Annotated in this window: 48 protein-coding genes and 6 tRNA genes (1 of these 54 running past the window's edge); 17 read left to right on the top strand and 37 right to left on the bottom strand. The window is 69.4% G+C overall.

Annotated features, from left to right (window positions below):
• From alaS to ACR3IO_RS18590, 4 genes are all read right to left on the bottom strand, one after another.
• A protein-coding gene (gene alaS, locus ACR3IO_RS18605) for an alanine--tRNA ligase (RefSeq protein WP_434072711.1) crosses the window boundary here: on the bottom strand, nucleotides 1-1,672 show its 5' portion. It extends 983 nt beyond the left edge of the window; the window shows 1,672 of its 2,655 coding nt (coding positions 1-1,672); the start codon lies at nucleotides 1,670-1,672; its stop codon lies off the left edge, out of view.
• A 62-nt stretch (nucleotides 1,673-1,734) separates the two neighbouring features.
• A complete protein-coding gene (locus tag ACR3IO_RS18600) occupies nucleotides 1,735-1,932 on the bottom strand; it encodes a hypothetical protein (RefSeq protein WP_434072710.1) in 198 nt (65 codons plus the stop codon).
• A gap of 160 nt (nucleotides 1,933-2,092) precedes the next feature.
• Nucleotides 2,093-2,716 carry a 30S ribosomal protein S4 gene (rpsD, locus tag ACR3IO_RS18595; protein WP_157427645.1) on the bottom strand — a complete coding sequence of 208 codons (624 nt, stop codon included), beginning with the start codon at nucleotides 2,714-2,716 and terminating at the stop codon, nucleotides 2,093-2,095.
• Nucleotides 2,717-2,973: 257 nt separating this feature from the next.
• Nucleotides 2,974-4,401: a replication-associated recombination protein A gene (locus ACR3IO_RS18590; RefSeq protein ID WP_434072709.1), complete on the bottom strand. Its 1,428-nt coding sequence runs from the start codon at nucleotides 4,399-4,401 to the stop codon at nucleotides 2,974-2,976.
• A 135-nt stretch (nucleotides 4,402-4,536) separates the two neighbouring features.
• Between ACR3IO_RS18590 and ACR3IO_RS18585 the strand changes: the two genes are divergently transcribed.
• Both ACR3IO_RS18585 and ACR3IO_RS18580 read left to right on the top strand, forming a co-directional pair.
• Complete coding sequence (locus ACR3IO_RS18585; RefSeq protein WP_434072708.1) at nucleotides 4,537-5,328, top strand: peptidylprolyl isomerase; 792 nt, start codon at nucleotides 4,537-4,539, stop codon at nucleotides 5,326-5,328.
• Between the two features lie 89 nt (nucleotides 5,329-5,417).
• Nucleotides 5,418-6,650 (top strand): DUF349 domain-containing protein, encoded by a 1,233-nt coding sequence (locus ACR3IO_RS18580; protein ID WP_434072707.1) that lies wholly within the window; start codon nucleotides 5,418-5,420, stop codon nucleotides 6,648-6,650.
• Nucleotides 6,651-7,257: 607 nt separating this feature from the next.
• Here ACR3IO_RS18580 and ACR3IO_RS18575 read toward each other — a convergent pair.
• The 11 genes from ACR3IO_RS18575 to pdxS all read right to left on the bottom strand — a co-directional run bounded on the left by ACR3IO_RS18575 (nucleotide 7,258) and on the right by pdxS (nucleotide 18,341).
• Entirely contained in the window at nucleotides 7,258-9,513 is a 2,256-nt protein-coding gene (locus ACR3IO_RS18575) for a RelA/SpoT family protein (protein WP_434072706.1), read from the bottom strand.
• A 72-nt stretch (nucleotides 9,514-9,585) separates the two neighbouring features.
• Nucleotides 9,586-10,602 (bottom strand): protein translocase subunit SecF, encoded by a 1,017-nt coding sequence (gene secF, locus ACR3IO_RS18570; RefSeq protein ID WP_434072705.1) that lies wholly within the window; start codon nucleotides 10,600-10,602, stop codon nucleotides 9,586-9,588.
• A complete protein-coding gene (gene secD, locus ACR3IO_RS18565) occupies nucleotides 10,602-12,335 on the bottom strand; it encodes a protein translocase subunit SecD (RefSeq protein WP_434072704.1) in 1,734 nt (577 codons plus the stop codon). The genes secF and secD overlap by 1 nt, the downstream gene beginning before the upstream one ends.
• 63 nt (nucleotides 12,336-12,398) lie before the next feature.
• Nucleotides 12,399-12,812, bottom strand: coding sequence for a preprotein translocase subunit YajC (gene yajC / locus ACR3IO_RS18560; protein WP_434072703.1), 414 nt, complete (start codon nucleotides 12,810-12,812; stop codon nucleotides 12,399-12,401).
• Between the two features lie 72 nt (nucleotides 12,813-12,884).
• On the bottom strand, nucleotides 12,885-13,925 hold the full coding sequence (ruvB, locus tag ACR3IO_RS18555) for a Holliday junction branch migration DNA helicase RuvB (protein ID WP_434072702.1): 1,041 nt from the start codon (nucleotides 13,923-13,925) through the stop codon (nucleotides 12,885-12,887).
• Nucleotides 13,922-14,551 carry a Holliday junction branch migration protein RuvA gene (gene ruvA / locus ACR3IO_RS18550; protein WP_434072701.1) on the bottom strand — a complete coding sequence of 210 codons (630 nt, stop codon included), beginning with the start codon at nucleotides 14,549-14,551 and terminating at the stop codon, nucleotides 13,922-13,924. The genes ruvB and ruvA overlap by 4 nt, the downstream gene beginning before the upstream one ends.
• Complete coding sequence (gene ruvC, locus ACR3IO_RS18545; RefSeq protein WP_434072700.1) at nucleotides 14,548-15,156, bottom strand: crossover junction endodeoxyribonuclease RuvC; 609 nt, start codon at nucleotides 15,154-15,156, stop codon at nucleotides 14,548-14,550. Before ruvC ends, ruvA begins: the two co-directional genes overlap by 4 nt.
• Nucleotides 15,157-15,165: 9 nt before the next feature.
• Nucleotides 15,166-15,927: a YebC/PmpR family DNA-binding transcriptional regulator gene (locus ACR3IO_RS18540; protein WP_434072699.1), complete on the bottom strand. Its 762-nt coding sequence runs from the start codon at nucleotides 15,925-15,927 to the stop codon at nucleotides 15,166-15,168.
• A gap of 84 nt (nucleotides 15,928-16,011) precedes the next feature.
• Nucleotides 16,012-16,545, bottom strand: a complete 534-nt coding sequence (locus tag ACR3IO_RS18535; RefSeq protein ID WP_434072698.1) for a DUF1697 domain-containing protein — start codon at nucleotides 16,543-16,545, stop codon at nucleotides 16,012-16,014.
• A gap of 261 nt (nucleotides 16,546-16,806) precedes the next feature.
• Nucleotides 16,807-17,454, bottom strand: a complete 648-nt coding sequence (gene pdxT, locus ACR3IO_RS18530) for a pyridoxal 5'-phosphate synthase glutaminase subunit PdxT (RefSeq protein WP_434072697.1) — start codon at nucleotides 17,452-17,454, stop codon at nucleotides 16,807-16,809.
• Nucleotides 17,451-18,341, bottom strand: a complete 891-nt coding sequence (pdxS, locus tag ACR3IO_RS18525; protein ID WP_434072696.1) for a pyridoxal 5'-phosphate synthase lyase subunit PdxS — start codon at nucleotides 18,339-18,341, stop codon at nucleotides 17,451-17,453. The genes pdxT and pdxS overlap by 4 nt, the downstream gene beginning before the upstream one ends.
• A gap of 110 nt (nucleotides 18,342-18,451) precedes the next feature.
• Between pdxS and ACR3IO_RS18520 the strand changes: the two genes are divergently transcribed.
• Together ACR3IO_RS18520 and pdxY are read left to right on the top strand one after the other, a co-directional pair.
• Nucleotides 18,452-19,789 (top strand): aminotransferase class I/II-fold pyridoxal phosphate-dependent enzyme, encoded by a 1,338-nt coding sequence (locus ACR3IO_RS18520; protein ID WP_434072695.1) that lies wholly within the window; start codon nucleotides 18,452-18,454, stop codon nucleotides 19,787-19,789.
• Nucleotides 19,790-19,820: 31 nt separating this feature from the next.
• Nucleotides 19,821-20,672, top strand: coding sequence for a pyridoxal kinase PdxY (pdxY, locus tag ACR3IO_RS18515; protein ID WP_434072694.1), 852 nt, complete (start codon nucleotides 19,821-19,823; stop codon nucleotides 20,670-20,672).
• 66 nt (nucleotides 20,673-20,738) lie between these two features.
• Here the strand turns inward: pdxY and ACR3IO_RS18510 are convergent, their stop codons facing one another.
• Nucleotides 20,739-21,314, bottom strand: coding sequence for an HIT family protein (locus ACR3IO_RS18510; protein ID WP_434072693.1), 576 nt, complete (start codon nucleotides 21,312-21,314; stop codon nucleotides 20,739-20,741).
• Nucleotides 21,311-23,254 (bottom strand): threonine--tRNA ligase, encoded by a 1,944-nt coding sequence (thrS, locus tag ACR3IO_RS18505; protein WP_434072744.1) that lies wholly within the window; start codon nucleotides 23,252-23,254, stop codon nucleotides 21,311-21,313. Before thrS ends, ACR3IO_RS18510 begins: the two co-directional genes overlap by 4 nt.
• Nucleotides 23,255-23,595: 341 nt before the next feature.
• Between thrS and ACR3IO_RS18500 the strand changes: the two genes are divergently transcribed.
• Nucleotides 23,596-25,680, top strand: coding sequence for a glycosyl hydrolase family 28-related protein (locus ACR3IO_RS18500; RefSeq protein ID WP_434072692.1), 2,085 nt, complete (start codon nucleotides 23,596-23,598; stop codon nucleotides 25,678-25,680).
• Nucleotides 25,681-25,732: 52 nt separating this feature from the next.
• On the opposite strand, the gene ACR3IO_RS18495 is transcribed toward ACR3IO_RS18500, so the two are convergent.
• From ACR3IO_RS18495 to ACR3IO_RS18485, 3 genes are all read right to left on the bottom strand, one after another.
• A tRNA-Val gene (locus tag ACR3IO_RS18495) sits at nucleotides 25,733-25,807 on the bottom strand.
• A gap of 24 nt (nucleotides 25,808-25,831) precedes the next feature.
• Nucleotides 25,832-25,905: transfer RNA gene (locus ACR3IO_RS18490), tRNA-Cys, on the bottom strand.
• A gap of 57 nt (nucleotides 25,906-25,962) precedes the next feature.
• A tRNA-Gly gene (locus tag ACR3IO_RS18485) sits at nucleotides 25,963-26,034 on the bottom strand.
• Between the two features lie 334 nt (nucleotides 26,035-26,368).
• Here ACR3IO_RS18485 and ACR3IO_RS18480 point away from each other — a divergent pair.
• A tRNA-Val gene (locus tag ACR3IO_RS18480) sits at nucleotides 26,369-26,441 on the top strand.
• 106 nt (nucleotides 26,442-26,547) lie between these two features.
• Here ACR3IO_RS18480 and ACR3IO_RS18475 read toward each other — a convergent pair.
• The 3 genes from ACR3IO_RS18475 to zapE all read right to left on the bottom strand — a co-directional run bounded on the left by ACR3IO_RS18475 (nucleotide 26,548) and on the right by zapE (nucleotide 29,639).
• Nucleotides 26,548-27,096 carry a type II toxin-antitoxin system PemK/MazF family toxin gene (locus ACR3IO_RS18475; RefSeq protein ID WP_434072691.1) on the bottom strand — a complete coding sequence of 183 codons (549 nt, stop codon included), beginning with the start codon at nucleotides 27,094-27,096 and terminating at the stop codon, nucleotides 26,548-26,550.
• 51 nt (nucleotides 27,097-27,147) lie between these two features.
• A complete protein-coding gene (locus tag ACR3IO_RS18470; protein ID WP_434072690.1) occupies nucleotides 27,148-28,410 on the bottom strand; it encodes an ammonium transporter in 1,263 nt (420 codons plus the stop codon).
• Nucleotides 28,411-28,586: 176 nt separating this feature from the next.
• A complete protein-coding gene (gene zapE / locus ACR3IO_RS18465) occupies nucleotides 28,587-29,639 on the bottom strand; it encodes a cell division protein ZapE (protein WP_434072689.1) in 1,053 nt (350 codons plus the stop codon).
• 143 nt (nucleotides 29,640-29,782) lie between these two features.
• Between zapE and ACR3IO_RS18460 the strand changes: the two genes are divergently transcribed.
• The gene (locus ACR3IO_RS18460) at nucleotides 29,783-30,685 is read left to right on the top strand and encodes a sulfurtransferase (RefSeq protein ID WP_434072688.1); all 903 of its coding nucleotides are present in this window, start codon (nucleotides 29,783-29,785) and stop codon (nucleotides 30,683-30,685) included.
• Between the two features lie 34 nt (nucleotides 30,686-30,719).
• Nucleotides 30,720-31,157, top strand: coding sequence for a SufE family protein (locus tag ACR3IO_RS18455; protein ID WP_434072687.1), 438 nt, complete (start codon nucleotides 30,720-30,722; stop codon nucleotides 31,155-31,157).
• Here the strand turns inward: ACR3IO_RS18455 and ACR3IO_RS18450 are convergent.
• Nucleotides 31,123-32,349: an alpha/beta hydrolase family protein gene (locus ACR3IO_RS18450; RefSeq protein ID WP_434072686.1), complete on the bottom strand. Its 1,227-nt coding sequence runs from the start codon at nucleotides 32,347-32,349 to the stop codon at nucleotides 31,123-31,125. The genes ACR3IO_RS18455 and ACR3IO_RS18450 overlap by 35 nt on opposite strands.
• Nucleotides 32,350-32,439: 90 nt before the next feature.
• Between ACR3IO_RS18450 and ACR3IO_RS18445 the strand changes: the two genes are divergently transcribed.
• From ACR3IO_RS18445 to ACR3IO_RS18430, 4 genes are all read left to right on the top strand, one after another.
• Nucleotides 32,440-33,036, top strand: a complete 597-nt coding sequence (locus tag ACR3IO_RS18445; RefSeq protein ID WP_434072685.1) for a DUF3000 domain-containing protein — start codon at nucleotides 32,440-32,442, stop codon at nucleotides 33,034-33,036.
• Nucleotides 33,029-34,225 (top strand): ribonuclease D, encoded by a 1,197-nt coding sequence (locus tag ACR3IO_RS18440; protein WP_434072684.1) that lies wholly within the window; start codon nucleotides 33,029-33,031, stop codon nucleotides 34,223-34,225. Before ACR3IO_RS18445 ends, ACR3IO_RS18440 begins: the two co-directional genes overlap by 8 nt.
• Nucleotides 34,226-34,300: 75 nt before the next feature.
• Nucleotides 34,301-35,509 (top strand): thiolase family protein, encoded by a 1,209-nt coding sequence (locus ACR3IO_RS18435; protein ID WP_434072683.1) that lies wholly within the window; start codon nucleotides 34,301-34,303, stop codon nucleotides 35,507-35,509.
• On the top strand, nucleotides 35,506-37,647 hold the full coding sequence (locus ACR3IO_RS18430; RefSeq protein WP_434072682.1) for a 3-hydroxyacyl-CoA dehydrogenase NAD-binding domain-containing protein: 2,142 nt from the start codon (nucleotides 35,506-35,508) through the stop codon (nucleotides 37,645-37,647). The genes ACR3IO_RS18435 and ACR3IO_RS18430 overlap by 4 nt, the downstream gene beginning before the upstream one ends.
• Before the next feature lie 114 nt (nucleotides 37,648-37,761).
• On the opposite strand, the gene dxs is transcribed toward ACR3IO_RS18430, so the two are convergent.
• A complete protein-coding gene (dxs, locus tag ACR3IO_RS18425; protein ID WP_434072681.1) occupies nucleotides 37,762-39,705 on the bottom strand; it encodes a 1-deoxy-D-xylulose-5-phosphate synthase in 1,944 nt (647 codons plus the stop codon).
• Between the two features lie 205 nt (nucleotides 39,706-39,910).
• On the opposite strand from dxs, the gene ACR3IO_RS18420 reads away from it, so the two are divergent.
• Nucleotides 39,911-40,258, top strand: a complete 348-nt coding sequence (locus ACR3IO_RS18420; protein ID WP_434072680.1) for a LysR family transcriptional regulator — start codon at nucleotides 39,911-39,913, stop codon at nucleotides 40,256-40,258.
• A gap of 136 nt (nucleotides 40,259-40,394) precedes the next feature.
• Here the strand turns inward: ACR3IO_RS18420 and acnA are convergent, their stop codons facing one another.
• The 4 genes from acnA to dut all read right to left on the bottom strand — a co-directional run bounded on the left by acnA (nucleotide 40,395) and on the right by dut (nucleotide 45,220).
• Nucleotides 40,395-43,205 (bottom strand): aconitate hydratase AcnA, encoded by a 2,811-nt coding sequence (gene acnA / locus ACR3IO_RS18415; protein WP_434072679.1) that lies wholly within the window; start codon nucleotides 43,203-43,205, stop codon nucleotides 40,395-40,397.
• Nucleotides 43,206-43,362: 157 nt separating this feature from the next.
• Complete coding sequence (locus tag ACR3IO_RS18410; RefSeq protein WP_434072678.1) at nucleotides 43,363-44,142, bottom strand: DUF3159 domain-containing protein; 780 nt, start codon at nucleotides 44,140-44,142, stop codon at nucleotides 43,363-43,365.
• A 2-nt stretch (nucleotides 44,143-44,144) separates the two neighbouring features.
• Nucleotides 44,145-44,765 (bottom strand): DUF3710 domain-containing protein, encoded by a 621-nt coding sequence (locus ACR3IO_RS18405; RefSeq protein WP_434072677.1) that lies wholly within the window; start codon nucleotides 44,763-44,765, stop codon nucleotides 44,145-44,147.
• Nucleotides 44,762-45,220 (bottom strand): dUTP diphosphatase, encoded by a 459-nt coding sequence (dut, locus tag ACR3IO_RS18400; protein ID WP_434072676.1) that lies wholly within the window; start codon nucleotides 45,218-45,220, stop codon nucleotides 44,762-44,764. The genes ACR3IO_RS18405 and dut overlap by 4 nt, the downstream gene beginning before the upstream one ends.
• Before the next feature lie 38 nt (nucleotides 45,221-45,258).
• On the opposite strand from dut, the gene ACR3IO_RS18395 reads away from it, so the two are divergent.
• Nucleotides 45,259-45,723: a DUF3093 domain-containing protein gene (locus ACR3IO_RS18395; RefSeq protein ID WP_434072675.1), complete on the top strand. Its 465-nt coding sequence runs from the start codon at nucleotides 45,259-45,261 to the stop codon at nucleotides 45,721-45,723.
• Here the strand turns inward: ACR3IO_RS18395 and ACR3IO_RS18390 are convergent.
• A complete protein-coding gene (locus tag ACR3IO_RS18390) occupies nucleotides 45,720-46,013 on the bottom strand; it encodes a DUF4193 domain-containing protein (RefSeq protein ID WP_055857482.1) in 294 nt (97 codons plus the stop codon). The genes ACR3IO_RS18395 and ACR3IO_RS18390 overlap by 4 nt on opposite strands.
• Before the next feature lie 75 nt (nucleotides 46,014-46,088).
• On the opposite strand from ACR3IO_RS18390, the gene sepH reads away from it, so the two are divergent.
• Nucleotides 46,089-47,282 (top strand): septation protein SepH, encoded by a 1,194-nt coding sequence (gene sepH / locus ACR3IO_RS18385; RefSeq protein WP_434072674.1) that lies wholly within the window; start codon nucleotides 46,089-46,091, stop codon nucleotides 47,280-47,282.
• Between the two features lie 37 nt (nucleotides 47,283-47,319).
• Here the strand turns inward: sepH and ACR3IO_RS18380 are convergent, their stop codons facing one another.
• The 7 genes from ACR3IO_RS18380 to ACR3IO_RS18350 all read right to left on the bottom strand — a co-directional run bounded on the left by ACR3IO_RS18380 (nucleotide 47,320) and on the right by ACR3IO_RS18350 (nucleotide 53,501).
• Nucleotides 47,320-48,438 (bottom strand): benzoate/H(+) symporter BenE family transporter, encoded by a 1,119-nt coding sequence (locus ACR3IO_RS18380; protein ID WP_434072743.1) that lies wholly within the window; start codon nucleotides 48,436-48,438, stop codon nucleotides 47,320-47,322.
• Between the two features lie 48 nt (nucleotides 48,439-48,486).
• On the bottom strand, nucleotides 48,487-49,764 hold the full coding sequence (gene clpX / locus ACR3IO_RS18375; protein WP_434072673.1) for an ATP-dependent Clp protease ATP-binding subunit ClpX: 1,278 nt from the start codon (nucleotides 49,762-49,764) through the stop codon (nucleotides 48,487-48,489).
• A gap of 186 nt (nucleotides 49,765-49,950) precedes the next feature.
• Nucleotides 49,951-50,619 (bottom strand): ATP-dependent Clp protease proteolytic subunit, encoded by a 669-nt coding sequence (locus ACR3IO_RS18370; RefSeq protein ID WP_434072672.1) that lies wholly within the window; start codon nucleotides 50,617-50,619, stop codon nucleotides 49,951-49,953.
• Nucleotides 50,620-50,645: 26 nt separating this feature from the next.
• Nucleotides 50,646-51,266, bottom strand: a complete 621-nt coding sequence (locus ACR3IO_RS18365) for an ATP-dependent Clp protease proteolytic subunit (RefSeq protein WP_434072742.1) — start codon at nucleotides 51,264-51,266, stop codon at nucleotides 50,646-50,648.
• Nucleotides 51,267-51,375: 109 nt separating this feature from the next.
• Nucleotides 51,376-51,861 carry a tetratricopeptide repeat protein gene (locus ACR3IO_RS18360; protein ID WP_434072671.1) on the bottom strand — a complete coding sequence of 162 codons (486 nt, stop codon included), beginning with the start codon at nucleotides 51,859-51,861 and terminating at the stop codon, nucleotides 51,376-51,378.
• An 89-nt stretch (nucleotides 51,862-51,950) separates the two neighbouring features.
• Complete coding sequence (gene tig / locus ACR3IO_RS18355; protein WP_434072670.1) at nucleotides 51,951-53,378, bottom strand: trigger factor; 1,428 nt, start codon at nucleotides 53,376-53,378, stop codon at nucleotides 51,951-51,953.
• Nucleotides 53,379-53,426: 48 nt separating this feature from the next.
• Nucleotides 53,427-53,501 (bottom strand) — tRNA-Pro (locus ACR3IO_RS18350).
• Between the two features lie 204 nt (nucleotides 53,502-53,705).
• On the opposite strand from ACR3IO_RS18350, the gene ACR3IO_RS18345 reads away from it, so the two are divergent.
• Nucleotides 53,706-57,446: an SCO7613 C-terminal domain-containing membrane protein gene (locus ACR3IO_RS18345; RefSeq protein ID WP_434072669.1), complete on the top strand. Its 3,741-nt coding sequence runs from the start codon at nucleotides 53,706-53,708 to the stop codon at nucleotides 57,444-57,446.
• Nucleotides 57,447-57,512: 66 nt separating this feature from the next.
• A tRNA-Gly gene (locus tag ACR3IO_RS18340) sits at nucleotides 57,513-57,583 on the top strand.
• Nucleotides 57,584-57,671: the final 88 nt, after the last annotated feature.

The raw sequence follows: 57,671 nt of genomic DNA, 5'->3' as shown, positions 1-57,671 counted from the left end.
CGCTGGTCGCCGGGACGCCCACGCCGACCTCGCCGGTGAGCACCTTCACGGTGTGGCTGATGAGGCCCTTGACCGGCTTCTGCACGTCGAGCACCTCGAGCTCGAACCCGTCGCCGACGATGCGGCCCTGATCGGGAGCCTGGCCGCCGGACTCGGCGTAGAGCGACGTCTCGGCGAGGATGACCTCGGCGGTCTGCCCGGCGATCGCCGCCGCCACCGGGTGGCCGTCGACGAGGATGCCGAGCACGGTCGACTCGGTCATCAGGTCGGTGTATCCGGTGAAGACCGTCTCGCCCTTGGCGCGGAAGTCGGCATACACCGAGAGGTCGGCGAGCACCTTCTTCTTCGACTTCGCGTCCGCCTTCGCGCGGGTGCGCTGCGCGGTCATGAGCTCGTCGAACGCCACGCGGTCGACCGCGATGCCGGCCTCCTCGGCCATCTCGAGCGTGAGCTCGATCGGGAACCCGTACGTGTCGTGCAGGAGGAACGCCGTGTTGCCGGCGAGCTCCTGCTTGCCCGCGGTCTTCGTCTCGGCCACGGCCACGTCGAGGATCGAGGTGCCCGCCGCGAGCGTGCGGAGGAACGTCTCCTCCTCGCCGATGGCCAGCTGCTCGATGTGCGCGTAGTCGCGCTCGACCTCGGGATAGGCGCTCTTCATGGCGTCGCGCGAGGCTGCGAACAGTTCGCGGAACGTGGGTCCCTCGACGCCGAGCAGACGCATCGCGCGGATGCTGCGGCGCAGCAGTCGACGCAGGATGTAGCCGCGACCCTCGTTGGACGGGCTCACGCCGTCGCTCATGAGCATGAGCGCCGAGCGCACGTGGTCGGCGATCACGCGCATGCGCACATCGTCCTCGTGGTCGGCGCCGTACGCGCGCCCGGAGATCTCGGCAGCGCGGTCGAGCACGGGGCGCACCTGGTCGATCTCGTACATGTTCTCGACGCCCTGCTTGATGAACGCGACGCGCTCGAGGCCCATGCCGGTGTCGATGTTCTTCTGCGGCAGTTCCTTGACGATGCGGAAGTCCGTCTTCGACGTGACGTCGGCGATGAGGTACTGCATGAAGACGAGATTCCAGATCTCGACGTAGCGGTCGTCATCGGTCGCCGGGCCGCCGTCGATGCCGTATGCCGGACCGCGGTCGAAGAAGATCTCGGAGCAGGGGCCCGCAGGGCCGGGCTGGCCGGTGTGCCAGTAGTTCGTGTCCTTGCCGAGGCGCTGGATGCGCTCGTCGGGCAGGCCGGCGACCTTCTTCCAGAGTTCGATGGCCTCGTCGTCCTCTTCGTAGACGGTGACCCAGAGGTCCTCGGGCCGGAACCCGTAGCCGCCGTCGTCCTCGGGCGTCGTGAGGAGCTCCCACGCGAACGAGATGGCGCCTTCCTTGAAGTAGTCGCCGAACGAGAAGTTGCCGTTCATCTGGAAGAACGTGCCGTGGCGAGGGGTCTTGCCGACCTCTTCGATGTCGTTCGTGCGAATGCACTTCTGGACGCTGGTGGCGCGCGGGTACGGCGCTGGGACGATGCCCGTGAGGTACGGCACGAACGGCACCATGCCGGCCACCGTGAAGAGCAGCGTCGGGTCGTCGGAGACGAGCGGGGCGGACGGCACGACGGTGTGGCCACGGCGTGCGAAGAAGTCCAGCCAACGCTGGCGGATGTCTGCAGTCTGCATGATTCCGTTCTGGGTTCTGCTGCCGGAGGATTCTCCGGGATGGGATCGTCGAGTCGGTCGGCTCAGTCGAGGAGGTCGTCGGCGGCGGACCGCAGCTCGGCCTCGCGCTCGTGGTAGCCATCGGCGATGGCGCGGCCGAAGGCCTTCGCCTTCGCGTCCACGCTCGAGAAGAACTGGCGCCCCTGCGTGGTCTGGTTGACCTGGTGCGCCACCACGAATCCGGTGGCGATGCCAGCTGCGAACCACAGAATGCTCTTCACGAAGTGCTCCTCTGACCGATCTCGTCGCGCGGCGCACCTGGCGCGCTGCCGCTTGGCTCCGACCAGTCTAGTGGCGCGTCGACGGGCGGCATCCGACCCCGGGGACGCGGCAGGGGCCGCGGAGAAGTCTCCGCGGCCCCTGCCGTGTGAACGCTGTGGATCAGCGAGCGGCGTAGTACTCGACGACGAGCTGCACTTCACAGGTCACGGGGACCTCGGCGCGCTTCGGACGACGGACGAGCTTCGCCTGGAGCTTGTCGAGCTCGACCTCGAGGTAGCCCGGGGTCTTGGGGAGCACGTCGACGTGGCCACCGGCGGCGGCGACCTGGAACGGCTCGGTGCCCTCGCTGCGCGCCTTGACGTGCACGAGCTGGCCCGGCTTCACGCGGAACGAGGGGCGGTCCACGAGCTGGCCGTCGACGAGGATGTGGCGGTGCACGACGAACTGTCGAGCCTGCGTGATGGTGCGGGCGAAGCCGGCGCGCAGCACGAGGGCGTCGAGACGCATCTCGAGCAGCTCGACGAGGTTCTCACCGGTCTGGCCCGCGCTGCGCTTGGCCTCGACGTAGGCGATCTTCAGCTGCTTCTCGCGGATGCCGTACTGGGCGCGCAGACGCTGCTTCTCGCGCAGACGGACGGCGTAGTCGCTGTCCTGCTTGCGCTTCGTGCGTCCGTGCTCGCCGGGAGCATAGGGGCGCTTCTCCATGTAGCGCGCGGCCTTCGGGGTCAGGGCGACACCGAGGGCGCGGGAGAGGCGGGTCTTGCTACGTGACTGGTTCGACACGAATGTCCTTTCGGAAGAATCTCAAGTGAATTCGCGGCGCGATCGTGCGCCGGGAAACTGTGTCAGAGGGATTCGCCAAGGGTGGATCGGCTACAGATCGCACCCGTTCGCCGGTGACCCCCTCGCAGCCGCGCTCGAGGATCAGGCTTCAGGCCAGAGGACACTCTACCACGACGGGCCTGAACGCTCCTGCACCCGAGACCGCGGACTCCGGCCGTGGGATGCCGCGACGCCGACGCACGCCGACGTGCGACGCTTCAGCGGCCGCCCCGCACGATACGGCGCAGCTTCGAGAGTCGGGCACTCACCTCGCGCTCGTTGCCGTGCTCGGTCGGCTCGTAGTACACGGCGCCCCGGAGCGACTCGGGCAGGTAGTCCTGTGCGACGACGCCGATCGCGTCGTCGTGCGGGTAGAGGTAGCCCTTGCCGTGGCCGAGACGCTTGGCGCCGGGATAGTGGGCATCGCGCAGGTGCTTCGGCACACGGCCCGCCTTGCCCGCGCGCACATCGGCGATGGCCTTGTCGATGCCCAGGTAGGCGGCGTTCGACTTGGGGGCCGTCGCGAGGTGCACGACCGCCTGCGCGAGGGGGATGCGACCCTCGGGCATGCCGATGAACTGCACCGCGTCGGCGGCCGCGACCGCGACGCCGAGCGCCGTGGGGTCGGCCAGGCCGATGTCCTCGGATGCCAGGACGATGATGCGGCGAGCGATGAACCGGGGGTCCTCCCCCGCCTCGATCATGCGCGCCAGATAATGGAGCGCCGCATCGACGTCGCTCCCCCGCACCGACTTGATGAACGCGCTGATCACGTCGTAGTGCTCGTCGCCGTTGCGGTCGTAGCGGAGCAGGGCACGGTCGACGGCCCGCGCCACGAGCTCGGCGGTGATGACGGGCTTGGCCGGCGCCGCGGCATCCGCCTCGGCGGCATCGCCCTCGCCGCCCGACTCGTCGGCATCGGGCTCGGCGTCCTGCCCGTCGGACTCCTCGGCCGCGAGGCTCGCGACGCCCGCCGCCGCGACGGATGCCGCCTCGAGGGCGGTCAGCGCGCGGCGCGCATCGCCGGAGGCCAGCCTGACGATCGCCGCACGAGCCTCGGGTTCGAGCACCACCGCGTCGGCGAGGCCGCGCGGGTCTTCCACTGCCCGATCGACCAGCAGGGAGAGGTCGTCGTCGGAGAGCAGTTCGAGCGTGAGCAGGAGCGACCGCGACAGCAGCGGGGAGATCACCGAGAACGACGGGTTCTCGGTCGTGGCCGCGACCAGGATCACCCAGCCGTTCTCGACGCCGGGGAGCAGCGCATCCTGCTGCGCCTTGGTGAACCGGTGGATCTCGTCGAGGAACAGCACGGTCGAGAGCCCGTACAGGTCGCGGCTGGACCTCGCCTCCTCCATGACCTGTCGGACGTCTCGCACGCCGGCCGTGACGGCGGAGAGCTCGACGAACTTGCGCCCGGAGGAACGGGCGATCGCCTGCGCCAGCGTGGTCTTGCCCGTGCCGGGCGGACCCCACAGGATCACCGACACGGAGCCGGACTCCCCGGTGCGGTCGCCCGCCAGCGCCACGAGCGGCGAGCCGGGCGTGAGCAGGTGGCGCTGTCCGGCGACCTCGTCGAGGCTCGTCGGGCGCATGCGCACAGCCAGCGGCGTCGCGCCGGAACGCAGTCCCTGCGCCGTGTTCACCATGCCGTCAAGCGTAGCCGCGACATCCGACACGACCGTCGCCGCGGTCGGCACGCGTGCCCGATCGGCCGGGCGATTGGTGCCGACCCGCACCCTTGCGTAGAGTCTGCTCGCAGGAGTCCCCGAGAAGGAGCATGCGTGGTATCGAACGACCGTCAGGCGCGCGAGGAACGAGCGCGGCTTCGCACCTACCAGGCCCGACAGCAGGTGCACGCCGGCAAGCAGCGCCGCAGATCCCGCGACAACCTGATCGCGGGCATCGGCCTCGTCGTCGTGCTCGCCCTGGCGACGGCCGCGCAATTGTTCTACTTCAACGGCGGCCCGGGTGCGTCCGATCCCGTCGCGAGCCCCGAGGCCACGACCGCTCCGCCGACGGATGCCGCGGGCCAGAACACCGGCGACGTCCCGTCGTCCGACATCGCCGAGGACCGCACCTGGACCGGCACGATGACCCTGAACGACATCCCGCTCGGCATCGAACTCGACGGCGCAGCCGCACCGCAGGCGGTCTCGAGCGAGCTCAGCCTGATCCAGTCCGGCTTCTACGACGGCGTGGGCTGCCACCGCCTCACGACCGACGGCATCTACGTCCTCCAGTGCGGCGACCCGGCCGGCGACGGCAGCGGCGGCCCCGGCTACAGCTACGGGCCGATCGAGAACGATCCCGAAGACGGCGTGTACCCCGCCGGCACCATCGCGATGGCACGTCAGGGCGGCAACGCCTACAGCCAGGGCAGCCAGTTCTTCATCGTCTACCAGGACACCACGCTGCCCAGCGAGGAGGGCGTCGGCGGATACTCCGTCATCGGCCGCGTGACGAGCGGCCTCGACCAGCTGCAGGCGGGCGTGATCGACGCGGGCGTCGTCGACGGCGGCACCGACGGCAGCCCCGTGGTGCCCGTCACGATCACCTCGATCGACGTGCAGTGACGCAGGCCGCATCGCCGACCGGCGGTGCAATAGGGTTGAAACCGACAACGCCGCCCTCGGGCGGTTTCCGAGCACGACAGGGTGAGGCCGTGACCGATTCAACACAAGAGCCGTGGGGCCGCGTCGACGAGACGGGCACCGTCTTCGTTCGCACCAGCGACGGCGAGCGTGAGGTCGGGCAGTACCCCGACGCCACTCCCGAGGAGGCGCTGGCCTACTTCGAACGCAAGTACGCCGACCTCGCCGGGCAGGTCACGCTCCTCGAGCAGCGCGCCCGCCGCGGCGCGCCCGCCGCGGACATCGCCAAGGCCGTGAACACGCTCACCTCGTCGATCGCCGATGCGCACGCCGTGGGCGACCTCGAGTCGCTCGCGCGCCGCCTCGAGGCGCTCTCGGGAACGACCAAGGAACTCACCGAGCAGCAGCAGGCCGAGGCCAAGGCCGCGCAGGCCGACGCCCTCGCCGAGCGCACGAAGATCGTCGAGCAGGCCGAGGCTCTCGCGGCACAGGACCCCGCGAAGACCCAGTGGAAGCAGGCGACCGCAGAGCTGGACGCCCTCTTCACCAGTTGGCAGCGCCACCAGCAGGACGGTCCGCGCCTGCCGAAGAACGACGCCAACGAGCTCTGGAAGCGGTTCCGCGCCGCCCGCTCCACGGTCGAGACGCACCGCAAGGCGTTCTTCGCCGAGCTCGATGCCACCCATCGCGATGTCCGCACGCGCAAGCAGCAGCTCATCGAGCGCGCCGAAGCCCTCGCCCCGCGCGGGGCCGACGCCATCGGCGACTACCGCGCGCTGCTCGACGACTGGAAGCAGGCCGGCCGCGCCGGCAAGAAGCTCGATGACGCGCTGTGGGCCAAGTTCAAGGCCGCCGGCGACGTGCTCTTCCACGCCAAGGCCGAGGCCGACGCCCTCGACGACGAGGAGTACCAGGCGAACCTCACCGCGAAGCTCGAGCTCCTCGAGACCGCGGAGAAGCTCCTGTCCGAGAAGGACCCGAAGGCCGCGCGCTCGGCCCTCAACAAGGTCCAGCGCGACTGGGACGAGATCGGGCGCGTGCCTCGCGATCAGGTCCGCCCGGTCGAAGACCGGCTCCGGAAGGTCGAGACCCACGTCCGTTCGCTCGAAGACGAGCGCTGGGAGCGCGAGGACCCCGAGAAGAAGGCCCGCTCCGAGGGCATGCTCGGCCAGCTCCACGACGCGATCGCCAAGCTCGAGGACGATCTCGCGGCAGCCGAAGCCGCGAACGACACGCGTGCAGCGGCCGAGGCGCGTGACGCGCTCGAGGCCCGCCGCGCGTGGTTGAAGGCACTCGGAGGCTGACGATCTCGATGGACCGGGTTATCCACAACCCGGTCCATCGCTCTTCTCCGGGGGTCTCGCCCGCCATCATGGTGTGGTGACCAGACTCCCCAACGTCCTCGGCACCGACGACCTCTCGATCGCCGAGCTCTGCGCCGCCCGTCTCGACGGCGACCTGTATCCGATCGGCGGCGCGTGGGCGCCGATCGACGAGCCCGACCTGCCGTCGTTCCGAGCGCTGGTGGTCGCCAAGCGCGCACCGCGCTCGCTGATCGTCGAACGGATGTCCGCAGCGTGGGTCCACGGCGCCATGCTCACTCCCCCGCGCACGGCCCAGTTCTGCGTCACGACGGCCGCCCGCATCGCGGTCATCTCGGACCCCGCCATCGAGGTCCGAGAGGTACGGCTCGAACCCGCCGAGATCGTCGCCATCGGCGGTGTCCGATGCACCACGATCGTCCGAACGGCGTTCGACCTGCTCCGCGACGCGTCGACGCCGGATGCCGCGGTGACGCCGGTCGTCTCGGCCCTGCTTCGTCAGACGCCCGGGCTCGAGCCTCGACTGCGCGAACGTCTCAGCTCGGCCGTCCGGCTTCCGCACAAGGCCCGCGCGCACGCGCGGTTGCGCTCAGCCGTCGCTGACGCGATAGACGTCGTAGACGGCGTCGATGCGGCGCACCGCGTTCAGAACGCGGTCGAGGTGGGTGGTGTCGCCCATCTCGAACACGAAGCGACTGAGCGCGAGTCGATCGTTCGAGGTTGACACGTTCGCCGACAGGATGTTCACGTGGTGCTCCGAGAGCACGCGCGTCACGTCGGAGAGCAGCCCGGCGCGGTCCAGCGCCTCGATCTGGATGTGCACGAGGAAGATGCTCTTCGAGCTCGGGGCCCATTCGACGTCGATCATGCGCTCGGGTTCGCGCAGCAGCGACTGGACGTTGTGGCACGTCGCCTGGTGCACCGATACCCCCGCGCCGCGGGTCACGAATCCCACGATCGCGTCGCCCGGCACCGGCGTGCAGCAGCGAGCCAGCTTCACCAGGATGTCGGGCGCTCCGCGCACGAGCACACCGGAGTCGGAGTGCCGCGCGATCGAACGGGCGCGCACCGGGATCGGCAGATCGGGCTCATCGCCCTCGTCGACGTCGCGAACGAGCGCGACGACCTTCTCGAGCACCGACTGCGTCGAGACGTGGCCTTCGCCAACGGCGGCATAGAGCGCTGAGACGTCTTCGTAGCGCAACAGTGCGGCGACCTCGGCGAACGAGTCCTGGCTCATCAGCTTCTGCAACGGCAGGTTCTGCTTGCGCATCGCCCTGGCGATCGCGTCACGACCCTGTTCGATCGCCTCGTCGCGGCGTTCCTTCGTGAACCACTGACGGATCTTGTTGCGCGCCCTCGGACTCTTGACGAACCCGAGCCAATCCTGGCTCGGTCCGGAATCCGGGTTCTTCGAGGTGAAGACCTCCACGACATCGCCGCTCGAGAGCTCGCTCTCCAGCGGCACGAGCCGGCCGTTGACCTTGGCCCCCATCGTGCGGTGGCCGACCTCCGTGTGGACGGCGTAGGCGAAGTCGACGGGGGTCGCTCCCGACGGGAGTCCGATCACGCGACCCTTCGGCGTGAAGACGTAGACCTCCTTCGCGCCGATCTCGAACCGGAGCGAGTCGAGGAACTCGCCGGGATCAGCCGTCTCCGCCTGCCAATCGGAGATGTGCGCGAGCCAGGCCATGTCGGTTTCCTGCGTGCTCGACGTCTCATCGGTCGTCCGGCCGCTGGCCATCCGCTCCTTGTACTTCCAGTGCGCGGCGACACCGTACTCGGCTCGTTGGTGCATGTCGTGCGTTCGGATCTGGATCTCGACCGCACGCCCCTTCGGACCGATGACCGTCGTGTGCAGCGACTGGTACAGGTTGAACTTCGGCGTCGCGATGTAGTCCTTGAATCGCCCGGGCAACGGAGTCCACCTGGCGTGGATGGAGCCGAGCACGGCGTAGCAGTCGCGCACCGAGTTCACGAGCACGCGGATTCCGACGAGGTCGTAGATCTCGTCGAAGTCACGGCCGCGCACGATCATCTTCTGGTAGATCGAGTAGTACTGCTTCGGGCGCCCCATGACCTTTCCGCGGATGCGAGCGCTCTTCAGGTCGTCGTTGACCAGGTCGATCACCTGCTGCACGAACTGCTCGCGCTGCGGGGTGCGCTGCCGCACGAGGCTCTCGATCTCGGCGTACAACTTGGGGTACAGCACCGCGAACGAGAGGTCTTCGAGCTCCCACTTGATGGTCTGGATGCCGAGTCGATGCGCCAGCGGCGCATAGATCTCGAGGGTCTCTGTCGCCTTGCGAGTCGCCGACGCCGCCGGGACGAATCCCCACGTGCGCGCGTTGTGGAGGCGGTCTGCGAGCTTGATGATCAGCACGCGGATGTCCTTCGACATCGCGACGATCATCTTGCGCACGGTCTCGGCTTGCGTGGAGTCGCCGTACTTGACCTTGTCGAGCTTGGTCACGCCGTCGACGAGCATCGCGATCTCGTCACCGAAGTCGGCGCGGACCTGGTCGAGCGTGTACGCCGTGTCCTCGACGGTGTCGTGCAGCAGCGCTGCGGCCACCGTCTTGGAGCCGATGCCGAGGTCGGCGAGGATCTGCGCGACCGCGACCGGATGCGTGATGTACGGCTCGCCGCTCTTGCGCTTCTGGCCCTCGTGGGCGCGCTCGGCGACCGTGTACGCCCGCTCGACGATCGCGAGGTCGGCCTTCGGATGATGCATCCGAACCGTCCGCAGCAACGTGTCGATCGCGCCCGACGGCTGCGCCTTCGAGAAGATCCGCGGAACGAGTCGGCGCAACGACGCCGTCGAGTTCGCTCCTGCTTCAGTCATGCGCACACCTCCGGGAACTCAATTATCGTCGCTCCAGGAGGGTGCGCATGCCGATCTCGCCGTGGGCGGACATCATGCGGTCGGCTGAGCCTCCGCGATCGACGGCTCCGAAGCGCGCTCGCGCTCCTTCAGGACCTTCTGGTCGTGGCGTCGGATGGCGGGCTCCCGTTCTCGCAGCTGCGAGTACATGGGGGCCGCGAGGAACACGGTCGACCACGTTCCGACGAGGATGCCGATGAGCAGCGCGAGCGAGATGTCGCGGAGCGTGTCGGCACCGAGCGCGCCGGCGCCGATGAAGAGGATCGACGCGACCGGCAGCGCCGCGACGACGCTCGTGTTGATCGACCGGACGAGGGTCTGGTTCACCGCGAGGTTCACCGACTCCGCGAAGGTTCGACGCGACTCGCTGCCGTCTTGGGCCGTGTTCTCGCGGATCTTGTCGAACACGACGACCGTGTCGTAGAGCGAGTAGCTCAGGATCGTCAGGATGCCGATGGTCGCCGCGGGGCTGATCTCGAATCCGACGGCCGCGTAGATGCCCACGGTCAGGATGAGGTCGACGATGAGCGAGAGGATCGCCGCCAGCGACATCTTCCAGGTTCGGAAGTAGATCGCCATGATGATGCCGGCGAGCAGGAGGAACGCACCCAGGCCGAGCAGTGCCTGACGCGTGACGTCGGCGCCCCAGCTCGGTCCGACGAACGAGGACGTGACCTCGGACTCGGGGACGTCGTAGCCCTCGGCCAGTGCCTTGCTGACCTCGAGCGAGTCGGCCTGCGAGAGCTGATCGGTCTGCACCCGGATGCCATCGCCACCGACGACGGCGACCGTGACGGTCGCGTCGGGAACGACCTCGGCGACGGCATCGTGCGCGATCGACGGATCGGGGTTCGCGACATCCGCGATCTGGAACTGCGAACCACCGCGGAACTCGATGCTGAAGTGCACGCCGCGCATCGCCGGGATCACGACCGACAGGATGATGAGCACCCCGGCGATGATGTACCACTTGTTGCGGCCGCCGATGAAGTTGAACGAGCGCTTGCCCGTGTAGAGGTCGTTACCGAACGTGGTCAGACGGCTCGCCATCAGGACTCCTTGCCTTCACTCGAACCGGTGCCGACGCCGGCGTTCGCCTTGCGCTCTGCGATGGTCTGTCGTCGCTGAGCTTCCTTCGAGCTCGATGCGGCCTTGCCGACGGGGACTGCGACGGGCTTGCGGAACTCCGCACGACCGCGGTAGACCGCACCGAGCGCGGTCGGGTCGAGGCCCGACCACGGGTTTCCGCTCGAGAAGAATCGCGTCTGCGCGAGCAGCTGCAGCATCGGGTGCGTGAACAGGATGACCACGAGCACGTCGATGATGGTCGTCAGACCGAGGGTGTACGCGAAGCCCTTGACGCTGCCGACGGCGAGCACGAACAGCACGACCGCGGCGAGCAGGTTGACGCCCTTCGATGCGAGCACCGTGCGGAAGGCGCGCTTCCAGCCGGCTTCGACGGCACCCACCAGGGGGCGACCCTCGCGAAGCTCGTCGCGCACACGCTCGAAGTAGACGATGAACGAGTCCGCGGTGAAGCCGATGGCCACGATCAGACCCGCGATGCCGGCCAACGAGAGCCGGTACCCCTCGCGCCACGACAGGATCGTGATCATCAGGTAGGTGATGACCGCCGCGATCGCCAACGATGCGATCGTGACGGACCCGAGGGCCCGGTACTGGAAGAGCGTGTAGATCACGACGAGGATCAGGCCGATGAGACCGGCGAGCAGGCCCGCCTGCAGCTGGGATGTGCCCAGCGTCGGCGAGATCGTCTCGGAGGACTGGACGGTGAAGCTCAGCGGCAGTGCACCGAACTTCAGCTGGTCGGCCAGTGCCTTCGAGGACTCCTGCGTGAAGTTGCCGGTGATCTGCGGTCGGCCGTCGGTGATCGCCCCGTTCATCGACGGCGCGGTCAGGACCGCACCGTCGAGCACGAAGGCGAACTGGTCGCGCGGCGTCTGGCCCGAGAGTCCGTAGAGGCGCGTGCTGACCGACGCGAAGTCCTTGGTGCCCTCGTCGTCGAACTGGATGTTGACGGCCCAGGTGCCCGTGCTGGCGCCGGTGGACGTCGTGACGGTTCCGTTCGTCGCGTCGACGATGTTCTCACCGCTGGCCTCGACCGGACCGAGCAGGTACTTCACCGTGCGGGTCTGGTCGCACGTGACGAGCGGCTCGTCAGCCGGCGCGACGTTGGTCTCCGCGTCGTCGAGCGTCGAGCAGTCGAACGTGTCGAACTGCTCCTGCAGGGCGGGGGTGATCCACGCCGGGTCGCTGCCGTCGGTCGGCACGGCGGTCGGCGTCGAGGACAGCTCCTCGGCGGGATCGGTCGCCGCGGGCGAGTCGGTCGGGCTGATCGACTCCGTCGTGGCGGCGTCGGTCGCGAGCACCGCGCGAAGTTCGAGCTTCGAGGACTGCTCGATGCGCGCACGGGTCTGGTCGTCGAGCTCGCCCGGGATGCGAACGACGACGTTCGAACCCTCGGTGTTGATCTCGGGCTCCGCGACGCCCGACGCGTCGACGCGCTGGCGGATGATCGAGACGGCCTGGTCGAGCTGTTCCTGGCTCGCCGTCTGACCGCTCTCGAGCTGTGGCTCGAGGATGATCTGCGTGCCGCCCTCGAGGTCGAGTGCGAGCTTGGGCGTCCAGGAGCCTCCGCCCCAGATCACGCCTGCGGCATTGATGGCGAACAGGCCGACGATGATCACGGCGAGCCAGGTCAGCGAGCGCCAAGCCTTACGGACGGACGTCGGGCGCGACGACCGCTTGGAGGGTGCAGCCACGGGTTCTGCTTTCTTTGCAGGAGCCCGCGCGCGAACGCGCGGGCGGAGCCTCGGGTGGGAGTCTTAGTCGTCCGACTTCTTCTTGAGATCGGACGCGTCATCGGTCGGAGTCTCGGTCGGGTGCGTCTCGTCGACGCGCTCTCCGAACTCGGGCTCGGCGCCGAGCTCGGGGGTGCTCTCGACCTCGGCGGCGTCGTCGTCGGCGACGGCGACCGGCTCGACCACGCGGGAGACCGTCTGGCGGTGCACGTTCAGGACGGTGCCCGGCGTGGTCTCGAGGAGGACCTGGTTCTCTTCTTCGTCGATCGAGAGGATCGTGCCGAAGACACCGGAGTTCGTCATCACCTTCGCACCCGGAACGACACTCGACTGCAGCTTCTGAGCCTCGGCCTGACGCTTGCGCGAGTTGCGGAACATGAAGAAGATCAGGACCGCCAGAACGGCGAGCATGATGATGGTGAACGGATCAAGCGTCATGAGGGGGCAGAACCTTCCGGTGTGCGGCATACCGCACGAAGTCGACGGCGGTGAGGACGATGCCTCAATGGATTATAGGTCATCGATCGGCAGCGCCGTTTCGCCCGAGGCGAGGCCGAAATGCCGCCACGCCGCCGGGGTCGCGACGCGCCCGCGCGGGGTTCGCGTGATCAGGCCGATCCGCACGAGGAACGGCTCGACGACCGCCTCGATCGTCTCGGACTCCTCACCCACGGAGACCGCGAGCGTATTGAGTCCGACGGGCCCTCCGCCGAACCGCGTGAGGATGATCTGCATCACCGCGCGGTCGAGCCGGTCGAGGCCCAGTTCGTCGACGTCGTAGAGGTCGAGCGCGGCGCGGACCGCGGCCAGGTCTGCGCGGCCGGTGTGCACGAGCGCGTAGTCGCGGACACGGCGCAGGAGGCGGTTCGCGATTCGAGGGGTTCCACGGCACCGACCGGCGATCTCGGCGATCGCCTCGCGGTCGATGTCGAGTCCGAGCAGCACGGCCGCACGGGCGAGCACCTGCTCCAGCTCGGCCTCGTCGTAGAACTCGAGGTGGGCCGTGAACCCGAAGCGGTCGCGGAGCGGATTCGGCAGGAGGCCCGCCCTGGTCGTGGCCCCGACGAGCGTGAAGGGGGCGAGGTCGAGCGGAACGGAGGTCGCACCGGCGCCCTTGCCGACCATGATGTCGATGCGGAAGTCCTCCATGGCGAGGTACAGCATCTCCTCGGCCGAGCGCGCCATGCGATGGATCTCGTCGATGAAGAGGACCTCGCCGGGCACCAGCGAGCTCAGGATGGCTGCCAGGTCGCCCGCGTGCTGGATCGCCGGCCCGCTCGACATGCGCAACGGCCGGCCGCCCTCGTGCGCCACGATCATGGCGAGGGTGGTCTTGCCCAATCCGGGCGGACCCGCGAGGAGGATGTGGTCGGGCGTGCGCTGCTGGATCGTCGCGGCGGTCAGCAGCAACTGCAGCTGCCCGCGCACCCGGGTCTGGCCGACGAACTCGGCGAGGCTCCGGGGACGCAGCGCCCCTTCGAAGGCGAGCTCGGCCTCGGATGCCAGCACCGGATCGGTGAGGGCGATCTCCGCCTCGGCGTCGTCGGTCATCGCGTGCGCCCGGACTGCTGCGACGGGCCGAGCCGGGCCAGTGACAGCCTGAGCACGGCGGGCACGGAGGCCGCATCCGCCTCGGGGAGCTCCGCGAGCACCTCGTCGACGGCCTCCGAAGCCGCCCGCTCGGTCCACCCGAGGCCGGTGAGCGCCGCGAGGACGCTCTCGGACACCCCGCGGGCGCCGGCGGAGACCGTGTCGGATGCGGCATCCGCCACGCGCGGCGCGATGAGCTTGCCCGCGAGGGAGAGCGTGATGAGCTTCGCCGTCTTGGGGCCGATGCCGCTCACCTTGCGGAACGCCGAATCGTCGTCGGCGGCGATGGCCGTCGCGATCTGCGATGGCGACATCGCCGAGAGGACCCCGAGGGCCGAGCGGGGGCCCACGCCCGTGACCCCGATGAGGAGCTCGAACACGTCGAGCTCGTCGCGTGTGCCGAAACCGAACAGGGTCAGCGCGTCTTCGCGGACGATGAGGCTGGTGTGGACGGTGGTCTCATGCCCCTCACGCGAGGCGAGCACGAGCGCCGGCGTGGTGTTGACCTGGAAGCCGACTCCCCCGACATCGAGGACGAGCGTCGTTCCGGCAGCGGCGAGCACGGGCCCGCGAAGCGATGAGATCACTTCCTCAGCCTACGGGCGGCCCCCGACACCGCAGCGGAGCGTTCGGCGGCGAGCCACGCCTCCTGCGCGGGAGTCGTCGTGCCGCCCGCGGGCGACGGCAGGGCGGCATCCGACACCGCCGCGCCGGCGACGCCCCCGGTGCGCCAGGCGTGGCAGATCGCGAGCGCGAGCGCGTCGGCGGCATCCGCCGGCTTGGGAACCGCGTCGAGGCCGAGGATGCGGGCGACCATGGCGCCGACCTGCGCCTTGTCGGCGCGTCCGTAGCCGGTGATCGCGGCCTTCACCTCACTCGGGGTGTGGAGCGCGACCGGAAGACGGCGGCGGGCCGCCAGCAGCATCGCCACGCCGGAGATCTGCGCGGTGCCCATGATGGTCGAGACGTCGCTGCGGGCGAACACGCGCTCGAGCGCGACCGCCTGCGGCCGATGCTCGTCGATGATCGCCTCGAGCCCGTCGGCGATGCGCACGAGCCGGTTCGGGGTGTCCAGGTCGGCGGGCGACCGCAGCACGATGACGTCGACGAGCCTCGCCGTGCGGTTCGGCTCGACATCGACGACGCCCACACCGCAACGGGTGAGTCCGGGGTCGATGCCGAGCACGCGCACGGCGATCCGCTACTCCTCGGTCTCGAGCTCGGCCTGGACCTCGGCCGAGAGGTCGAAGTTGCTGTAGATGTTCTGCACGTCGTCGCTGTCTTCGAGCGCGTCGATCAGGCGGAACACCTTGCGCGCCGTCTCGGCGTCGATCTCGATCTTGAGCGAGGGCACGAACGCGGCGTCGGCCGAGTCGTAGTCGATGCCCGCCTCCTGGAGCGCCGTGCGGGCGGCGACCATGTCGGATGCCTCGGTGATGACCTCGAAGGTCTCGCCCTCGTCGGTGACCTCTTCGGCTCCGGCATCGAGCACGGCGCCGAGCACGTCGTCTTCGGTGAGACCGTCGGCCTTGGCGACGACGATGACGCCCTTGCGCGCGAAGTTGTAGGCCACCGACCCGGGGTCGGCCATCGTGCCGCCGTTGCGGCTCATCAGCGTGCGGACCTCGGCCGCGGCGCGGTTCTTGTTGTCGGTGAGGCACTCGACGAGCAGCGCCACCCCGTTCGGGCCGTAGCCCTCGTACATGATCGTCGCGTAGTCGATGGACTCACCGGTGAGTCCGGCGCCGCGCTTGATCGCACGATCGATGTTGTCGTTGGGGACCGAGGTCTTCTTCGCCTTCTGCACCGCGTCGACGAGCGTCGGGTTGCCCGACATGTCGGCGCCGCCCATCTTCGCGGCGACCTCGATGTTCTTGATGAGCTTCGCGAACGACTTGGCGCGGCGCTGGTCGATGACGGCCTTCTTGTGCTTGGTCGTCGCCCACTTGGAATGCCCGGACATGCGTCTCCTGAATCGAATCCTGTGCGCCAGCGCCGGTGGCGGCGTGCGCCCGCCCAGTCTAATCCAGCCGTTGCGCGGCGCTCGTCAGGGCGCGAGCAGCTTGTGCAGCGTCCTGAGGTTGCGATTGGTGGTGGTGCGCTTGTAGACGGCCTTCGCCGCCAGCTTCGCGAATGCGCTGTCGATGCCGCGCGCGCGGCGGTTGTGCCAATACAGGACCCCGTCGCCCGCGACGACGACGTCGTCGCCCGGGTCCAGCTCCCCCGCGGCATCCGCCAGCGCTTCGAGGTGCTCGGCGTCGGATCCGAAGAGCACGTAGGGATGCCAGCCCTCGAGGCGCTCGTCGAACGGGAACGCCCCGACGACCGCCGCCAATCGCTCACGCGTGATCAGCACGATCCAGGCCTCGTATCCGAACCGGTCGCCCAATGCCCGCTCGATGCGGGCCTTCACCTTCGCGGATGCCTCGCGGCCGCCGTGCTCGAACGCGACGTTGCCGCTGGCGAGCACGGTGCGCACCGACGTGAATCCCAAGGACTCGAACAGGTCGCGCAGGTCGGCGGACTTCACGGTGATGCCACCGACGTTGACCCCTCGAAGCAGTGCGATGTACTCGGTCACGCCGTCGAGGATACCGGGCAGGGCGATCGCCCCACCCGGGACGATCGCGGGCCGATGCCCGACGCCCCGTTCCGGCCCGGCCCGGCCGGGCTCCGATGGCCTCGATGCCCGATCGATGCGTTCAGGTCATTGATACCGACGACGTCGATGCGTTCACGTCATGCAGCGGGGGGCGACCCATGCAGAAAGGCCATCGTCGAGCGCACTCACGGTCGTCGCAGCATCCCGTCGACGTCGCAGCGCGGAGACGGGACGGCCGGTTCAGGCCCTCGCGCGCGAGCGCACCTTCTCGAGGAAGTACTCGTGGAAGCGATGCTCCCCCGTGATCTCGGGATGGAAGCTCGTGCCGAGGAGATTGCCCTGCTCGACGGCGACGACGCGCCCGTCGGCGAGGCTGGCGAGCGCGGTCGCCGCCGCACCGACCGACTCGACCACCGGGCCGCGGATGAAGACCGCGTGCACGGGATCGCCACCGAGCGCGGGGACGTCGAGGTCCGTCTCGAACGACTGGTTCTGCGACCCGAACGCGTTGCGCCGCACGACCACGTCGAGGCAACCGAGCGACTCCTGGCCCGCGATGGCGTCGAGCACGGTGTCGGCGAGCATGATGAGCCCGGCGCACGTGCCGTAGACCGGCAGGCCCGATGCGATGGCCGCCTTCAACGGCTCCGCGAGCCCGAACATGCGGGCGAGCTTGTCCATCACGCTCGACTCGCCGCCCGGGATCACCAGCCCGTCGACGCCGTCGAGCTCCTCCGGACGTCGGACCAGCGCGACCTGCGCACCGAGCTCCGTGAGCACATGGGCGTGCTCGCGGAAATCGCCCTGCAGCGCGAGCACCCCGACGCGGGGGCCGGCCGGAGCCGCGTCCCCCGCGTCGAGCGACTCGCTTCGCAGGTTCGTCGTCACCAGCCGCGCTCGGCGAGGCGGTGGGGTGCGGCGAGGTCCGCGACGTTGATGCCGACCATCGCCTCGCCGAGCCCGCGCGAGACCGAGGCGATCACGGACGGGTCGTCGTAGAACGTGGTCGCCTTGACGACGGCGGCCGCGCGAGCCTCGGGGTTGCCCGACTTGAAGATGCCCGAGCCGACGAAGACGCCGTCGGCGCCGAGCTGCATCATCATCGCGGCATCCGCGGGGGTGGCGACGCCACCGGCGACGAAGAGCACGACCGGGAGCTTGCCGGTCTCTGCGACCTCGAGCACGAGCTCGTAGGGGGCCTGCAGTTCCTTGGCCGCGACGTAGAGCTCGTCCTTCGTCATCGAGCGGAGCACGTTGATCTCGGACGAGATCTTGCGGATGTGCTTCGTCGCCTCGGAGACGTCGCCGGTGCCGGCCTCGCCCTTGGAGCGGATCATGGCCGCGCCCTCGTTGATGCGACGAAGCGCCTCACCGAGGTTCGTGGCGCCGCAGACGAACGGCGTGTTGAACGCCCACTTGTCGATGTGGTTCACGTAGTCGGCGGGCGAGAGCACCTCGGACTCGTCGATGTAGTCGACGTCGAGGGCCTGCAGCACCTGCGCCTCGACGAAGTGGCCGATGCGAGCCTTCGCCATGACGGGGATCGACACCTCGGCGATGATCGCGTCGATGAGGTCCGGGTCGCTCATGCGGGCGACGCCGCCCTGGGAACGGATGTCGGCGGGTACGCGCTCGAGTGCCATGACGGCGACGGCGCCGGCGTCCTCGGCGATGCGCGCCTGCTCGGGGGTGACGACGTCCATGATGACGCCGCCCTTCAGCATCTCGGCGAGGCCGCGCTTGACGCGGCTCGAACCCGTCTCGGATACGGTCACAGGGGGATCCTCTCGGAGGTGCGCGGATGTCGCGCAGGAGTACGGATCAACGGGAAACATTGTCCTAGGCCAAAAGATAGCATGGCCTCAGACAAGAGGAAGGGCGTGACGTGATCACCGACATCGAAGGTCGTTCCGCGGCCAAGATCGCCGACAGCCTGCGCACGCTCATCGAGCGCGGCGCGCTCCGTCCGGGCGATGCGCTCCCCTCCGTGCGCGCCCTGGCGGAACAGCTCGGCGTCAACCGCAACACCGCGGTCTCGGCCTACCGGCAGCTCACGAACGCGGGCGTCGTCGTCACGCTCGGCCGCGGGGGCACGCTCGTGGCCGGCGCCTCCACGGTCGCCCAGGAGGGCTTCGCCGCCGAGACGGCGCTCCGCGACATCGGCACGGGCAACCCAGACCCCGCCCGCATCCCCGATCCGTCGGTGGCGTTGGCCAGCATCGCCCGGCGCCCCGTGCTCTACGGCGAGCCGGTCATCGATCCCGGCCTGGCGCGATGGGCGCAAGCGTGGATGAGCGCCGACCTGCCCGTCGGCGCCGATGTCCGCCTGACGGTCACGAGCGGCGCCGCCGACGCGATGGAGCGACTCCTCGCGCAGGCGCTCACCCGCGACGACGCCGTGGCCCTCGAGGATCCGTGCTTCCTCACGAGCATCCACACGGTTCGCGTCGCCGGATATCGGCCCGTCCCGGTTCCGGTCGACGACGAGGGCATGACCGTCGCGGGGCTCAGGGCCGCGCTCGACCAGGGCGTGCGGGCGGTCATCTGCACGCCGCGCGCCCAGAACCCGACGGGCGCCAGCCTCACCGCGGGTCGCGCGGCAGACCTGCGCGCCGTGCTGCGCGAGCATCCGTACGTCCTCGTCATCGAGGACGATCACTACTCGCTCCTCTCGCAGCAGCCGTACCACTCGCTCATCGGCGCCGAGCATCGGCGCTGGGCGCTGGTGCGCTCGGTGTCGAAATTCCTCGGACCCGACATGTGCCTGGCGGTCACGGCGTCCGATCCGGAGACGGCCGACCGTCTCGCCATGCGACTGACCCCGGGCACGACCTGGGTGAGCCACCTGCTGCAGCGACTCGTCCACGCACTCGCGACCGATCCGGATGTCGCGGCGGGCGTCCGGGCGGCCGGCGAGCACTACGCCGCCCGCAACGCGGCGTTCGCCGAACTCGTGACGCGGCAGGGTCTCCCGACGACGGCCGGCGACGGACTCAGCGTGTGGGTCCCGCTCGGCGCGCCGGCGCGAGCGGTCTCGGAGCAGTTGATGCGACGCGGATGGCTCGCGCGTCCCGGCGACGAGTTCGCACTCGGCGACCGCGCGCCCTCCGAGCGCCTGCGCCTCACCGTCCACGACCTCGATGACGCCGACCAGCGCAAGCTGGCGGCCGACCTCGGGGCATCCGCGCGCGCCGCCGTCGAACAGGTCAGGGCCGCGGGCTGAGTCCCACCGCCGGAGGTGCGATGATCGATCGGTGAAGATTCTCTCGATCCAGTCGGCCGTGGCCTACGGCCACGTCGGCAACTCGGCGGCCGTGTTCCCCCTCCAGCGCATCGGCGTGGAGGTGCTCCCCGTCTACACCGTGAACTTCTCCAACCACACCGGGTACGGCACGTGGCGCGGCCCGATGATCAGCCCCGACGACGTGCGAGAGGTCATCACGGGCATCGAGGAGCGCGGCGCGTTCCCGCAGGTCGATGCCGTGCTCTCGGGATATCAGGGCGGCGAGGGCATCGCCGACGTCATCCTCGATGCCGTGGCAGCGGTCAAGGCCGCGAACCCCGATGCGATCTACGCGTGCGACCCGGTCATGGGCAATGCGAAGTCCGGATGCTTCGTCGCACCGGCCATCCCGATCCTCCTCCGCGATCGCGTGGTTCCCGCCGCGGACCTGATCACCCCGAACCAGTTCGAGCTCGGATTCCTCACCGGCACCGAGCCCGACACGCTCGAATCGACGCTCGCCTCCGTGGATCTCGTGCGCGCAACCGGCCCGTCGGTCGTCCTCGTGACCAGCGTGGAGCGCCCCGACCGCGAAGAAGGCACCATCGAGATGCTCGCGGTCGACGACGCCGGCGCCTGGATCGTCCAGACACCGCTCCTGCCGATGAAGGCGAACGGGTCGGGCGATGTCAGCGCGGCGCTGTTCACCGCCCACTACCTGCGCACGCGCGATGCGGCCGACGCCCTCGCCCGCACGACGTCCAGCGTGTTCGACCTGCTCGAGCGCACCCACGAGTCGGGCGAACGCGAATTGCAGCTCGTCGAGTCGCAGGAGGCGTACGCCAACCCTCGCATGCAGTTCGACGTGCGACAGGTTCGCTGACGCGAGCCGGCCTGTCGGCGGCGGGGTTCCACGGGGAATCCCGCCCGGCGCGGCTCGAGAACCGGCTCAGGCCGGCCAGGCTCCGGCGACGGCCTCGCGGACCTCGCCGAGCAACTGCGGGAGCGCCTTCGTCCTCGCGATGATCGGGAAGAAGTTCGCGTCGGACGCCCATCGCGGCACCACGTGCTGGTGGAGGTGCTCGTCGACACCCGCCCCGGCGACCGCTCCCTGGTTCATCCCGATGTTGAAACCGTCGCATCGTGATACGTCGCGCAGCACCCGCATGCCGACCTGCGTGAGCTCGCCGATCTCGGCGACCTCCTCGGCCGTGGCCTGGTCGTACGTCGCGATGTGGCGGTACGGGCAGATCAGCAGGTGCCCGGAGTTGTACGGGAACAGGTTCAGCAGGACGTAGGCCGTGCGACCGCGATGCACGATCAGCCCGTCGGCATCCGACTTCTCGGGTGCAGCGCAGAACGGGCACGCCGCGCGCATCGCGTCGGCGCCGGCGTTGATGTACGCCATGCGATGCGGTGTCCAGAGTCGCTGGAACGCATCGGGCACGCTCGCGAACGCGGCCGCGTCGACGAGCCCGGGAACCGCGTCCGGCGCGGTCTCCGAGCCCGCCGACGGGTCGGTCACGCCAGGTCCTCGGCCGTGTTGACGAGCTTCCTCGAGGCGATCACGTCGAGGATCAGCGCGACGGCCTCGTCGATGGGCACGCCGTTGGTCTGCGTGCCGTCGCGGAAACGGAATGACACGGTCTCGCCGGAGCGGTCCTGCTCCCCCGCGATGAGCTGCACCGGCACCTTCTGGGTGGTGTGCGTGCGGATCTTCTTCTGCATGCGCTCATCGCTCGAGTCGAGCTCTGCTCGGACTCCGGAGGCGCGCAACTGGGCGATCACCGCGCCGAGGTACGGGGCGAACTCCTCGGCGACGGGGATGCCGACGACCTGCACCGGCGCCAGCCACACCGGGAAGGCCCCGGCGTAGTGCTCGAGCAGGATCGCGAAGAACCGCTCGATGGAACCGAAGAGCGCCCGGTGGATCATGATCGGGCGGTGCTTCTCGCCGTCGGGACCCATGTACTCGAGCTCGAATCGCTCGGGCAGGTTCGGGTCGACCTGCACCGTGGACAGCTGCCAGGTGCGCCCGATCGCGTCGCGCGTCTTCAGGTCGATCTTCGGTCCGTAGAAGGCCGCTTCGCCCGGCACCTCCGTGAGCTTCAGGCCACTCGCGACGGCGACATTGCGCAGGGCGTTCGTCGAGTACTCCCAGAACTCCTCGGAGCCGATCCACTTCGACTTCTCGTCGTCGCGCATCGAGAGTTCGAGTTCGAAGTCCTCGAGCCCGAAGTCGCGGAGCATCGAGATGACGAACTCGAGGACCCGGGTCGCCTCCTCCTCGAGCTGCTCGGGCGTCACGAAGAGGTGCGAGTCGTCCTGGGTGAAGCCGCGGACGCGGGTGAGTCCGTGCAGGGCGCCGGAGAGCTCGTTGCGGTAGACGGTGCCGTTCTCGGCGAGCCGCATGGGCAGGTCGCGGTAGCTGCGCGCACGCTCCTTGTAGATCAGGATGTGCATGGGGCAGTTCATTGGCTTCAGGTAGTAGTCCTGACCCTGCTTGGTGATGTTGCCCTCGGCATCGCGCTCCTCGTCCATCACGATGGGCGGGAACATGCCCTCGCGATAGGTGACGAGGTGGTTCGAGGTGAGGAAGAGGTCTTCCTTGGAGATGTGCGGCGTGTAGACGTAGGTGTACCCGCCCTCGATGTGTCGGCGCCGCGCGTGCTGCTCCATCTCGCCGCGCACGACACCGCCCTTCGGATGCCACACCGAGAGGCCCGAGCCGATCTCGTCGGGGAACGAGAAGAGGTCGAGGTCCTTGCCGAGCTTGCGGTGGTCGCGCTTCGCGGCCTCCTCGAGTCGCTGCTGGTACGCGCGCAGCTCGTCCTTCGTGGGCCATGCGGTGCCGTAGATGCGCTGCAGCTGCGGGTTCTTCTCGCTGCCGCGCCAGTACGCGCCGGCGACGCGCTGGAGAGCCCAGCCGTTGCCGATCATGCGGGTGTTCGGCAGGTGCGGGCCGCGGCAGAGGTCCTTCCAGACGACGTCGCCCGTCTTCGGGTCGACGTTGTCGTAGATCGTCAGTTCGCCGGCGCCGACCTCGACGGACTCGTGGTCGTCGCCTGAGCCCTTGCCGTGTCCACCGGAGCCCTTGAGCCCGATCAGCTCGAGCTTGTACGGCTCACCGGCGAGTTCCGCCCGTGCCTCGTCGTCGGCCACGACGCGACGCACGAACCGCTGGCCCGAGCGGATGATGCGGCTCATCTCCTTGTCGAGCGCCTTGAGGTCGTCGGTGCTGAACGCCTCGGCGACGTCGAAGTCGTAGTAGAAGCCGTCGGTGACGGGAGGTCCGATGCCGAGCTTGGCCTCGGGATTGATCGACTGCACGGCCTGGGCGAGCACGTGCGCCGCGGAGTGACGCAGGATCGAGAGCCCGTCGGGCGAATCGATCGTGACGGGCTCGACCTCGTCGGCATCCGTCACCGTCGTGGCGAGATCCTTGAGCTCGCCGTTGACGCGCATTGCGACAACGGAGCGATCGGTGAAGAGCTCGAAACCGTCGGCCACTGTGAACCACTCCCTGTGCGTTGAGATGAACCCTTCAACTGTAGTGCGGCCGCGGGTCCCGCTTCGCGCGGGTGGGCGTCGGTCCGGCACGGTCGTCGCTTGCGTCGCATCTTGCGCGTTCGCGCCCCCGCTCGACCGTCGCTTGCGCGTGCTTGCGCCCTTCCTTGAAAGAACTCGACAACTTCTCGACATTCGACCATGAGGCCTTGTCCGAGACCCGAGCCCGGCCGTACATTCGCCTCACTCCCCCGGGCGACGCCCGGTGCGATGACGCCATCGAGAGGAACGAGTCGACGATGACCCGTGACATGCGACACCCTGTGCACCCGATCCCACCGCTCGAGCGCCGGACCGCACGGCTCCGCCGCGCCGCCGCCGTCCTGACGATCCCCGCCGTCGCCTTCGCGGCGGCCGTGGTCGCCGGGCCGCTCGCAGCCACGGCCGCGCCCGCCGCCCCGCCGCCGGTCGTCACGCGCGCGGGCATCGACCCGGCGCTCGTCGAGGGTCGAGGAGCGGACGTCGGATTCCTCGAGCAGGAGGCCGAGAACGCCGTGCACACCGGTACCGTCATCGGGCCGGGTCGCGATGCGTACACGCTCCCCGCCGAGGCATCCGGTCGAAGCGCCGTGCAGCTCGCGCCGGGAGAACACGTCGAGTTCACGCTGCCCGCCGCCACGAACGCGATCACGGTGCGTTACAGCATCCCCGACGCCGCCGACGGCGGCGGACTCCGGGCCCCGCTCACGGTCGCCGTCAACGGCGGCAAGGCGCAGACGATGACCCTCACCTCGGAGTACTCCTGGCTGTACAACCAGTACCCGTTCACGAACGACCCGAACGCGGGGCTCCTTCACCCCGACTGGTGGATCACGGAGTGCGGATGCGTCCCCGGTGAGGGGTTCGAGGTCGCGAAACCGTTCCGCCCGATGCACTTCTACGACGAGCAGCGGATGCTGCTGCCGAAGACGTATCGCGCCGGCGACGTGATCCGCCTCACCGCACCGAAGAGGACCACGGCTGCGCTCACGACCATCGACCTCATCGACACCGAGCGCGTGGCACCGCCGCATGTGCGGCTGAAGGCCGCGAACGTCCTGCTCTTCGGCGCGGATCCGACCGGACGCCGCGACGCGGCATCCGCCTTCGACCGCGCCATCGCGTTCGCCAAGCGGCACGAGCTCCCGGTGTACGTGCCGCCGGGCGTCTTCTCGGTCAGCCGGCACATCATCATCGACGACGTCACCATCGAGGGCGCCGGCAACTGGTACACCGTCATCCGCGGGCGCGAGGTGGCGCTGGACGAGCCGTCGCCCGACGGCTCCGTGCACACCGGGGTGGGCTTCTACGGCAGGGATGCCGCGAGCGGTGGCAGTACGAACGTGCACCTCTCGGGCTTCGCGATCGAGGGCGACGTGCGGGAGCGCATCGACACCGACCAGGTGAACGGCATCGGCGGCGCGCTGAGCGACTCGAGCATCCGCGGCCTGCACATCCGTCACACGAAGGTGGGCATGTGGTTCGACGGACCGATGGACGGCCTCGTGGTCGAGGACAACATCATCGTCGACCAGATGGCCGACGCACTGAACTTCCACACCGGGGTGACCGATTCCACGGTCGCGAACACCTTCGTGCGCAACACCGGCGACGACGGTCTCGCGATGTGGTCGGAGCACCAGTCGAACTCGGGAAACACGTTCTCGCGGAACACGGTGCAGTCGCCGTCGCTCGCGAACGGGATCGCGATCTACGGCGGCGCCGACACGACGGTGTCGGGCAACCTCGTGGCCGATCCCGTGCGCGAGGGCAGCGGCATCCACGTGGGCTCCAGGTTCGGTGCGGAGCCGTTCGACGGCGCGCTCGCCATCACCGACAACTCGACGGTGCGCTCCGGAACCTACGAGCTGAATTGGAACATCGGGCTGGGCGCCATCTGGTTCTACGCCCTCGATCGCTCGATCGACCAGGCGGAGATCGTGGTGAGCGGCGACCACTTCCTCGACAGCACGTACAGCGCGATGATGCTCGTCACCGAGTGGGGGGTCAAGGACCAGTACCGGATCGACGGCGTGCGGTTCCGGGACATCCGCGTGGATGGAACGAGCACGAACGTGGTCAATGCGCGGACGGCCGGTTCGGCGAGCTTCGAGAACGTCGACGTTCGGGGCGTCGGCCACTGGGGCGTGAACAACTGCGGCGCGTTCAACTGGGACTGGGCGAACGGCTCGGAGTTCTCGCTCGCCGACCTCGGCGGCAACGACGGGGTCGACGCGAACGAGTTCCACCCCGGCACGGCCTGGCTCGCGCCCTACGTGCCCAACCTCATCACGTGCAACGATCGGCCGCCGGTGGTCGCTCCCCCGGCTCCGTCGCCCTGGTGACGACTGCCCGATGAGACGCGAACAGCCCCGGCTCGATGAGCCGGGGCTGTTGTGGTGGGCGATACTGGGATCGAACCAGTGACCTCTTCCGTGTCAGGGAAGCGCGCTACCGCTGCGCCAATCGCCCAAGGCTGCGAACATGTTCACAGCTTGGAGGTGGATACGGGATTCGAACCCGTGTATACGGCTTTGCAGGCCGCTGCCTCGCCTCTCGGCCAATCCACCGTGTATGGGTTCTCCACCAAAGAACAGGACCTATGCTTGCGCTCAGATCCTGATCAGAGCGGATGACGAGATTCGAACTCGCGACCCTCACCTTGGCAAGGTGATGCGCTACCACTGCGCCACATCCGCATTTGCTTTCGCATTTCTGCGTGCAGAGAGACTCTAACCGATACCCGGAGCGATTCACAAACTGAGCGACGTTCACCCGACGTTCAGCCCGATCACAGCCGGAATCCAGCTGAGATTCCCGGGCGTGTCACCGCCCGCGCGGCGCTCATCGGGCCCTCTCCCCGGCGGAGGTGCGCCCGATGTGTCCTCGGGTCGCCCGAAACGACTCGACCGCACGCCGAAACGACCACCCCGACCCATGCGGAAACCGGCCCTGACCCCACGATGTGCATTCGGCACGGATCGTCGGCTAGTATCGAGTCCGCGGTCACCCCGGTGAGCGTGACCCACACATGGGCGATTGGCGCAGCTGGTAGCGCGCTTCCTTCACACGGAAGAGGTCGTCGGTTCGAGCCCGGCATCGCCCACGAACGCCCCCTCTCCACAGGGGGCGTTCTTCGCGTTAACGCTGTGCGAATCAACGCCGCGCGATTCAACCCCCGCGCGATCGACCCTCCATGCGACCATGCGGCCTCAGGACCAGCCGTACCGGGCCGTCAGCGCCTCGGCCAGCCGCAGGTATCGCGGCGCGTCGAGGGAAGCCGCCTCCCGGCGCATGCCGGCGGTGTGCACCACGAACACGCGGTCGATGTTCGCCCAGCTCGGCCGACCGGCGGCATCCCATGCCCCGGTGCCCAGGGCCACGAAGTCACGCGAGCCCTCATGAGCCTTGCTCGTGAGCTGCACCGCGAGCACGGCGTCGGTGCCGGATGCCGCGATGACGACCACGGGGCGATCCTTGCCTCGTCCGTCGCGCTCCTCGTAGGGGACCCAGGTCCACACGATCTCGCCGGGGTCGGGCGTTCCGTCCTTCGACGGCGCGTAGGCGAGCCGCACCTTCCGAAGGGACCCCGGATCGACCTCGGTCGTGGCCGCAGGGCCGCCCTGCCCCGGTGAGAGCAGCCCGGTGGCCACCGTGGCCCGCCCCGCTGCATCCGTTCGCGTGCCGGTCCTGCCCGTCGTTCCGAAGAGGCTGCCGATGGCACGCCGAAGGGCGGTGAGGAAGCGGCCGGTGTCAGTCACACCCGCACACTACCCCACCGCCCTCGCGGTGATTCAGCGAGCCCGAAGAGGTCAGACGGTCTCGAGCTTGTACGCGTCCTCGCCGTGCACGACCGTGTCGATGCCTGCGACCTCGTCCTCGTTCGTCACGCGGAAGCCCATCGTCTTGTCGACGATGAAACCGATGACGAACGCGAGCACGAACGAGTAGATCAGGACCGTGAAGGCTGCGATCGCCTGCACCATCAGCTGCGTCAGGTTGCCGCTGTAGATGAGGCCGGTGTTGTTGGCGAAGAAGCCCAGGTACAGCGTTCCGATGAGGCCGCCGACGAGGTGGATGCCCACCACGTCGAGCGAGTCGTCGAACCCGAACTTGAACTTCAGGTCGATGGCCAGCGCGCAGACCGCACCGGCGATGATCCCGAGGACGATCGCCCAACCCGGGGTGAGCGAGGCGCACGCGGGAGTGATGGCGACGAGGCCGGCGACCGCACCGGACGCGGCGCCCACCGAGGTGGGCTTGCCGTCCTTGATCTTCTCGACGAGGAGCCAGGCGAGCAGGGCGGCTGCGGGAGCTGCGAGCGTGTTGACCCAGGCGAGTGCGGCCGTGCCGTCTGCTGCGAGCTCCGAACCGGAGTTGAAGCCGAACCAGCCGAACCAGAGGAGGCCGGCGCCGAGGAGCACGAACGGCGGGTTGTGAGGGACGTGGGCGCCCTTGGAGAATCCGACGCGCTTGCCGAGAACGAGGGCCAGCGCGAGCGCTGCGGCACCGGCGTTGATGTGCACGGCCGTGCCACCGGCGAAGTCGATGACGCCGACTCCGAAGGCCTCCTGCATGCCGTAGGTGGTCCAGCCGCCGTAGGCGAACGAACCGTCATCGGCCAGGCCGAAGTTGAAGACCCAGCTCGCGACCGGGAAGTACACGATGGTCGCCCAGATGGCCGCGAAGACCATCCATGCGCCGAACTTGGCGCGGTCGGCGATCGCACCCGAGATCAGTGCGACCGTGATGATCGCGAACGTCGCCTGGAAGGCGACGAATGCGAGCGGCGGGAACGCTGCGCCCTCGGGAACCTCGAGGAGGCTCGTGAGGCCGATGGCGGACCAGTCGATGGACCACGGCGGAACGAGTCCCTCGGAGCCGGGGAAGGCGATCGCGTAGCCGTACAGCACCCAGAGGACGCCGATGAGGCCGATCGCGCCGAAGCTCATCATCATCATGCTGATGACGCTCTTCGCCTTGACGAGGCCACCATAGAAGAATGCGAGTCCGGGTGTCATGAGCAGCACCAATGCCGCCATGATCAACAGGAACGCAGTGTTGCCTTGATCCATCTCGAACCTCTCTCGGGGAAACCACGGGTGGGGGAACCTGTGTGGCCAAGTTTCACGAGAGGACGTTTCGAGCGGAACCGCGTTCTGTTTCACGGATGTTACGCACTCGACCGGCGCGTAAACAGCACGTTTCACGGTGCCGCCCAAGCGATGTGAAACGACTCGGGGAATGCCGATCAGTCGTGCGGCGGGAGCTCTCCGGTCGTGAGCGCGATCATGCGGCTCATGGCCCGGAGGTACTTCTTGCGGTACCCGCCGGCCATCATGTCGGCGTCGAAGACCTGGTCGAGCGGCAACCCACTCGCGATGATCGGCACCTCGGCGTCGTACACGCGGTCGATGAACGCGACGAGGCGGAGGGCGGCGTTCTGGTCGGACAGCTCGTGCACGCCCTCGAGGGCGATGAACTCGACGTCGGCGAGCAGCTTCACGTACTTCGAGGGGTGCACCGTCGCCAGGTGCGCGATGAGCTCGTCGAAGGAATCGAGGGAGACCCGGTGACCTCGTCCTGCGAGGGCCGTCGCCGTGTGTTCGACCGCCTCGTCGCCCTCGATCGTCGAGGCGCGCCCCTCGGTGTCGCGGCGACGGTAGTCGAGGCCGTCGATGCGCAGGGTCTCGAAGTTCGCGGACAGCGCGTGGATCTCGCGGAGGAAGTCCGCGGCGGCGAACCGCCCCTCGCCGAGCGCGTTCGGCGGCGTGTTCGACGTCGCGGCGACCCGCGTGCCGCCGGCCATGAGCTCACCCAGGAAGCGCGTCATGAGCATCGTGTCGCCGGGATCGTCGAGTTCGAACTCGTCGATGCAGATCAGGCGGGCGCCCGTCAGCAGCTTCACCGCGTTCGCGTACCCGAGCGCACCCACGAGGGCCGTGTACTCGATGAACGTGCCGAAGTACTTCGGACCCGGCGCGATGTGCCAGAGCGATGCGAGCAGGTGGGTCTTGCCGACGCCGAATCCGCCGTCGAGGTAGACGCCGGGCAGCTCGGCCTTCGGCTTGCGGTTGCGGGAGAAGAACCCGCCGGGGCGCTGCGCACGCCACACGGCGGCGAACTCCCCGAGGCGCTCGAGCGCGCCCTGCTGCGACGCGAAGTCGGGATCGGGGCGATACGACTCGAACGAGGCGTGCTCGAACTGCGGCGGCGGGCTCAGTTCGGAGGCCAGCTCCTCCCCCGAGATCGACGGATTCCGCTCGACGAGGTGGATGAGGGCATGGCTCGATGCCGTGGTCATGCGTGAATGGCTCCCGTGTTGCACCGGATGACCGGCATGGCGACTCCCGTCGGCACGCCGCGTAGATTCGAGGTGGATCAGGTCACCAGCCTAGACCGCGCACTTCACGCACCCGTCCGACCGGACGATCACAGGAGGACCCCATGCCCGCCGAGTTCGACACTGCACCCAAGTTCGCCGAGTACGCCCACCCCGAGCGACTCGTGACGACGCACTGGCTCGCTGAGAACCTCGGCCGACCGGGCCTCGTCGTCGTCGAGTCCGATGAAGACGTCCTCCTCTACGAGACCGGCCACATCCCGGGCTCGGTCAAGGTCGACTGGCACACCGAGCTCAACGACCCGGTCGTGCGCGACTACCTCGACGGCGAACAGTTCGCCGCGCTGGTCGGCGCCAAGGGCATCGCCCGCGACTCCACGGTCGTGATCTACGGCGACAAGAACAACTGGTGGGCGGCCTACGCGCTCTGGGTGTTCAGCCTCTTCGGCCACGAGGACGTGCGCCTGCTCGACGGCGGCCGCGACCTGTGGATCGCCGAGGGCCGCGAATTGACCACGGATGCCACGACGCCGACCCCCGTCGAGTATCCGATCGTCGAACGCTCCGACGTCGCGATCCGCGCGTTCAAGGAGGACGTGCTCGCGCACCTCGGCAACCCCCTCATCGACGTGCGCTCGCCCGAGGAGTACTCCGGGGAGCGCACCACCGCGCCCGCCTACCCCGAGGAGGGCGCACTGCGCGCCGGTCACATTCCGACCGCGGCATCCGTCCCGTGGGCCAGGGCAGCGGCCGGTGACGGCACGTTCAAGGGCCGCGACGAACTCGACGCGATCTATCGCGACGAGGTCGGCCTGCAGGACGGCGACGAGGTCATCGCGTACTGCCGCATCGGCGAACGCTCGAGCCACACCTGGTTCGTGCTGACGCACCTGCTCGGATTCGAGCACGTCCGCAACTACGACGGATCGTGGACCGAATGGGGCAGCGCGGTCCGCGTTCCGATCGTCACCGGCTCCGAGCGGGGCGAGGCGCCCGCGCTCCGCTGAGTCCCGAGGCGCGCGGGGTGGGAGAATGGAGGCGATGGACGCCTCGACCCTCCCCACGCGCCTCGCCGAGACCCGCGACGATTTCCGCGCGCTCGGCATCCCCGACCGCCTGCAGCTGCTGCTGGAGTTCTCGAACGAGCTGCCGGCCCTGCCGCCGCACTACGCCGACCACCCCGACCTGCTCGAGCGGGTCGTCGAATGCCAGTCGCCGGTGTTCATCTTCGTCGAGATCCGCGACGGCGTCGCCCACATGTACGCGACGGCACCCGCCGAGGCCCCCACCACCCGCGGCTTCGCCTCGATCCTCGTGCAGGGCATCGAGGGGCTCACGCCCGACGAGGTGCTGGCGATCCCCGACGACTACCCGCAGACGCTGGGACTCGGCGAGGCCGTGTCACCGCTCCGGGTCCGCGGCATGACGGCCATGCTCGCCAGGGTCAAGCGCCAGCTGCGGGCGCAGATTCCGGCGTAGCCGCCGCGATTCGCCGCAGCCACGACCCGATGAGCTCGGACCAGCGCTCGGGATCGTGGTTGGCGAGCTTCGTGTGACGGGCGCCGTCGAACACTTCGAACTCGATCAGGTCGGGCCTGGCCTCGGCCAGCCGCCGCGACCCGTCGATCGGCACGAACCCGTCGTCGATGCTGTGCATGAGCAGCATCGGGACCGAGAACTCGTCCGCCCTCGCCACCGGATCGAGGTCGGTCACGTCGACGGGTGCGGCGAGACCCGTGAGGCCTCCGCTCCAGGGCTCGCCGAGCACGTGCGCCACTGCCGATCCGAAGCCGCCCGGCAGACCCATCGCCCGTCCCTGGAAACGCAGGATGTCGACCCAGTCGATCGCCGGCGACTCGAGGATCACCCCGACGAGCACCTCGCGGACCTCCTCGGAACGCAGCACGGCCTGCAATGAGATCGCACCGCCCATCGACCAGCCCATGAGCACGATCCGCTCCGCACCGTGCTCTCGGGCGAACCCGACGGCGGCGACCACATCCGCCCACTCCGTGCCGCCCAGGCCGTACCTCCGGTCGGTGCTGGCCGGCGCCTCGCCGTCGTTCCGGAAGCTGATGAGCAGGTTCGTCCAGCCCGCGTCGCGCACGGGCGCGACCGCACGGAGCCCCTCGTGGCGCTTGGCGCCCCGGCCGTGCACCTGGATCACCCAGTCGCTCGATCCTCCGCCGTCGGAACCGGCGGGCACGAGCCATGCGGGTGCCGGACCCAGGGGCGTCGCCACCACCACGTCGTCGTAGTCGCCCGTCACCTCCCAGGGGCCGAGGTGCACCCAGCCGCTCATGCGGCCGGAGCGGGCTCGATCGAGCCGGCCGAAGTCGACCGACTCGAGGCGACGGGTCACCGTGCGCCCGTCCTCCCTGAGCACCTCGCCGACCCGCGCATGACCGGCGTCGCGATCGAACCAGAGCCCGTAGGTCCCGCGCATCCGGGTCTCGTCGGATGCCGCGAGCCGGACCTCCCCGCGCTGGATGTCCGCCGAGACGATGTGCACGTCGTCTCGTCGTGCGGGCTCGGGCGTGACCACCCGCCGCGCGAACACCACCGTGAGCACGGCGGTCAGGATCGCGCCGATCGCGGCGAAGACCGCCGTGCCGATCGCGACCACGCCGACCACGCCGAGCACCGTCGCAGTGCCTCTGCCTCGACTCACCGACGTCCTCCGATCGAAGCGGCGATCCGGTGTCACCCGGGGGCGGCGTGCCGCCGCGTCGCACCCCCGTCGAGACTCTAGTCTGCACACGTGCCCGACTCCTCGACGCATCACCCCCCTGAGTTCGCGGCCGCACTCGAATCACTGCGTGCGGCCTCCCCCCGCGCGGAATTGCGCGTGCAGGAGATCCCACCGCCCGGCTCGCTCGCACCGTTCGCGGTCGCGCTGTCCGCCGACGTCGCCCCGTCCCCCGGACCTCACGGCGACGATTCGGAACTCGGCACGGGCCGATTCGTTCTGCTCTACGATCCGATGGAGCCCGAGCCGTGGGGCGGCCGCTTCCGCATCGTCTGCTTCGCCCAGGCCCCACTGGAGACCGATATCGGCCTCGACCCCTTCCTCGCGGACGTCGCGTGGTCGTGGCTGGTGGACGCCCTGGACGCACGAGGAGCCAACTACGTGGCGGCATCCGGCACCGCGACCAAGATCCTCTCGACCGGCTTCGGCGAACTGGCGCGGCAGGGCGACGGCGCCCAGATCGAGCTCCGCGCCTCCTGGACGCCGCTCGACGCAGGCATCGCCGCGCATGTGGAAGGCTGGAGCGAACTGTTGTGCATGCTGGCCGGGCTGCCTCCCCGCTCCGAGGGGGTGACCGCACTGCCAAGACGGAGGTCGAATCGTGGATGAATTGCGGGTCATCGAGACACCCGCCGACTTCGACGACGCGGTCCGCCGCCTCGGCGAGGGCGAAGGCCCGATCGCGGTCGACGCCGAGCGCGCCAGCGGCTTCAAGTACTCCCAGCGCGCGTACCTGATCCAGATGTACCGGCGCGGAGCGGGCACGTTCCTCTTCGACCCGCCCCGGATCCCCGACTTCTCCGCCCTGCAGGCGGTCATCGCCGACGAGGAGTGGGTGCTGCACGCCGCGAGCCAGGACCTCGCGTGCCTGCGCGAGGTCGGCCTCGACCCCGATCGGATCTTCGACACCGAACTCGCCGCGCGCCTGCTCGGCATGCCGAGGGTCGGGCTCGGCGCGGTCGTCGAGGAGCTGCTCGGCATCCATCTCGCGAAGGAGCACTCGGCTTCCGACTGGTCGACGAGGCCGCTTCCCCAGCCGTGGCTGACGTACGCCGCCCTCGATGTCGAGCTGCTGGTCGACGTGCGCGACCGTCTCGTCGAGCGCCTGGCCGAGACCGAGAAGACCGCACTCGCCGCCGAGGAGTTCGAAGCGGTCCTCCGCCGCGAACCCAAGCCGATCGGGCCCGAGCCCTGGCGCCGGCTCTCGGGCATCCACGCCGTGCGTTCGCCGCGCAATCTCGCCGTCGCACGGGAGCTCTGGCTCGCGCGCGACGAGTTCGCCTCCTCCTCGGATGTCGCGCCGGGACGCCTCGTGCCCGACGCCTCCCTCCTCGCGGTCGTGAAGGCCCTCCCCCGAACGCGCAAGGCACTCGCGGACCTGCGCGCGTTCACCGGACGCGCGAGCCGGACCGAGCTGGATCGGTGGTGGGCCGCCGTCGAGCGAGGCCTGGCCACCGAGGACCTCCCCGCGACCCGCGTGCCGAACGATGCCCCGCCGCCGCCGCGGGCGTGGGCCATGCGCAATCCCGAGGCCGACGCGCGACTGCGCTTCGCGAAGGCCGCGGTGACCGAGATCGCCGAGTCCCTCGACATGCCCGTCGAGAACCTGCTGACCCCCGATCACCTCCGGCGGCTCGCGTGGCATCCGCCCGTCTCCCCCGATGTCGACGCGGTGCGCGCCGAACTCCTGCGCCTCGGTGCGCGGAGCTGGCAGGTTGACGCTACGGCACAGAACATCTCGATCGCCTTTGTGGAGGCATCACAAGCGGTGCTCGACGCCGAGAAGCCGGTTTCGTAGGAACCGTCAAGCGATTCAAGGCCCCTCAGGCGCATTCGTAGGATCGACTCATCCAGATCGAAAGTGAGCTGCAGCGTGGCACATCAAGCTGATGTCGTGTTCGTCGACGGAGTCCGTACTCCGTTCGGCAAGGCCGGCGAAAAGGGCATGTATTGGAACACCCGAGCCGACGACCTCGTCGTGAAGGCGATCGTCGGACTCCTCGAGCGCAACCCGAACGTCCCGAAGGATCGCATCGACGAGGTGGCGATCGCGGCGACGACGCAGACCGGTGACCAGGGCCTCACGCTCGGCCGCACGGCGGCGATCCTCGCAGGCCTGCCCAAGACGGTCCCGGGCTTCTCGATCGATCGGATGTGCGCCGGTGCGATGACCGCCGCCGCCATGATGTCCGGCTCCATCGGATTCGGCATGTACGACCTGGCAATCGCCGGCGGCGTCGAGCACATGGGACACCACCCGATGGGATCCGGCGTCGATCCCAACCCGCGATTCCTCTCCGAGCGCCTCGTCGGCGAGGACGCCCTCGTCATGGGTGCGACCGCCGAACGCATCCACGACCGATTCCCGCAGCTGACGAAGGAGCGCAGCGACCGCTACGCCCTCGCAAGCCAGCAGAAGACGGCTGCCGCATACGCCGCCGGCAAGATCCAGCAGGACCTCGTCCCCGTGGCGATCCGCACCGAGCAGGGCTGGGGCCTCGCCACGCAGGACGAGGTCATGCGCCCCGAGACCACGCTCGAAGGACTCGCCGGCCTCAAGACCCCGTTCCGCCCGCACGGGCGCATCACGGCCGGCAACGCCTCGGGGCTGAACGACGGCGCCACCGCGGCGCTGCTCGCCTCCGGCGACACCGCGAAGGAACTCGGCCTCTCGCCGAAGATGAAGCTCGTCAGCTACGCCTTCGCCGGCGTCGATCCCGAGATCATGGGCATCGGCCCGATCCCGGCGACGGAGAAGGCCCTGCGCAAGGCCGGACTCACCATCGCGGACATCGACCTCTTCGAGATGAACGAGGCGTTCGCGGTGCAGGTGCTCTCGTTCCTCGATCACTACGGCATCGCCGACGATGACCCCCGGGTCAACCCGTGGGGCGGCGCGATCGCGGTCGGCCACCCCCTCGCCTCGTCGGGCGTTCGCCTGATGAACCAGCTCGCGAGCCAGTTCACGGAGCGTCCCGACGTCCGCTACGGCATCACGAGCATGTGCGTCGGCCTCGGCCAGGGCGGCACCATGATCTGGGAGAACCCGAACTTCGACAAGAAGGCGAAGAAGCGCGCATGACCGACTACTCGACCATCGACTTCGACTCGCTCGTCGCCCTCGCCGGCGATGACGAGGTCGTGACCCACTCGTACGTCCGCGACATCCGGTTGGCCTCCGGCAAGACGCTCGCGCTCGTGACCCTCGACAACGGCCGCGACCACACGCGACCCAACACGCTCGGAGCGGCCACCCTGCTCGAGTACGCGAGCACGCTCGACGCCCTGAAGGCCAGGGCCGCCGCCGGCGAGATCGACGCGGTCGCCGTGACCGGCAAGCCGTTCATCCTCGCCGCGGGCGCCGACCTGTCCAAGGTCGCCGAGATCCCCGACAAGGAGACCGCCAAGAAGTTCGTCCAGCTCGGGCACCACGCGCTCGGCAAGCTGTCGGATGTCGGCGTGCCGTCCTTCGTCTTCACGAACGGCCTCGCGTTGGGCGGCGGGCTCGAGATCGGCCTGCACGCCGACTACCGCACCGTCGATGCATCCGCTCCCGCGCTCGCACTGCCCGAGGTCTTCCTCGGACTGATCCCCGGCTGGGGCGGCGCGACGATCCTGCCCAACCTCATCGGCATCGAGAACGCCCTCAAGGTGATCATCGAGAACCCGCTGAAGCAGAACCGCACGATGAAGGCCCAGGACGCCTTCGACCTCGGCATCGCCGATGCGATCTTCCCGTCGGTGAACTACCTCGAGGATTCGCTGAAGTGGGCCGACGGCGTGCTGAACGGCACGATCAAGGTCAAGCGACCGAACGAGCCCGGCAAGCTCGAGCGGCTCGCGAAGTGGGACATCGCCATCAAGGTCGCCCGCGACATGCTGACCAAGCGCATCGGCACCGTGCCGCAGGCGCCGTACGCCGCGCTCGACCTGATGAAGGCCGCGAAGGGCGGAACCCGCGCAGAGGGGTTCCAGCGCGAGGACGAGGTGCTGGCCGACCTCATCGCCGGAGACCAGCTGCAGGCGTCCATCTACTCGTTCAACCTCGTGCAGAAGCGTGCGAAGCGCCCCGCCGGCGCGCCCGACAAGGCGCTCGCCAAGAAGGTCACGAAGGTCGGCGTGCTCGGTGCCGGATACATGGCGAGCCAGCTCGCCCTGCTGTTCGTGCGCCGCCTGCAGGTGCCCGTGGTCATCACCGACATCGACCAGGAGCGCGTCGACAAGGGCGTCGCCTACATCGCGGGCGAGATCGACACGCTGCTCGGCAAGGGTCGCATCTCCCCCGACGAGGCGAACCGGTTGAAGGCGCTCGTGACCGGCACGACCGACAAGGCCGACTTCGCCGACTGCGACTGGGTCATCGAGGCCGTGTTCGAGGAACTCGAGATCAAGCAGAACGTGTTCGCCGAGGTGGAGCAGTTCATCTCCCCCGAGGCGGTGCTCGCCACGAACACGTCGTCGCTCTCGGTCGAGCAGATCGGCGCGAAGCTCGCCCACCCCGAGCGACTCGTCGGATTCCACTTCTTCACCCCGGTCGCCCTCATGCCGCTGATCGAGGTCGTCAAGACGTCGCACACCGACGAGGCGACCCTGTCGACGGCGATGGTCGCCGCCAGGAACCTGAAGAAGAACGCCGTCATCACGGCCGACACGCCCGGGTTCGTCGTCAACCGCCTCCTCGCGGTGCTCCTCGGCGAGGCCATGAAGGCCGTCGACGAGGGCACCTCGTTCGAGACGGTCGACAAGGCGATCGCCCCGCTCGGCCTGCCCATGGCCCCGTCGGCGCTGCTCGACCTCGTCGGCCTCAAGGTCGGCGCCCACGTGCTCGACACGCACCACGCCGCATTCCCCGACCGCTTCTACCGGAGCGAGAACCTGCACAAGCTGGCCGACTACGGCAAGCTGCTCGACAAGGACGACAAGGGCAAGGTCAAGGGCTTCGACAAGGGCGCCCTCAAGCTCGTCGCCGGCGGCACGAACCCTCGCAGCGCCGAGGACATCCTCGTCTCGCTTCAGGACGGTCTCGCACGCGAGATCAAGCTCATGCTCGACGGCGAGGTCGTCGCAGCGCCTGAGGACATCGACCTGTGCATGATCCTCGGCGCGGGCTTCCCGTTCCAGATGGGCGGCGTCACGCCGTACCTCGACCGCGTCGGGGCGTCCGAGCGCGTGTTCGGTGCCACGTTCCACACGCCGCCCGTCCGCGGGGTCGAGGCGTAACGACCACCAGACGGCGAAGGGGCCGGATCCGCACCCGCGGATCCGGCCCCTTCGCCATGCGGACGCACGCGTCGGCGCAATGACCGCAGGCGGCTCGGGCTGTTGTGCCCGAGGTCAGCGATCGCCGGCGACGATCGCCGTCGACCCCGTTTCGTTCGAGACTCCCCGAGCGTGCGGCAGCTTCGACCCGAGCACCATGCCCATGACGTCCTGCGCGATGTCCTGTGCCGTGAGACGCGTTCGCTCGAGGATCTGCGCACGGGTGGCATGATCGAGGAACTCGTCGGGAAGTCCGACCTCGGTCACCGCGGTGTCGACACCGGCCTCGCGAAGGTCCTGCCGGATGCGGGTGCCGATGCCTCCGACGCGGATGCCGTCCTCGATGCAGACGACGAGCCGGTGCTCGGCCGACATGCTCACGACGCTTCGCGGCACGGGGACGACCCAGCGCGGGTCGACGACCGTGGCATCGATGCCCTGCGCGGCGAGTCGTTCGGCGACCTCGAGCCCGGTGCCGGCCATCGGGCCCACCGTCACGAGGAGGACGTCCTTGCCCGAACCCTCGCGCAGGACGTCGACGCCGTCGTCGGTACGGCGCACGGCGTCGTAGAACCGCCCGACGCTGCCCTTGGGGAACCGCAGCGCGGTCGGGCCGTCGTCGACGGCGACGGCCTCGGCGAGCTCCTCCTCGAGTCGCACGGAGTCGCGCGGCGCCGCCAGCCTGATGCCCGGCACCACCTGCAGGATCGCGAGGTCCCAGACACCGTGATGGCTCGGACCGTCGGGGCCGGTCACGCCGGCTCGGTCGAGCACGAACGTGACGCCGGCCTTGTGGAGCGCGACATCCATGAGGACCTGGTCGAAGGCGCGATTGATGAACGTGGCGTAGATGGCCACCACGGGATGCATGCCGCCGAACGCGAGACCGGCGGCGGATGCCGCGGCGTGCTGTTCGGCGATGCCGACGTCGATGACCCGCTCGGGGAACCTCTCGGCCATCTTGTGGAGACCCGTGGGACGAAGCATCGCCGCGGTGATGCCGACGATGCGATCGTTCTCGGCGGCCAGCTGGACGAGCTTGTCGCCGAACACGCTCGTCCAGCTCACGGCACCACTGGCCTCGAGGGACTCGCCGGTCTCGGGATCGATCTGCCCGACCGCGTGGAACTGATCTGCGACGTCCTTGAGGGCGGGCTCGTATCCGCGGCCCTTCTCGGTGATCGCGTGCACGATGACCGGCGCACCGTAGTGCTTCGCCTGCTCGAACGCCTCGATCATCGCCGCCACGTCGTGCCCGTGGATCGGTCCGATGTACTTGATGTCGAGGTTCGAGTACAGGGCCTCGTTGTTGGAGAACCGCGAGAGGAAGCCATGCGTCCCGCCGCGCACGCCGCGATAGATCGCGCGTCCGGCGCCGCCCATGCGATCGAACGCCCGCTGGCTGGTCAGGTAGAGGTTGCGGTAGCTGCGGCGCGTGCGCACGCCGTTGAGGAATCGCGCCATGCCGCCGATGGTGGGTGCGTACGAGCGCCCGTTGTCGTTCACGACGATGACCAGTCGACGGTTGTTGTCGTCGCTGATGTTGTTGAGCGCCTCCCACGTCATGCCACCGGTGAGGGCGCCGTCTCCGACGACGGCCACGACCGTGCGATCCTCCTGACCGGTCATGGAGAACGCGCGGGAGATGCCGTCGGCCCAGGAGAGCGAGCTCGATGCGTGTGAGCTCTCGACGATGTCGTGCTCGGACTCCGAACGCTGCGGGTATCCGGCCAGTCCACCCTCCTGGCGAAGCGTCGAGAAGTCCTGACGCCCGGTGAGGAGCTTGTGCACGTACGACTGGTGGCCGGTGTCGAACACGATCGCGTCGCGAGGCGAGTCGAACACGCGGTGCATCGCGATCGTCAGCTCGACGACGCCGAGGTTCGGACCGAGGTGCCCGCCCGTCTTCGCGACGTTGCGCACCAGGTGCTCGCGGATCTCGAGAGCCAGTTGTTCGAGCTGCTCCTTCGAGAGAGCGTCGAGGTCGCGGGGACCTCCGATCGACTCCAGAAGGGACATCGAGACCACCTTTCGTCCACGTCCCGGGGCAGCCGGGGCATCACGCCATTCTACGCGGTCGGGCTCCCTGCGCCCGGCTGTCGGCGCTCGAGCCGGAAGGCCCGGACCGCCTGCGTCGCCCCGCCCGATGGTGCTGTCGAGAGTTCGACCGCCGCACCGTACTGTTGAATCGGACCGCGGGACCCGCGGCCGGAGAGAGGCCGTCATGGAGATCACCCAGCTTCGCCAGTTCGTCGCCGTCGCGTCGGAAGGGCATCTCGGACGTGCCGCCACCGCGCTCGGGGTCTCCCGGGCAACCCTCCGATCGTCGCTCGACGCGGTCGAGGCCGCCGTCGGCACATCGCTGGTCACCCGCACGGCCGACGTGGTCGAGCTCACCGCCGACGGCGAGCGATTCCTCGTCACGGCACGCGACGAGATCGCCGCGGACGATGCCGCGAAGACCCCGGCGAAGCCGAACACCGGCGGCAAGGCGAAGGCGTCCAAGGGCAAGGGGCGCGCTCCGAAGGTGAAGGGGCAGCCGCTGCCGTACAAGAAGCGCCAGTCGCGCTGACGGGCGACGGCAGACGCTCAGGCTCCGGCCACGTGCCGACGACCGAACCCGCCCGACGGGACGGGCAGGTACGCGGATCGCCCGCTCCCCCGCCGGATGAGTCCGGAGCAGGAGAACGGGCGATTCTCGTTGGCGCTCAGACGAGCGAACGCAGCACGTACTGCAGGATGCCGCCGTTGCGGTAGTAGTCGGCCTCACCGGGCGTGTCGATGCGCACGACCGCGTCGAACTCGACGGTCTGCTTGCCCTCGGGCGAGTGCTCGGTCGGAGCCGCGACCACGCGCACGGTCTTCGGCGTGACGCCCTCGTTCAGCTGCTCGAGACCCGAGATCGAGACGACCTCGGTTCCATCGAGACCGAGCGACGCCCAGCTCTCGCCCGCGGGGAACTGCAGGGGCACGACACCCATGCCGATGAGGTTCGAGCGGTGGATGCGCTCGAAGCTCTCGGTGATGACGGCCTTCACGCCGAGGAGGCTGGTGCCCTTCGCCGCCCAGTCGCGCGAGGAGCCGGAGCCGTACTCCTTGCCGCCGAAGATGACGAGCGGGGTGCCCTGCGCCTGGTAGTTCTGGCTGGCGTCGTAGATGAACGACTGCGGCGCGTCGGCCTGCGTGAAGTCACGCGTGTAGCCGCCCTCGACGCCGTCGAGGAGCTGGTTCTTCAGGCGGATGTTCGCGAACGTGCCGCGGATCATGACCTCGTGGTTGCCACGGCGCGAGCCGTAGGAGTTGAAGTCCTTGCGCTCGACCCCGTGCTCGGCGAGGTAGCGCCCAGCGGGGCTGTCGACCTTGATGTTGCCGGCCGGCGAGATGTGGTCGGTGGTGACCGAGTCGCCCAGCTTGGCGAGCACGCGCGCTCCGACGATGTCGGCGACCGGGGTCGTCTCCATCGTCATGCCGTCGAAGTACGGGGGCTTGCGCACGTAGGTCGACGCCTCGTCCCACTCGAAGGTCGAGCCTGTGGGGGTCTCGAGCCCACGCCAGCGCTCGTCGCCCTCGAACACGCTCGCGTACTGCGTGACGAACATGTCGGTGTCGATCGAGGTGTCGATCGTGCGCTGCACCTCTGCGGCGTCGGGCCAGATGTCCTTCAGGAACACGTCGTTGCCGTCGCGGTCGGTGCCGAGCGCGTCGGCCTCGAAGTCGAAGTTCATCGACCCGGCGAGGGCGTACGCGATCACGAGCGGCGGGCTCGCGAGGTAGTTCATCTTCACATCGGGGTTGATGCGGCCCTCGAAGTTGCGGTTGCCCGAGAGCACGGCCGTGACGGCGAGGTCGGAGTCGTTCACCGCGGCCGAGATCTCGTCGAGCAGCGGGCCGGAGTTGCCGATGCACGTGGTGCAGCCGTAGCCGACGGTGTAGAAGCCGAGCGCCTCGAGGTCGGCGGTCAGACCGGCCTTCTCGTAGTAGTCGGTGACGACCTTCGAACCCGGCGCGAGGGTGGTCTTGACCCACGGCTTCGCCTTCAGGCCCTTCTTCGCCGCGTTGCGGGCGAGGAGGCCGGCGGCGAGCATGACCGAGGGGTTCGACGTGTTCGTGCACGAGGTGATCGCGGCGATCGCCACCGCACCGTGGTCGAGCACGAAGTTCTCGCCGGAGGCGAGGGTGACATCCGTGGGCTTGGACGCCGTCACAGGTGCGTGGCTCTTGTGGGTGTGGTGGTGGTGCGAGTACTCGTCTTCGGGCGAGTTGCCAGGGGCGTCGGACGCCGGGAAGGACTCCGAGCCCTCGAGGTCGACGAGGTCGTGCTCGACGGTCGCGTAGTCGAGCAGGGCGCTCTCGAACGCGGACTTCGAGTTCGAGAGCTCGATGCGGTCCTGCGGACGCTTCGGCCCGGCGATCGACGGGACGACGGTCGAGAGGTCGAGTTCGATGTACTCGCTGAAGACCGGCTCGTTGTCGGCGTCGTGCCAGAGCTTCTGCGTCTTGGCGTACGCCTCGACCAGGGCGAGCTGCTCGGCGCTGCGGCCAGTGAGGCGCAGGTAGTCGATGGTCACGTCGTCGATCGGGAACATCGCGGCGGTCGAGCCGAACTCGGGGCTCATGTTGCCGATGGTCGCGCGGTTGGCCAGCGGCACGGATGCCACGCCCGAGCCGTAGAACTCGACGAACTTGCCGACGACGCCGTGCTTGCGCAGCATGTCGGTGATGGTCAGGACGACGTCGGTCGCCGTGACGCCCGTGGGGATGGCGCCGGAGAGCTTGAAGCCGACGACCTTGGGGATGAGCATGGAGACGGGCTGGCCGAGCATGGCCGCCTCGGCCTCGATGCCGCCGACGCCCCAGCCGAGCACGCCGAGGCCGTTGACCATGGTCGTGTGCGAGTCGGTGCCGACGCAGGTGTCGGGGTACGCGCGGAGCACGCCGTCGACCGTGCGGTCGTAGATGACCTTCGCCAGGTGCTCGATGTTCACCTGGTGGACGATGCCGGTGCCGGGCGGGACGACCTTGAAGTCGTCGAACGCCGTCTGGCCCCAGCGGAGGAACTGGTACCGCTCGCCGTTGCGCTCGTACTCGATCTCGACGTTGCGCTCGAGGGCGTTCTCGGTGCCGAAGAGGTCGGCGATGACCGAGTGGTCGATGACCATCTCGGCGGGCGAGAGCGGGTTGATCTTGTTCGGGTCGCCGCCGAGTGCGACGACCGCCTCGCGCATGGTGGCGAGGTCGACGATGCACGGCACGCCCGTGAAGTCCTGCATGACCACGCGCGCCGGCGTGAACTGGATCTCGGTGTCGGGGTCGGCGGTGGGGACCCACGAGCCGAGCGCCTCGATCTGCTGCTTCGTGACGTTCGCACCGTCTTCGGTGCGGAGCAGGTTCTCGAGCAGCACCTTCAGGCTGAACGGAAGCTTCTCATGGCCGGGAACCGTGTCCAGCCGATAGATCTCGTATGAGGTGTCGCCGACTTGGAGCGTGTCCTTCGCCCCAAAACTGTTCACTGCAGACACGATGTCCTCTCCTTCGCGAGTGCCGCGCGAACGCACGCGCAACACTCCATCTTCGCCGTCAGACGCAGGACCGATCCAGCAAGGGTAACCTAAGCGTCCCGGTGTCCGACAGGCTCCGCATGAGCGCGGAATTTATCTTGACGTCGAGATAACTCTATCACTCGGCGGATCGCGCGGAAGACGGGTAGACCGCCCTGACGACGAGCCACGTGAACACGAGGACGAGGGCGTAGAGCGGCACGCCCATCAGCAGTCGCGAGACGCCGAGGGCGGCGACGTTGTCGACGAAGTACAGCGGGACCTGCACGAGCAGGCGTGCGGCGAAGAGGCCGATCCACACCAGCGTCAGGAACTGCGCGACGCGCATCTTGCGCCGATCGGCGCGCCACGCGGTGCCGTCGCCCATGAGGAACCCGACGATCACGCCGATCGCCGGCCAGCGCACCAGCATGGAGACGAGCAGCGCGAGCGCATAGGCCGCGTTCGTGAAGAAGCCCAGAACGTAGTTGTCGCGCGCGTCGCCCGACCACAGGGACAATGCGGCCGAGGCGATGACCCCGATGAGTCCGGCGATGGCCTGCGTGGGCTGGCCCTTGGTCGCGATGCGCACGGCCGTGAAGACGACGGCGAGGCCGACCGACGCCGCGAGTGCCGGCACGAGCGCAGCCTGCGTCTGCCAGCCGGCGACGCTGGTGAGCATCGCGTAGGCGACGAGGAAGACGAGACCGGGCAGGAGCGCCTCGAGCACGCCTCGGACCCCGCCGACGGCACGCAGCAGGTCGCCGCCGCTCAGCTTCTCGTCGCGCGCCAGCGCGCCGAGACCGCTCTTCTCCGCCGCGGCGGCGAACTGGCGGGCGAACTCGCCCGACGAGTCGTCGGACGGGGCATCGGCGCCGTCGGGCCGCTCGGAGTCGGGTCGCGAGTCCGGTTCGGTCATGCTCACGCGGTGGGCGTGCCGGTCGCCGCCGTCGGCATGCGGAGCGGGATGAGGTCGCGCGGCGGCATCGGCGTCGTGCCCCGCACGACGACGATCGAACGGAAGAGGTCCTCGATCTTGGCCGCCGCCGCGGGATCGACCGCGGCCTCGCCGGCGATCACGCCACGGAGGAACCAGCGGGGTCCGTCGACGCCGATGAAGCGCGCGAGCCGCTGGTGGCCGGCCTGCCCCTCGGCGGCCGCCACGGGGATCTGCGCGAGGACCTCGGGACCGAAGGCCCCGTCGCGAACGGTCGTCGTGCCGCCCTGGCGGGCGATCTGGTCGGCGATCTGCGCACGGATCTCGTGCCAGAGGCCGCTGGTGCGCGGTGCGGCGAACGGCTGGACCTGCAGCGTGGAGTTGGCGTAGTCGAGCCCGATCGCGACGACGCGCTTCGTGCCCTCCTCGACCTCGAGCCGCACGTGGAGCCCATCACGGGGAAGCACCTTGACGCCCCCGAGGTCGACGTACGGGCGAACGGGGTTCGCCTCCGACTCGTCGAACGGACCGGCCTCGGCACGGTCCTCGGGTGCGGACTTCGGCTGGTCGACGGGGATGTCGTCGATGTTGTCGATTTCGCTCACGCGTTCACTCCTGACTTGTGCTCACCGAAACCGGTGGAGCCGAATCCCCCCTCGCCGCGCTGGCTCCCGGGGAGCCGCTCGACTTCGATGAACCGAGCACGGCTCACCGGCATGACCACGAGCTGCGCGATGCGATCGCCCGCCTCGATCGTGTACGACTCGTTCGAGTCGGTGTTCAACAGCGCCACCTTGATCTCGCCGCGGTATCCCGCGTCGACCGTGCCCGGTGCGTTCACGATGGTGATGCCGTGCTTGAAGGCGAGCCCCGAGCGGGGCACGACGAACCCGACGTACCCGTCGGGCAGCGCGATCGCGACGCCGGTGGCCACGGTCGCCCGCTCACCCGGTCGGAGCACCACGGACTCGGCGGCGTGCAGGTCGGCCCCGGCGTCGCCGGCGTGGGCGTACGTGGGGACGCGGTCAGCGGTGATGAGCACCTCGACGGAATCGGTCACCGTTCGAGGGTAGTGCAGAAGTCTGATCGAATAGAGCCATGCCCGACTACCGTGAACGCCTGTGGCCCAGTGCGTGGATCTACATCGCCCCCCTGCTCCTGATCCCGGCCAGCATCCTGACGCTCGCCCCGGTCTCCCTGCCGGCGGGCATCGTGACCGGCCTGATCCTCTACGGTGCGACGGCCGGGGCGTTGACGGTGACGTCCCCCACGATCGAACTCCACGACGGGATGCTCCGCGCAGGGCGCGCCGAGATCCCCGTCGAGCACACCGGGCACGCGGTCGCCGCATTCGACGCGGATGCGCGGGCCGAGACCGGGGTGCGGTTGGATGCACGCGCCTACCTCGTGATCCGAGGCTGGGTGAAGCCCGTCGTGCGGATCCCGATCGTCGACGACGCGGACCCGGTCCCCTACTGGCTCGTGTCGAGCCGCAACGCAAAAGAATTGGCCGCCGCGATCAACAGATCGCGACGGCCGGAGCTCGGAGAGCACGCCGGTTAGGCGGCGCACTCCTGGCAGATCGGACCGAGCTTTGACTCGTGGTCGATCTGCGATCGGTGCTTCACGAGGAAGCAGTTCACACACGTGAATTCGTCAGCCTGCGGGGGCAGCACGACGACGTCGAGTTCGACGTCCGAGAGGTCGGCACCGGGCAGGTCGAACCCACCGGGGTTGTCGGCGTCTTCGACATCCACAACACCCGACATCTTGTCGGGCACGCGCTCCTTGAGGGCCTCGATCGACTCGGAGTCGTCCTCGGTCTTCCGTGGTGCGTCGTAATCCGTTGCCATTCCCATCCATTTCGTCAGCGCCGAAGATTCGGCGGCCATAGTCTGCATCAAATCATCGCCATTGGCAAACCATTCATGCTGGTCTACCATTTGCACCCTCTCAACTTCCGGCGCGCCCGGGGTATTCCCAGAGTCGCCGCATCCGACGTGGCATCCTTGGGCGGAGACAGAGGCACGGAAGGGCTTGTCGAGATGCAGGAACTCAAAGTAATCGGAGTCGAGAACGGTGCACTGCTGGCCGCATCCGACGATGGCGCGCGATTCCGGATCGAGATCGACGAGGTGCTGCAGTCGCGCATCCGTCAGGCGCAACCCGACGTGCACACCGGCCCGAAACCCTCTCCCCGCGAGGTGCAGGCGCTCATCCGGTCCGGGCTCTCGTCCGAGGATGTCGCGCAGGTGACCGGAGCTTCCGTCGAATACGTCCGACGGTTCGAGGGGCCGGTCGTGGCCGAGCGCGAACACGTCGTGACGAGCGCACTGGCCGTCCCCGTGCACGCGGTGATCGACACCGACGGCGACGAACCGGTGACGTTCGGCCTGGCGATCCGCGACCGTCTCGCGAAGCTCGGCGCCGAAGGCGAGCGGTGGGCGAGCTGGAAGGACGAGGAGCGCGGCTGGATCGTCAAGCTCGAGTTCACCGCCGATGCCATCGACCACGACGCCCGCTGGGGATTCGAGCCCCGCAAGCAGTCCCTGCAGCCGCTCAACTCCGAGGCGACGACGCTCTCCCAGCAGGGCGAACTGAAGGGGGGCCTCATGCCCCGCCTTCGCGCAGTCGGACCGGACTCCGAGGACTCCCGGTTCGACAGCGGCGCCTTCACGTTCGAAGAGCCGACCGATGCCGTGGCCGACACGGCGCCGCACCTGGAGCCGTTGCCGTACGCACGATCCACCCCCGGTGTCTCGAGCCCCGCCGTGTCCCGTGCCGCCATCAAGCGCGCCGACGAGCCGGCTCAGGCCCTCGGCGAGACGGCAGACCTCCTCGAGGCGCTGCGTCGTCGCCGCGGAGAGCGCGAGGCGACCTCGAGCGAGCCCGAGCAGCCCGAACTGGCGTTCTCCGAACCAGCGGACGAGCTGCTGCGCCCCGACGAGGACTCGGCCCCCGAGGAGCGGTCGAGCAACCCCACGAGATCGCTCTGGGGCGGCAAGGCGTCGGCGAGCCCGGCTCCGAACGCGTCCAACCGGGCCCCGAAGAAGGGCCGCGCATCGATGCCGAGCTGGGACGAGATCGTCTTCGGCGCGCGCACCGACGACGACTTGGCCTGACTCCCCCATCCGCAGGACCGGCCGCGGCATCCGCCGGTCAGCGTGTCGGAGTGCGCACGCGCAGCCACGCCAGCATCAGGCCGCCGACCACGAGCCCCCAGAACGCCGAGCCGAGGCCGACCACGGCGATGCCCGACGCCGTCACGAGGAACGTGCTGATCGCCGGGATGCGCGAGGCGGGCTCCTCCAGGGCGCCCGTGACCGAGGTGACGAGCGCGCCGAGCAGGGCCAACCCGGCGACCGCGGTGATGATGATCGGCGGCGACGCGTGCACGATCGCCGCGGCGAAGCCCGCGCCGACACCGAGCACCAGGTAGGACACTCCCGCTGACACGGTCGCCCTCCATCGGCGTTCCGGGTCGGGGCTCGCCTCGGGGCCGGCCATGATCGCGGCCGTGATGGCGGCGAGGTTGATCGCGTGGCCGCCGAAGAGCGCCGAGCCGAGCGTGCCGACGCCCGAGGCCACGAGCACTGGGCGCGGTGGGGTCTCGTAGCCGAACGTGCTCATGACCGCGAACCCCGGCACGTTCTGGCCGGCCATCGTCACGACGAACAGCGGGAGGCCGAGCCCCACGATCACGGCAGGATCGAACACGGGCGGCACGAACTCGAGCGCCGGGAGCACCGCGGAGGACTCGATCACGGACGGGCCGGCGAGGATCGCGATGCCGATCACCGCGACCGCCATCGCCGCGGGCACGGCCCAGCGCGGGGCAAGGCGAGCGAGCAGAAGCCAGACGAGCACCATCGGGATCGCGATCGCCGGTTGCTCCACCGCGGCCGTGACCGGCGCGATGCAGATCGGGAAGAGGATGCCCGCGAGCATGGCGCTCGCGATGGGCTTCGGGATCGACGTGATGAGTCGACCGAACGTCGGCCAGAGTCCTGCGACGACGATGAGCGCACCGCAGACGAGGAACGCCCCGACCGCGGCGCCGAACTGCTGGGTCGTCGCCGCGGCGGAGACGAGCAGGGCCGCGCCGGGCGTCGACCAGGCGAACGAGACCGGGATCCGCAGCAACATCGGGAGGACGATGCAGGTCACGCCCGTTGCGATGCACAGCGCGACGAGCCCGGATGCCGCCTGCGCATCGCTCGCACCGACCGCGGTGAGACCGGCGATGACGAGCGCGAACGAGCTCGCGAAGCCCGTGATCGCGGCGATGACGCCCGCGACGATCGTCTGGAAGATGGCCGGGCGGGGTTAGGCGGACTTCTCGGCGCGTCGCGCCTTGTGCGGCACGATCGTGGGAGCCGCGTTGTCGAGGACCGCCGCCTTGGTCACGACGACCCGTGCAACGCCCGTGGACGAGGGCACCTCGAACATGATCGGTCCGAGCACCTCCTCCATGATCGCGCGGAGGCCGCGCGCCCCGGTCTGACGGAGCACGGCGAGGTCGGCGATCGCCTGGAGCGCCGCCTCCTCGAAGTCGAGTTCGACGCCGTCGAGTTCGAACATGCGCTGGTACTGCCTGACCAGCGCGTTCTTGGGCACGGTGAGGATCTCCATGAGGGCCTCGCGGTCGAGCGGTGTGACGGTCGCGACGACGGGCAGGCGGCCGATGAACTCGGGGATCAACCCGAACTTGTGGAGGTCTTCGGGGAGCACCTCGCTGAAGAGCTGCGCGTCGCTCTCCTTGTTGTGCAGCGGTGCGCCGAACCCGATGCCGCGCTTGCCCGCGCGCGAGGAGATGATGCTCTCGAGCCCGGAGAATGCGCCGGCCACGATGAACAGCACGTTCGTCGTGTCGATCTGGATGAACTCCTGGTGCGGGTGCTTGCGCCCGCCCTGCGGCGGGACGGAGGCCACTGTGCCCTCGAGGATCTTCAGCAGCGCCTGCTGCACGCCTTCGCCGGACACGTCGCGGGTGATCGACGGGTTCTCCGCCTTGCGCGCGATCTTGTCGACCTCGTCGATGTAGATGATGCCGGTCTCGGCGCGCTTCACGTCGTAGTCGGCGGCCTGGATCAGCTTCAGGAGGATGTTCTCCACGTCTTCGCCGACGTAGCCCGCCTCGGTGAGGGCGGTGGCATCGGCCACGGCGAACGGCACGTTCAGCTGCTTGGCGAGGGTCTGCGCGAGGTAGGTCTTGCCGCACCCGGTCGGACCGATGAGCAGGATGTTCGACTTGGCGATCTCGACATCGTCGTGGGCGCGGTCGGCCGTCGTGAGCGTGGCCTTCGCGCGCACGCGCTTGTAGTGGTTGTACACCGCGACGGCGAGGGCCTTCTTGGCGCCTTCCTGCCCGATGACGTACTCCTCGAGGAAGGCGAAGATCTCCTTCGGCTTGGGAAGCTCGAACTCCCCCGCCGGCGTCTCGCCGGCCTCGGCCAGCCGCTCCTCGATGATCTCGTTGCAGAGTTCGACGCACTCATCGCAGATGTAGACGCCGGGTCCGGCGATGAGCTGCTGGACCTGCTTCTGGCTCTTTCCGCAGAACGAGCACTTGAGCAGATCGGCGCTCTCTCCGATGCGTGCCATCGAACCCTCCCTGTCGACGAATCTGCTCCGAGCCTAGCCCGAGATCGGCGCACGTCGGCCAGACTCGCCCGGATTGATCGGCGCATCGGTTCGCGCGCGGCGAACGCACGAGCGGGTTTCACGCGGCCCCGCACATGACGGATGCCCCGGCGATTCGCCGGGGCATCCGTCAGGTCGTGCGTGCGGTCAGCTCGTGATCGCGGGGATCGACTTGCGCGAGGTGAGCACCTGGTCGATGAGACCGTACTCGAGGGCCTCCTGGGCCGACAGGATCTTGTCGCGATCGATGTCGAGGTTGACCTGCTCGGGCGTACGGTTCGAGTGACGCGAGAGCGTGGACTCGAGCCACGAGCGCATGCGCAGGATCTCGGCCGCCTGGATCTCGATGTCGGATGCCTGGCCGTGGCCGGCCTCGCCCATCGCGGGCTGGTGGATCAGCACGCGCGCGTTCGGCAGCGCCAGGCGCTTGCCGGGCGTGCCTGCGGCCGCGAGCACGGCGGCCGCGGAGGCGGCCTGGCCGAGCACGACCGTCATGACCTCGGGCCGGATGTACTGCATCGTGTCGTAGATCGCCGTCATGGCCGTAAACGAGCCGCCGGGCGAGTTGATGTACATGATGATGTCGCGGTCGGGGTCCATCGACTCGAGCACCAGGAGCTGGGCCATGATGTCGTCGGCCGACGCGTCGTCGACCTGCACGCCGAGGAAGATGATGCGGTCCTCGAACAGCTTCGCGTAGGGGTCCTGGCGCTTGTAGCCGTAGGCCGTGCGCTCCTCGAAGCTCGGGAGGATGTACCGCGAACCCGGCGCCTGCACGCCGTTGAAGGCGGTGCCGCCGAAGGCAGGGATGTTCATTCGCTCGTTCTCTCTTCTCTCGATGCCTACGCCTGGGTTCCGCCGCCGCCGGCGACGTCGAGCGCGGATTCGCGGATGTGATCGACGAAGCCGTACTCGAGGGCCTCCTGCGCCGTGAACCAGCGGTCGCGGTCGCCGTCGGCGTTGATCTGGGCGACCGACTTGCCGGTCTGGGCCGCGGTGATCTCGGCGAGGCGGTTCTTCATCGAGACGATGAGCTGCGCCTGGGTCTGGATGTCGCTCGCGGTGCCTCCGAAGCCACCGTGCGGCTGGTGCAGCAGCACGCGGGCGTTCGGCGTGATGTACCGCTTGCCCTTGGTGCCCGCCGTGAGCAGGAGCTGCCCCATCGACGCGGCCATGCCGATGCCGACCGTGACGATGTCGTTCGGCACGAACTGCATGGTGTCGTAGATGGCCATGCCCGCCGTGATCGACCCGCCGGGCGAGTTGACGTAGAGGTAGATGTCCTTCTTCGGGTCTTCGGCCGCGAGCAGCAGCAGCTTCGCCGCGATCTCGTTGGCGTTCTCGTCACGCACCTCGGACCCGAGCCAGATGATGCGGTCCTTCAGCAGTCGATCGAAAACTCCGGTGCCGGGTGTCGCTTCGGCCATGTGTCGCTCCTTCTGCGTTGTCGCGTTGTGTCGAATCTATCCGGTGCAACACGCGTGAACGCGGCTGTTCGCCCTCGGCGGATGCCGCGTCGCGACGGGTTCGCCCACAGCGGATCGGCGGGGCGCCCGGCCCGCTTCGCGAGGTTCAGTCGACGAGGTCGTTCGCGTAGTTCGTCACCGATCTGGTGTACCGCCGCAGGTGCGGCGCCAGCGCCAGCAGGGCGACGGATGCCGCGCGCTCGGGTTGCGCGGACGACACGAGCGCCAACGCCAGGAACGCCGCGACCTCGTCCCGGTACGGCGCATCGGGGTGCGTGCGGAACTCCTCCTCGAGCAGGCCGAGTGCCCGTCGGTGATCGCCCAGGTTGCGGATGCTGCTCGCCATCTGGATCACGGCCTGCGGGCGATGCTCGTCGTCGAGGCCGAGCCGCAGCGCGCGCTCGTAGAGCGGGACGGCCTGATCGGGGCGGCCGGCGGAGTCGCGCGCCCCGGCGCGCTCGAACTCGGCGCGTGCGTCGTCGGGCCCGCGTTCGGCCGCGATCGCGTCGATGCGCGCGATGACCTCCTCGTCGACCATCGAGCCGGAGGCCAGCGCCCAGACCTCGTCGATACGTCGCTCCCAGTCGTCCATGACGTCCTCCCTCATGTGTTCGCCCCGCGATGGGACGACGCAGGGCCGAACGGAATCCGTCCGGCCCTGCGGCGATGCGTTCGCTCGAACTACTCGGCGTCGGCCTTCTTCGGCGCGCGCTTGCGAGCCGGCTTCTTCTCCTCGACGGGAGCCTCGGCCTCGGCCGGGGTCTCGTCGGCCGGAGCCTCGTCGGCTGCGGACTCGGCGGCGGGCGCCTCGTGTGCAGCGTCGTCGTCGGCGACCACGGCGGTGAACTCGGAGAGGTCGACGGCGTTGCCGGCTTCATCCGTCACCTTGGCCTTGCCGAGCGCGATCGCGAGTGCCTTGTTGCGGGCGACCTCGCCGACCATCGCGGGGATCTGGCCCTGCTGGCTCAGGATCTGCACGAACTCGTTGGGGTCCATGCCGTACTGGGCCGCACCCTGGACGAGGTACTGCGAGAGCTCCTCCTGGCTGACCTTGACCTGCTCGGCCTCGGCGATCGCGTCGAGCACGATCTGCGTCTGGAAGGCCTTGGTGCTCGCCTCGGTGACCTCGGCGCGGTGCTCGTCGTCTTCGAGGCGGTTCTCGCCCTCGAGGTGACGGTGCACCTCGTCCTCGATGACGCTGTCGGCGACCGGGACGTCGACGAGCTCGAGGAGCTTCTCGACGAGGAGGTCGCGGGCCTGCGAGCCCTGGCCGAACGACTTGTTGCGGGCGACCTGCTCCTTGAGGCTCGCGGTGAGCTCGTCGAGCGTGTCGAACTCGCTGGCGATCTGCGCGAAGTCGTCGTCGGCCTCGGGGAGCTCGCGCTCCTTGACGGCGCCGACCGTGACGGTGATCTCGGCGGTCTGGCCCTCGTGCTCGCCGCCGAGGAGCTTCGACGCGAAGGTCGTGGTCTCGCCCGCGGTGAGCGAGTCGAGCGCCTCGTCGATGCCCTCGAGCAGTTCGCCCGAGCCGAGCTCGTAGGAGATGCCCTTGGCCGTGTCGACCTCGACGCCCTCGATCGTGGCGACCAGGTCGAGCGTCACGAAGTCGCCCTTGGCGGCCGGACGGTCGACCGTCACGAGCGTGCCGAAGCGGGTGCGGAGACGCTCGAGCTCCTCGGAGATCTCGTCGTCGCCGACCTCGACGGTGTCGACGGTGAGCTCGAGGCCCTCGTAGGCCGGCAGCTCGATCTCGGGGCGCACGTCGACCTCGATGGCGAGGAGGAGGTCGCCCGAGAAGTCCTTGTCGCTCGGCCACTCGACGATGTCGGCCGAGGGACGGCCGAGGGGGCGCAGCTCGTGCTCGGTCACCGCGGCGCGGAAGAAGCCGTCGAGGCCCTCGTTGACGGCGTGCTCGAGCACGGCGCCCTTGCCGACGCGCTGATCGATGATGGGCGGCGGCACCTTGCCCTTGCGGAAGCCGGGCACGTTGACCTGCTCGGCGATGTGCTCGTACGCGTGGGCGATGCTGGGCTTCAGCTCCTCGGGCGTCACCGAGATGGTGAGCTTGGCGCGAGTGGGGCTCAGCTTCTCAACCGAAGTGGTCGGCATGTGAAGTTCTCCTGTTTGGTGGAAGTTCGTGTCGAGTCTCACGACCCGTCGGGGCGACAGGATTCGAACCTGCGACCTCCCGCTCCCAAAGCGGGCGCTCTAGCCAAGCTGAGCTACGCCCCGAGTCGCTGACTCAACTCGTCAGTCACCACGCGCGGGCACGCCGGAACGGCATGTGCACGGGGTTGACCCCGGAAAGTCTACTGCACGGTCGCGGCGGGTTGCTGCGTGCTCGGCTCGGACGACCGGCGGATGCCCCGCCGCGGACTCCGGCGCGCCTGTGGACGGATCGGCCCCATCGTCGCCCGCTGCTGCCATGGTGGTCCCATGAGCGACCATCCCGCCGCGGCATCCGCGATGCTGCCCCGCTGGCCTGCGGATCCCGCGCAGTTCGTCGACACGACGAGGTGCCCGTCCTGCCTGTCCCCGCTGGCCTCCGCCGTGTGCTCGGCGTGCGGGCTCGACCTCGCGGGCCCGGATGCCGCGGAGGTGCTCGCCAGCGGTCGCCGCATCCACGCCGAGGGTGCTCGACGGGCCGATCTCATCCGACGCATGTACGAAGCGCAGGCGGCCGCCGCCCCGGCTCCGACTCCCCCGCCCATCGCACCCGCGGTTCCGTCAGCACCGGCGGGGGCTGCGGAACCGAAGGCCGGCGGCGACCCGGCGCCCGCTCCGACCTCCGCGCCCGCCGAGCCGGTCCTTGGGGCGGTACCGGCGCCCTCCCCCGCCCCTGCGCCCGTCACCGCGACCGCGGACTCGGCGCCCGTAGCGCCGGCTCCCGCGGTTGCGACGGGTCCGCGTCGCTCGGGGGTCCAGGTCCTCCTCCTCACGCTCGGCGTCGTCCTCATCTCCGTCGCGGCGATCGTCTTCCTCTTCGTCGCGTACCTCGTCGCGAGCATCGAGGTCCGGTCGGTCATCATCGCCGTGGCGAGCGTGCTGGTGCTCGGCCTCGCGTGGCTGCTGCGCACGCGACGGCTCCCGGGCACCGCCGAGGGCGTCGCATCCGTCGCCGTCGTCCTGCTCCTGCTCGACGTCTGGATCGTCCGGGCGAACGCCCTCTTCGGATCCGACCTCGTCGACGGATCGACGTACACGGGCTGGGCGCTCCTCGTGGTCGCGGCGCTGCTGGCCGGGACGCGGGCGGTCAGCGGCATCCGCGCACCGGGACTGGCCGCGGCCGGCCTGCTTCCCACCGGCGTCCTCCTGCTCGGCATCGGCGCCGCAGCCGATCCCGGCACCGGGTTCTGGGCCGGCGGCCTCGCGGTGTCCGTCCTCGGTTCGCTGGCCGCGCTCGCGCCGAGGACGGCCGAACGCGCGGTCGTGCTCGTCGCGGGGTACGGCGGGGGCGCCCTGGCACTCCTCGCCGCACCATGGGCGCTCCCCGCACTCCCCTGGTCGCAGGCGTGGGCGTTCCTCGGCGGTGCCGCCGTGTGGGCACTGGCCTGGTTCGTCTGGCGCCGGGTGCACCAGGTGTGGGCGGACTCCGCGGCCGCCGTCGCGGGATTCGCGCTCGCGCTCGCTCCGGCGGTCTCGGCCTTCGCCGAACTCGCGCCGGAGGTGTCGGTCTGGGCCGCACCCGCGGCCACCGGCGTGGTCGCGTGCCTGCTGGCGGCGATCGTCGGACGACGCGCGCCGCAGCGACGAGGCGCACTGTGGGCCCTCGTCGCAGCGCTGGTCGTCGCAGCCGTCACGACGGGCCACGGCATCGTGATCGGCATCGACGCGATCCGCGTCCGGCTCTCCGCCAGCGCCCCCGCGTGGTCGGATGCCGACACGTCCTCCAGCATCACGACGATGCAGGCGGGCGCCGCGGCGGTGCCCCTGATCGTCGCGCTCGGCGCGACGGCGGTGCTCCTGCTCCTCGGGCGCCTCGGCAGGCTGTCCGCGGTGCCCATCGGGGCGCTCGGCGCGGGCGTGCTGTTCATCGGCGCGATGGTCCCCAGCCCGTTCGGCTCCGCCGTGACGATGCTCGCCCTGACCGCCGGCTCGCTGCTGGCCGCCGCGTTCATCCGCGTACCGGGCGTCCAGGACGCCTCGCTGCGGGTCGTGCTCGTCGTGATCGGCGTCTCCGGCGGCGCGATCGGGTGGATCGTCGGATTCGCCGCCACCTCGATCTGGCCGTGGGTCTCGCTCGTCGTGCTGGTCACGGTATTCGGCGGACGACTCCTCGCCGGCCGGATCTGGTCGCCCACGACGTCCGAGGCGATCGGGCTCGTGCACACGACGACCCTTGGCGTGCTCGCCGCGACGACGCTCGGCGCGCTCGTCCCGTGGCTCGATGCGGCGGGCGCCGCGTTCGAGCAGCCCGCGTCCGCGGCGTGGATCTGCCTGGGATCCGCTGCGGCGATCCTCATCGCACTCACGGCTCTGGTGCCGCTCGGGTCGATGGGCGACCGCGTCGCCTTCACGGTGCCGATGCTGCTCGCCGCGACGCTCGCCGTGGGCGCACTCCTGCTGACGCCGACCGAGGGCGGCCCGACCTGGGCCCCCGCCGCCGGCCTCGCCGTCGCCGGCGGGCTCTGGCTGCGACCGTCCGCACCGCAGGCGCTCCGCGTGGCGGTCGCCGCACTCGTCCCGCTCGCGATCGCCGCCGCAGCCGGCAGCATCGCGTTCCTGCTGCTCGACGCCGAGGCGAGCGGATACGTGCTCGCCGGCGTCGTGCTCGCCTCGGCAGGCCTCGCCCACCTGCTCGCGCGCCCGCGGCCCGACGCCGCGACCGCGGCGTGGGTCGCCGCAGTCGTCGCCCTCGGGATGCTGGCCCTCGCGACGACCGTCTTCGTCCCGGGCGAGTCGTGGCTCGTCCTCGCGATCCTCGCGCCCGTGCCCATCCTGCTCTGCTCGGTCGCGGGCGACCCGATCGGCGGCGATGCGCCCACACGGCACCTGTCATGGCTGAGCGCCGGCCTCGCGATCCTCTCGCTGTACGCCTGGCTGGCCGGCGACGGAGTCACCGCGGTCGAGGCCTATACGCTGCCGCTCGCGGCCGTGCTGGCCGCCTGCGGCGCCCTCATCTCCTGGCGACGCGCTCCGTCCACGCCGTCCGGCGTCTCTCGCGGACGCACCGCGCTCTTCGCCTCGGCGGCCGCGATCGCGGTGCTGCCGAGCGTGGGCTCGACGGCGGCATCCGACCCGCGCGCGCTCATCCTCGTCGCCGGGGGTGCCGTCTTCATGCTCGCCGCGATGTTCCTCCCCGAATCGAGCCGCGGGGTGCCCTGGCGACTGCTCATCGCGCTGACCGGCTGGTCCGCGGCGTCCATCGCGGCCGTGGTCCGCGGCACGTCCGTCGCCCTGGGTTCGGAGAGTCCCCTCCCGATCGAGTTCTGGCCGGTCCTCGGCCTCGTCGCGGGCCTCGCCCTGTCCGTCGGATGGGCGAGGAGCTCCTCGCGGCCGCCCGTGGTCGCCGAATGGCTCGCCGCGGCATCCGTGGTGCTCGCTGCGATTCCCACCCTGACCGCGATCGTCTCGGGCGAATCCGCGACCCTGCGAACGGGCGTGCTCCTGACGCTCCTGGGCGCTGCGGCCATCGTCGGCACGGCCCTGCGCGCGCGACCGGCGTCGGGCCCCGTCTTCACCTGGACGATGCGCGGCCTGCTCGTGCTCAGCGGACTCGTCGCGCTCGCGAGCAAGAACGTCGAGCCGTTCGACGTGGTCACGGTCCCGATCGGCATCGCGCTCATCGCCACGGGCGCGATCGCCATGACCCGCAGCGCCACGGGAAGTTGGCGGGCGCTCGGCATCGGCTTGGCCGTGCTGCTGATCCCGCCGTTCTGGGCGGACTTCTCCGACCCGCAGCTCTGGCGCATCGTCGCGCTCGGCGTCGCCGCCCTCGCGGCGCTGGTCGTCGGCGCCCAGCGACGACTGCAGGCGCCGTTCGTGCTCGGCGGTACGGTGCTGCTCGTGCACGCCGTCGTGCAGTTCTGGCCGGCGATCACCGTGCTCTACGAAGCCGTCTGGTGGTGGCTGTGGCTCGGCCTCGCCGGGGTCGTGCTCGTCGCGCTCGCCGCGACCTACGAACGGCAGATGCGACTCGCACGGAACACCATCAGGTCGATCGCCGCGATGCGCTGACCGGGCGCCTGCGCGAACCGGGCCGCCGCGTGTACTACGATGATCTGGTGCCCGCGAGCGGGTCACGGGGATGTAGCTCAATGGTAGAGCCTCAGTCTTCCAAACTGATCACGCGGGTTCGATTCCCGTCATCCCCTCCCCATCGAAGCCCCGGGACGCGCATCGCGGCCGGGGCTTCGATGGGGAGGGGATGACGGGAATCGAACCCGCGTGATCAGTTTGGAA

The sequence above is a fragment of the Agromyces sp. Marseille-Q5079 genome, from assembly GCF_051016555.1.
Classification (GTDB): Bacteria; Actinomycetota; Actinomycetes; order Actinomycetales; family Microbacteriaceae; genus Agromyces.
The sequence above is the reverse complement of the archived record's forward strand: the minus strand, read 5'-3'. Positions and strand labels throughout refer to the sequence as shown.

Excerpts from the sequence above, each read along its gene's own strand:
- ACR3IO_RS18455 (WP_434072687.1), top strand. The coding sequence starts at position 30,720 with ATGGACGCCTCGACCCTCCCCACGCGCCTCGCCGAGACCCGCGACGAT.
- ACR3IO_RS18390 (WP_055857482.1), bottom strand. The coding sequence starts at position 46,013 with ATGGCAACGGATTACGACGCACCACGGAAGACCGAGGACGACTCCGAG.
- yajC (WP_434072703.1), bottom strand. The coding sequence starts at position 12,812 with ATGACGCTTGATCCGTTCACCATCATCATGCTCGCCGTTCTGGCGGTC.
- tig (WP_434072670.1), bottom strand. The coding sequence starts at position 53,378 with ATGCCGACCACTTCGGTTGAGAAGCTGAGCCCCACTCGCGCCAAGCTC.
- ACR3IO_RS18430 (WP_434072682.1), top strand. The coding sequence starts at position 35,506 with ATGACCGACTACTCGACCATCGACTTCGACTCGCTCGTCGCCCTCGCC.
- ACR3IO_RS18420 (WP_434072680.1), top strand. The coding sequence starts at position 39,911 with ATGGAGATCACCCAGCTTCGCCAGTTCGTCGCCGTCGCGTCGGAAGGG.
- ACR3IO_RS18460 (WP_434072688.1), top strand. The coding sequence starts at position 29,783 with ATGCCCGCCGAGTTCGACACTGCACCCAAGTTCGCCGAGTACGCCCAC.
- clpX (WP_434072673.1), bottom strand. The coding sequence starts at position 49,764 with ATGGCACGCATCGGAGAGAGCGCCGATCTGCTCAAGTGCTCGTTCTGC.
- ACR3IO_RS18470 (WP_434072690.1), bottom strand. The coding sequence starts at position 28,410 with ATGGATCAAGGCAACACTGCGTTCCTGTTGATCATGGCGGCATTGGTG.
- zapE (WP_434072689.1), bottom strand. The coding sequence starts at position 29,639 with ATGACCACGGCATCGAGCCATGCCCTCATCCACCTCGTCGAGCGGAAT.
- ACR3IO_RS18345 (WP_434072669.1), top strand. The coding sequence starts at position 53,706 with ATGAGCGACCATCCCGCCGCGGCATCCGCGATGCTGCCCCGCTGGCCT.
- ACR3IO_RS18370 (WP_434072672.1), bottom strand. The coding sequence starts at position 50,619 with ATGAACATCCCTGCCTTCGGCGGCACCGCCTTCAACGGCGTGCAGGCG.
- ACR3IO_RS18575 (WP_434072706.1), bottom strand. The coding sequence starts at position 9,513 with ATGACTGAAGCAGGAGCGAACTCGACGGCGTCGTTGCGCCGACTCGTT.
- secF (WP_434072705.1), bottom strand. The coding sequence starts at position 10,602 with ATGGCGAGCCGTCTGACCACGTTCGGTAACGACCTCTACACGGGCAAG.
- ACR3IO_RS18540 (WP_434072699.1), bottom strand. The coding sequence starts at position 15,927 with ATGTCCGGGCATTCCAAGTGGGCGACGACCAAGCACAAGAAGGCCGTC.
- ACR3IO_RS18395 (WP_434072675.1), top strand. The coding sequence starts at position 45,259 with ATGCCCGACTACCGTGAACGCCTGTGGCCCAGTGCGTGGATCTACATC.
- ACR3IO_RS18500 (WP_434072692.1), top strand. The coding sequence starts at position 23,596 with ATGACCCGTGACATGCGACACCCTGTGCACCCGATCCCACCGCTCGAG.
- ACR3IO_RS18360 (WP_434072671.1), bottom strand. The coding sequence starts at position 51,861 with ATGGACGACTGGGAGCGACGTATCGACGAGGTCTGGGCGCTGGCCTCC.
- thrS (WP_434072744.1), bottom strand. The coding sequence starts at position 23,254 with ATGCGCGTCAACGGCGAGCTCAAGGATCTCGCCACGACGGTGACGGAT.
- ruvB (WP_434072702.1), bottom strand. The coding sequence starts at position 13,925 with ATGACCGACGACGCCGAGGCGGAGATCGCCCTCACCGATCCGGTGCTG.
- ACR3IO_RS18590 (WP_434072709.1), bottom strand. The coding sequence starts at position 4,401 with ATGGTGAACACGGCGCAGGGACTGCGTTCCGGCGCGACGCCGCTGGCT.
- sepH (WP_434072674.1), top strand. The coding sequence starts at position 46,089 with ATGCTGGTCTACCATTTGCACCCTCTCAACTTCCGGCGCGCCCGGGGT.
- ACR3IO_RS18410 (WP_434072678.1), bottom strand. The coding sequence starts at position 44,142 with ATGACCGAACCGGACTCGCGACCCGACTCCGAGCGGCCCGACGGCGCC.
- dxs (WP_434072681.1), bottom strand. The coding sequence starts at position 39,705 with ATGTCCCTTCTGGAGTCGATCGGAGGTCCCCGCGACCTCGACGCTCTC.